The sequence below is a fragment of the Streptomyces sp. Q2 genome (assembly GCF_056820935.1).
Map to the genome: position 1 here is coordinate 54,422 of NZ_JBXEJE010000033.1, position 54,938 is coordinate 109,359.

The 54,938-nt window shown below is 68.7% G+C and carries 50 protein-coding genes and 12 pseudogenes (2 of these 62 running past the window's edge); 28 read left to right on the top strand and 34 right to left on the bottom strand.

The genetic code is table 11. The features are described 5' to 3' along the window. The 3 genes and pseudogenes from ACWBNA_RS32625 to ACWBNA_RS32635 all read left to right on the top strand — a co-directional run. A pseudogene (locus tag ACWBNA_RS32625) lies at positions 1-432 on the top strand (TIGR01777 family oxidoreductase); it begins 482 nt to the left of the window's first position. A gap of 9 nt (positions 433-441) precedes the next feature. Next, complete coding sequence (locus ACWBNA_RS32630; RefSeq protein ID WP_482708110.1) at positions 442-627, top strand: RICIN domain-containing protein; 186 nt, start codon at positions 442-444, stop codon at positions 625-627. After that, positions 606-740: a hypothetical protein gene (locus tag ACWBNA_RS32635; RefSeq protein WP_482708111.1), complete on the top strand. Its 135-nt coding sequence runs from the start codon at positions 606-608 to the stop codon at positions 738-740. The genes ACWBNA_RS32630 and ACWBNA_RS32635 overlap by 22 nt, the downstream gene beginning before the upstream one ends. Positions 741-801: 61 nt before the next feature. Here ACWBNA_RS32635 and ACWBNA_RS32640 read toward each other — a convergent pair whose 3' ends face one another. The 5 genes and pseudogenes from ACWBNA_RS32640 to ACWBNA_RS32660 all read right to left on the bottom strand — a co-directional run bounded on the left by ACWBNA_RS32640 (position 802) and on the right by ACWBNA_RS32660 (position 5,317). Next, positions 802-1,770 (bottom strand): expansin EXLX1 family cellulose-binding protein, encoded by a 969-nt coding sequence (locus ACWBNA_RS32640; protein ID WP_482708112.1) that lies wholly within the window; start codon positions 1,768-1,770, stop codon positions 802-804. Between the two features lie 246 nt (positions 1,771-2,016). Then, a pseudogene (locus ACWBNA_RS32645) lies at positions 2,017-2,283 on the bottom strand (RICIN domain-containing protein); the annotation flags it as partial. A 171-nt stretch (positions 2,284-2,454) separates the two neighbouring features. Then, positions 2,455-4,503: an alpha-L-fucosidase gene (locus ACWBNA_RS32650; RefSeq protein WP_482708113.1), complete on the bottom strand. Its 2,049-nt coding sequence runs from the start codon at positions 4,501-4,503 to the stop codon at positions 2,455-2,457. A gap of 314 nt (positions 4,504-4,817) precedes the next feature. Continuing rightward, a complete protein-coding gene (locus tag ACWBNA_RS32655; protein WP_482708114.1) occupies positions 4,818-4,973 on the bottom strand; it encodes an RICIN domain-containing protein in 156 nt (51 codons plus the stop codon). Continuing rightward, on the bottom strand, positions 4,961-5,317 hold the full coding sequence (locus tag ACWBNA_RS32660; protein ID WP_482708115.1) for an RICIN domain-containing protein: 357 nt from the start codon (positions 5,315-5,317) through the stop codon (positions 4,961-4,963). The genes ACWBNA_RS32655 and ACWBNA_RS32660 overlap by 13 nt, the downstream gene beginning before the upstream one ends. An 82-nt stretch (positions 5,318-5,399) precedes the next feature. On the opposite strand from ACWBNA_RS32660, the gene ACWBNA_RS32665 reads away from it, so the two are divergent. Further along, positions 5,400-5,750 carry an RICIN domain-containing protein gene (locus ACWBNA_RS32665; protein ID WP_482708116.1) on the top strand — a complete coding sequence of 117 codons (351 nt, stop codon included), beginning with the start codon at positions 5,400-5,402 and terminating at the stop codon, positions 5,748-5,750. A gap of 80 nt (positions 5,751-5,830) precedes the next feature. Here ACWBNA_RS32665 and ACWBNA_RS32670 read toward each other — a convergent pair whose 3' ends face one another. Then, a complete protein-coding gene (locus ACWBNA_RS32670; protein ID WP_482708117.1) occupies positions 5,831-7,066 on the bottom strand; it encodes an MFS transporter in 1,236 nt (411 codons plus the stop codon). A 165-nt stretch (positions 7,067-7,231) separates the two neighbouring features. Between ACWBNA_RS32670 and ACWBNA_RS32675 the strand changes: the two genes are divergently transcribed. Beyond that, positions 7,232-8,305, top strand: coding sequence for an AraC family transcriptional regulator (locus tag ACWBNA_RS32675; protein WP_482708118.1), 1,074 nt, complete (start codon positions 7,232-7,234; stop codon positions 8,303-8,305). A gap of 8 nt (positions 8,306-8,313) precedes the next feature. Here the strand turns inward: ACWBNA_RS32675 and ACWBNA_RS32680 are convergent, their stop codons facing one another. From ACWBNA_RS32680 to ACWBNA_RS32690, 3 genes are read right to left on the bottom strand one after another with little or no spacing between them, the layout of a single operon-like run. After that, on the bottom strand, positions 8,314-9,726 hold the full coding sequence (locus tag ACWBNA_RS32680; protein ID WP_482708119.1) for an aldehyde dehydrogenase family protein: 1,413 nt from the start codon (positions 9,724-9,726) through the stop codon (positions 8,314-8,316). Further along, the gene (locus ACWBNA_RS32685) at positions 9,723-10,601 is read right to left on the bottom strand and encodes an SDR family NAD(P)-dependent oxidoreductase (RefSeq protein ID WP_482708120.1); all 879 of its coding nucleotides are present in this window, start codon (positions 10,599-10,601) and stop codon (positions 9,723-9,725) included. The genes ACWBNA_RS32680 and ACWBNA_RS32685 overlap by 4 nt, the downstream gene beginning before the upstream one ends. Beyond that, positions 10,598-11,944, bottom strand: coding sequence for a flavin-containing monooxygenase (locus tag ACWBNA_RS32690; protein ID WP_482708121.1), 1,347 nt, complete (start codon positions 11,942-11,944; stop codon positions 10,598-10,600). Before ACWBNA_RS32690 ends, ACWBNA_RS32685 begins: the two co-directional genes overlap by 4 nt. A gap of 32 nt (positions 11,945-11,976) precedes the next feature. On the opposite strand from ACWBNA_RS32690, the gene ACWBNA_RS32695 reads away from it, so the two are divergent. The 3 genes and pseudogenes from ACWBNA_RS32695 to ACWBNA_RS32705 form a co-directional block, all read left to right on the top strand. After that, positions 11,977-12,405: an ABC transporter permease subunit gene (locus tag ACWBNA_RS32695; protein ID WP_482708122.1), complete on the top strand. Its 429-nt coding sequence runs from the start codon at positions 11,977-11,979 to the stop codon at positions 12,403-12,405. Continuing rightward, on the top strand, positions 12,381-12,689 hold the full coding sequence (locus ACWBNA_RS32700; RefSeq protein ID WP_482708123.1) for a hypothetical protein: 309 nt from the start codon (positions 12,381-12,383) through the stop codon (positions 12,687-12,689). The genes ACWBNA_RS32695 and ACWBNA_RS32700 overlap by 25 nt, the downstream gene beginning before the upstream one ends. A gap of 266 nt (positions 12,690-12,955) precedes the next feature. After that, positions 12,956-13,135, top strand: a pseudogene (locus tag ACWBNA_RS32705) (IS5/IS1182 family transposase); the annotation flags it as partial. Positions 13,136-13,144: 9 nt separating this feature from the next. On the opposite strand, the gene ACWBNA_RS32710 reads toward ACWBNA_RS32705, so the two are convergent. Further along, a complete protein-coding gene (locus ACWBNA_RS32710) occupies positions 13,145-13,285 on the bottom strand; it encodes a hypothetical protein (protein ID WP_482708124.1) in 141 nt (46 codons plus the stop codon). Positions 13,286-13,742: 457 nt separating this feature from the next. After that, positions 13,743-14,165: an Hsp20/alpha crystallin family protein gene (locus tag ACWBNA_RS32715; protein ID WP_482708125.1), complete on the bottom strand. Its 423-nt coding sequence runs from the start codon at positions 14,163-14,165 to the stop codon at positions 13,743-13,745. A gap of 181 nt (positions 14,166-14,346) precedes the next feature. Between ACWBNA_RS32715 and ACWBNA_RS32720 the strand changes: the two genes are divergently transcribed. Beyond that, the gene (locus ACWBNA_RS32720) at positions 14,347-14,832 is read left to right on the top strand and encodes a J domain-containing protein (protein WP_482708126.1); all 486 of its coding nucleotides are present in this window, start codon (positions 14,347-14,349) and stop codon (positions 14,830-14,832) included. 899 nt (positions 14,833-15,731) lie between these two features. Here the strand turns inward: ACWBNA_RS32720 and ACWBNA_RS32725 are convergent. Then, positions 15,732-16,331 (bottom strand): hypothetical protein, encoded by a 600-nt coding sequence (locus ACWBNA_RS32725; protein WP_482708127.1) that lies wholly within the window; start codon positions 16,329-16,331, stop codon positions 15,732-15,734. Positions 16,332-18,082: 1,751 nt separating this feature from the next. On the opposite strand from ACWBNA_RS32725, the gene ACWBNA_RS32730 reads away from it, so the two are divergent. Together ACWBNA_RS32730 and ACWBNA_RS32735 are read left to right on the top strand one after the other, a co-directional pair. After that, complete coding sequence (locus ACWBNA_RS32730; RefSeq protein WP_482708128.1) at positions 18,083-18,379, top strand: DUF6233 domain-containing protein; 297 nt, start codon at positions 18,083-18,085, stop codon at positions 18,377-18,379. Between the two features lie 5 nt (positions 18,380-18,384). Continuing rightward, positions 18,385-19,374 carry an ornithine cyclodeaminase family protein gene (locus tag ACWBNA_RS32735; protein WP_482708129.1) on the top strand — a complete coding sequence of 330 codons (990 nt, stop codon included), beginning with the start codon at positions 18,385-18,387 and terminating at the stop codon, positions 19,372-19,374. A 657-nt stretch (positions 19,375-20,031) separates the two neighbouring features. On the opposite strand, the gene ACWBNA_RS32740 is transcribed toward ACWBNA_RS32735, so the two are convergent. The 7 genes and pseudogenes from ACWBNA_RS32740 to ACWBNA_RS32770 all read right to left on the bottom strand — a co-directional run bounded on the left by ACWBNA_RS32740 (position 20,032) and on the right by ACWBNA_RS32770 (position 27,046). Next, positions 20,032-21,162: an ABC transporter ATP-binding protein gene (locus tag ACWBNA_RS32740; protein WP_482708130.1), complete on the bottom strand. Its 1,131-nt coding sequence runs from the start codon at positions 21,160-21,162 to the stop codon at positions 20,032-20,034. Beyond that, positions 21,159-22,907, bottom strand: a complete 1,749-nt coding sequence (locus ACWBNA_RS32745; protein WP_482708131.1) for an ABC transporter permease — start codon at positions 22,905-22,907, stop codon at positions 21,159-21,161. The genes ACWBNA_RS32740 and ACWBNA_RS32745 overlap by 4 nt, the downstream gene beginning before the upstream one ends. Next, on the bottom strand, positions 22,904-23,974 hold the full coding sequence (locus ACWBNA_RS32750; protein ID WP_482708132.1) for an ABC transporter substrate-binding protein: 1,071 nt from the start codon (positions 23,972-23,974) through the stop codon (positions 22,904-22,906). The genes ACWBNA_RS32745 and ACWBNA_RS32750 overlap by 4 nt, the downstream gene beginning before the upstream one ends. 118 nt (positions 23,975-24,092) lie before the next feature. After that, entirely contained in the window at positions 24,093-24,854 is a 762-nt protein-coding gene (locus tag ACWBNA_RS32755) for a response regulator transcription factor (protein ID WP_482708133.1), read from the bottom strand. After that, positions 24,851-25,657 (bottom strand): sensor histidine kinase, encoded by an 807-nt coding sequence (locus ACWBNA_RS32760; RefSeq protein WP_482708135.1) that lies wholly within the window; start codon positions 25,655-25,657, stop codon positions 24,851-24,853. The genes ACWBNA_RS32755 and ACWBNA_RS32760 overlap by 4 nt, the downstream gene beginning before the upstream one ends. A gap of 742 nt (positions 25,658-26,399) precedes the next feature. Next, positions 26,400-26,630 (bottom strand): annotated as a pseudogene (locus tag ACWBNA_RS32765) (transposase); the annotation flags it as partial. 47 nt (positions 26,631-26,677) lie between these two features. After that, positions 26,678-27,046: a hypothetical protein gene (locus ACWBNA_RS32770; RefSeq protein WP_482708136.1), complete on the bottom strand. Its 369-nt coding sequence runs from the start codon at positions 27,044-27,046 to the stop codon at positions 26,678-26,680. A 303-nt stretch (positions 27,047-27,349) separates the two neighbouring features. Between ACWBNA_RS32770 and ACWBNA_RS32775 the strand changes: the two genes are divergently transcribed. The 7 genes from ACWBNA_RS32775 to ACWBNA_RS32805 all read left to right on the top strand — a co-directional run bounded on the left by ACWBNA_RS32775 (position 27,350) and on the right by ACWBNA_RS32805 (position 34,501). Continuing rightward, entirely contained in the window at positions 27,350-27,826 is a 477-nt protein-coding gene (locus tag ACWBNA_RS32775) for a DUF6083 domain-containing protein (protein WP_482708137.1), read from the top strand. Positions 27,827-28,028: 202 nt separating this feature from the next. After that, a complete protein-coding gene (locus ACWBNA_RS32780) occupies positions 28,029-28,622 on the top strand; it encodes a TetR/AcrR family transcriptional regulator (RefSeq protein ID WP_482708138.1) in 594 nt (197 codons plus the stop codon). 105 nt (positions 28,623-28,727) lie between these two features. Continuing rightward, the gene (locus tag ACWBNA_RS32785; protein WP_482708139.1) at positions 28,728-29,462 is read left to right on the top strand and encodes an NADPH-dependent F420 reductase; all 735 of its coding nucleotides are present in this window, start codon (positions 28,728-28,730) and stop codon (positions 29,460-29,462) included. A 274-nt stretch (positions 29,463-29,736) separates the two neighbouring features. Further along, positions 29,737-30,435 (top strand): nitroreductase, encoded by a 699-nt coding sequence (locus ACWBNA_RS32790; protein ID WP_482708140.1) that lies wholly within the window; start codon positions 29,737-29,739, stop codon positions 30,433-30,435. Between the two features lie 330 nt (positions 30,436-30,765). Continuing rightward, on the top strand, positions 30,766-31,509 hold the full coding sequence (locus ACWBNA_RS32795; protein ID WP_482708141.1) for an NADPH-dependent F420 reductase: 744 nt from the start codon (positions 30,766-30,768) through the stop codon (positions 31,507-31,509). 882 nt (positions 31,510-32,391) lie between these two features. Next, positions 32,392-33,141, top strand: coding sequence for an SDR family oxidoreductase (locus ACWBNA_RS32800; RefSeq protein WP_482708142.1), 750 nt, complete (start codon positions 32,392-32,394; stop codon positions 33,139-33,141). Positions 33,142-33,658: 517 nt separating this feature from the next. Continuing rightward, positions 33,659-34,501, top strand: a complete 843-nt coding sequence (locus tag ACWBNA_RS32805; protein ID WP_482708143.1) for a helix-turn-helix transcriptional regulator — start codon at positions 33,659-33,661, stop codon at positions 34,499-34,501. 91 nt (positions 34,502-34,592) lie between these two features. Here ACWBNA_RS32805 and ACWBNA_RS32810 read toward each other — a convergent pair. Continuing rightward, a pseudogene (locus tag ACWBNA_RS32810) lies at positions 34,593-35,043 on the bottom strand (transposase); the annotation flags it as partial. Between the two features lie 193 nt (positions 35,044-35,236). On the opposite strand from ACWBNA_RS32810, the gene ACWBNA_RS32815 reads away from it, so the two are divergent. Further along, on the top strand, positions 35,237-35,581 hold the full coding sequence (locus tag ACWBNA_RS32815) for a hypothetical protein (RefSeq protein WP_482708144.1): 345 nt from the start codon (positions 35,237-35,239) through the stop codon (positions 35,579-35,581). A gap of 759 nt (positions 35,582-36,340) precedes the next feature. Here ACWBNA_RS32815 and ACWBNA_RS32820 read toward each other — a convergent pair. Both ACWBNA_RS32820 and ACWBNA_RS32825 read right to left on the bottom strand, forming a co-directional pair. Next, a complete protein-coding gene (locus ACWBNA_RS32820; protein ID WP_482708145.1) occupies positions 36,341-36,631 on the bottom strand; it encodes a hypothetical protein in 291 nt (96 codons plus the stop codon). 80 nt (positions 36,632-36,711) lie between these two features. After that, positions 36,712-36,966 (bottom strand): annotated as a pseudogene (locus ACWBNA_RS32825) (fic family toxin-antitoxin system, toxin component); the annotation flags it as partial. Between the two features lie 312 nt (positions 36,967-37,278). On the opposite strand from ACWBNA_RS32825, the gene ACWBNA_RS32830 reads away from it, so the two are divergent. The 3 genes from ACWBNA_RS32830 to ACWBNA_RS32840 all read left to right on the top strand — a co-directional run bounded on the left by ACWBNA_RS32830 (position 37,279) and on the right by ACWBNA_RS32840 (position 41,980). Continuing rightward, entirely contained in the window at positions 37,279-38,130 is an 852-nt protein-coding gene (locus tag ACWBNA_RS32830; RefSeq protein ID WP_482708146.1) for a hypothetical protein, read from the top strand. Beyond that, complete coding sequence (locus ACWBNA_RS32835) at positions 38,120-38,755, top strand: Fic family protein (RefSeq protein ID WP_482708147.1); 636 nt, start codon at positions 38,120-38,122, stop codon at positions 38,753-38,755. Before ACWBNA_RS32830 ends, ACWBNA_RS32835 begins: the two co-directional genes overlap by 11 nt. Positions 38,756-39,265: 510 nt before the next feature. Then, positions 39,266-41,980 (top strand): NB-ARC domain-containing protein, encoded by a 2,715-nt coding sequence (locus tag ACWBNA_RS32840; RefSeq protein WP_482708148.1) that lies wholly within the window; start codon positions 39,266-39,268, stop codon positions 41,978-41,980. 72 nt (positions 41,981-42,052) lie between these two features. Here ACWBNA_RS32840 and ACWBNA_RS32845 read toward each other — a convergent pair whose 3' ends face one another. Both ACWBNA_RS32845 and ACWBNA_RS32850 read right to left on the bottom strand, forming a co-directional pair. After that, on the bottom strand, positions 42,053-42,955 hold the full coding sequence (locus tag ACWBNA_RS32845; RefSeq protein WP_482708149.1) for an SDR family oxidoreductase: 903 nt from the start codon (positions 42,953-42,955) through the stop codon (positions 42,053-42,055). Positions 42,956-42,983: 28 nt separating this feature from the next. Then, positions 42,984-43,388, bottom strand: a complete 405-nt coding sequence (locus ACWBNA_RS32850; protein WP_109001494.1) for a Dabb family protein — start codon at positions 43,386-43,388, stop codon at positions 42,984-42,986. Positions 43,389-43,510: 122 nt separating this feature from the next. Here ACWBNA_RS32850 and ACWBNA_RS32855 point away from each other — a divergent pair, with 122 nt between their 5' ends. Further along, positions 43,511-44,128, top strand: a complete 618-nt coding sequence (locus ACWBNA_RS32855) for a TetR/AcrR family transcriptional regulator (RefSeq protein ID WP_482708150.1) — start codon at positions 43,511-43,513, stop codon at positions 44,126-44,128. A gap of 257 nt (positions 44,129-44,385) precedes the next feature. On the opposite strand, the pseudogene ACWBNA_RS32860 reads toward ACWBNA_RS32855, so the two are convergent. Continuing rightward, a pseudogene (locus ACWBNA_RS32860) lies at positions 44,386-45,204 on the bottom strand (IS630 family transposase); the annotation flags it as partial. A 479-nt stretch (positions 45,205-45,683) separates the two neighbouring features. Beyond that, a pseudogene (locus ACWBNA_RS32865) lies at positions 45,684-45,776 on the bottom strand (alpha/beta hydrolase); the annotation flags it as partial. A 20-nt stretch (positions 45,777-45,796) separates the two neighbouring features. On the opposite strand from ACWBNA_RS32865, the gene ACWBNA_RS32870 reads away from it, so the two are divergent. Together ACWBNA_RS32870 and ACWBNA_RS32875 are read left to right on the top strand one after the other, a co-directional pair. Further along, entirely contained in the window at positions 45,797-46,105 is a 309-nt protein-coding gene (locus ACWBNA_RS32870) for a hypothetical protein (RefSeq protein WP_482708168.1), read from the top strand. Positions 46,106-46,259: 154 nt separating this feature from the next. Beyond that, entirely contained in the window at positions 46,260-46,712 is a 453-nt protein-coding gene (locus tag ACWBNA_RS32875) for a hypothetical protein (RefSeq protein WP_482708151.1), read from the top strand. 264 nt (positions 46,713-46,976) lie between these two features. On the opposite strand, the pseudogene ACWBNA_RS32880 reads toward ACWBNA_RS32875, so the two are convergent. The 4 genes and pseudogenes from ACWBNA_RS32880 to ACWBNA_RS32895 form a co-directional block, all read right to left on the bottom strand. Then, a pseudogene (locus tag ACWBNA_RS32880) lies at positions 46,977-47,048 on the bottom strand (IS6 family transposase); the annotation flags it as partial. A 315-nt stretch (positions 47,049-47,363) separates the two neighbouring features. Further along, a pseudogene (locus ACWBNA_RS32885) lies at positions 47,364-47,933 on the bottom strand (IS110 family transposase); the annotation flags it as partial. A gap of 265 nt (positions 47,934-48,198) precedes the next feature. Then, a complete protein-coding gene (locus ACWBNA_RS32890; protein ID WP_482708152.1) occupies positions 48,199-48,729 on the bottom strand; it encodes a DUF6584 family protein in 531 nt (176 codons plus the stop codon). Between the two features lie 66 nt (positions 48,730-48,795). Beyond that, a pseudogene (locus ACWBNA_RS32895) lies at positions 48,796-49,126 on the bottom strand (IS200/IS605 family accessory protein TnpB-related protein); the annotation flags it as partial. A 562-nt stretch (positions 49,127-49,688) separates the two neighbouring features. Here ACWBNA_RS32895 and ACWBNA_RS32900 point away from each other — a divergent pair. Continuing rightward, positions 49,689-51,125, top strand: coding sequence for a carboxylesterase family protein (locus ACWBNA_RS32900; protein WP_482708153.1), 1,437 nt, complete (start codon positions 49,689-49,691; stop codon positions 51,123-51,125). Positions 51,126-51,323: 198 nt separating this feature from the next. Beyond that, on the top strand, positions 51,324-51,611 hold the full coding sequence (locus ACWBNA_RS32905) for an alcohol dehydrogenase catalytic domain-containing protein (protein ID WP_482708169.1): 288 nt from the start codon (positions 51,324-51,326) through the stop codon (positions 51,609-51,611). Here ACWBNA_RS32905 and ACWBNA_RS32910 read toward each other — a convergent pair. Together ACWBNA_RS32910 and ACWBNA_RS32915 are read right to left on the bottom strand one after the other, a co-directional pair. Further along, positions 51,544-51,972: pseudogene (locus tag ACWBNA_RS32910) on the bottom strand (IS3 family transposase); the annotation flags it as partial. The gene ACWBNA_RS32905 and the pseudogene ACWBNA_RS32910 sit on opposite strands and share 68 nt — an antisense overlap. A 61-nt stretch (positions 51,973-52,033) precedes the next feature. After that, positions 52,034-52,270 (bottom strand): hypothetical protein, encoded by a 237-nt coding sequence (locus ACWBNA_RS32915; protein ID WP_482708154.1) that lies wholly within the window; start codon positions 52,268-52,270, stop codon positions 52,034-52,036. A 366-nt stretch (positions 52,271-52,636) separates the two neighbouring features. On the opposite strand from ACWBNA_RS32915, the gene ACWBNA_RS32920 reads away from it, so the two are divergent. Next, a complete protein-coding gene (locus ACWBNA_RS32920; RefSeq protein WP_482708155.1) occupies positions 52,637-53,407 on the top strand; it encodes a DinB family protein in 771 nt (256 codons plus the stop codon). Positions 53,408-53,615: 208 nt separating this feature from the next. Here the strand turns inward: ACWBNA_RS32920 and ACWBNA_RS32925 are convergent, their stop codons facing one another. Then, the gene (locus ACWBNA_RS32925; RefSeq protein WP_482708156.1) at positions 53,616-54,200 is read right to left on the bottom strand and encodes a GNAT family N-acetyltransferase; all 585 of its coding nucleotides are present in this window, start codon (positions 54,198-54,200) and stop codon (positions 53,616-53,618) included. 347 nt (positions 54,201-54,547) lie between these two features. Next, on the bottom strand, positions 54,548-54,938 hold the 3' portion of the coding sequence (locus tag ACWBNA_RS32930; RefSeq protein WP_482708157.1) for a DJ-1/PfpI family protein. Its footprint extends 218 nt past the window's final position; the window shows 391 of its 609 coding nt (coding positions 219-609); its start codon lies off the right edge, out of view — the gene reads right to left on this strand; it ends in the stop codon at positions 54,548-54,550.

The window sequence follows — 54,938 nt, forward strand, 5'->3', positions numbered from 1 at the left end:
GGTGCACCCCCGCACCGGCCTGGTGGTCTCCGCCACGGGCGGCGCCTTCGGCAGGCTCATCCCGCTCTTCCGCTTCGGTCCCGGCGGCCGACTCGGCTCCGGTGACCAGTACTGGCCGTTCATCTCGCTGACCGACCACATCGCGGCACTGCGCTTCGCGATCGACGACGAGACGCTCGCAGGCCCCGTCAACTTCACAGCCCCCGAACCACTGACGAACCGCGAGATCACGCGAGCGATGGGACGCGCCCGAAACATCGCCCCACGATCGCCTCCGTCCCTGCCTTCGCCCTCGGGGCGGCGCTCGGTGAGTTCGCCACGGGCATCACAGGCAGTTGCCGCGCCGTCCCGGCGATCCTGCACAAGGCGGGCTTCGCCTTCAGCCACCCCACGATCGACACGGCACTCCACTCGGTTCTCCGCGCGAGCTGACAGGTAGGGATGGACAGCGTCCCCCAGCAGCACTGCGCCGTCACCCCCACCGGTGACGGACACTACTTCCTCGTCAATCGCTACAGCGGGATCGCTCTCGCCGTCGACGAAGGCAGCACCGCCAACGGGGCCGCCGTCGAACAGCAGCCGTACGCGTCACTGACGCAGCAGCAATGGCGGATCGTCCGCTCCTGACGCTGCCCTTCACGGGCGGCGGCATCCCTGCCCTCGTCGCCACGTCGTACTTGGCCCCGGAAGCGACGTACCTGACCAACGGCCACGGCGTCCAGTTCGGGCAACCGGCCTGACACCCCCGCGCCGGGCTGCTCCGAACGCGACGTTCGGAGCAGCCCGGCGCCGACGGCGGGGTCAGTGCCGGGCGAACTGGACCCCCGTCGACTGCACGGCGTCCGGCCGCACGGCAATCCCGTTGACGGTCAGTCGTTCCCCGTAGATGTCGGTGAGCCTGATCGCCTTGCCGCATCCGGTGCCGTCGGGAGAGAGGAAGTAGTTGTAGTCCGTGCGGGTCAGTTGGCGCCAGCCGCCGCCAGTGCTGACCTCCAGCCGGGCGAGCGGGTTGCGGTGCCCGATGGCCTGGATGCCGCACCAGTAGGGGCTGGATCCGTTCTTGTAGCGGATCGAGATCGTGCCCACCGAGCTTGGGCTCACCAGGCTCCAGGTGATGCCGATCCGGCCGGTCGAGGTCGGGGCCAGTTTGGCGAAGGCCTGTTCGCTGAGGTCGAGTTGGCCCGGCGCACACGGCAGCGGGCATTCGTTGGTGATCCGGACCGTGACGGAGTTGCCGTTCGCCGCGCGCACGAGTATGTACGCCCCGCAGGCCTTGGACGTCTCGTAGTCGGTGGTGTTCATCGCCGCGATCATCATGTCGCTGCTCGGCCCGAACGAGCAGGCGCCGTCCCCGACCCCGGCCTTGTAGACGGTGGCGACTCCCGGGTAGGTGACGCTGCCTCGGATCCGCCCGGCCAGGGACGACGTGCCGGGCACCTTCTGCGCGGAGGCCCCTGACGACGTCTGAGACGGGGACGCGGCGCCCGTCGGCTTCTTGGACTCCGACTTCTTGGCCTTCGGCTTCTTGGCCTTGGGCGAAGCGGACTCCGCGGACGGGGAAGGCGTCTTCCCGGGCGGCGAAGGCAAGCTCGTCTCCTCGGCGTTGGCGACGGCCGTGGCCGCGGTCCGCGCGGCGTCCTCCTTGCCGTCCGGCCGCATCGTGATGGCCAGGCAGACAAGGAGACCTGTGACAACCAGCCCCGTGGTCGTACCCACCATCAGCCGGCGTCTGTGCCTGCGCTGCCGCGCGGCCTGGCGTGATTCTGGCATGTCCATCCGTTCGAAGAGCGTGTCGCTTGCACTACCCAGTGGCCGCCGGTGGCGAAAAGGTTGCCGCCGTTTTCGATTGGTTTCGGGGCGGGTCCGGGACAGGAACAGCCGGACGGCAGCGCCGGAGACGGAGCCTGCGACGACCACGTGCTGCCGCCCAAGAGCCCTTGGACGGGAGCACGGTCGTGCTGCGCGGAAATTGCGGTCCGGGGGTGGCGGGCCCAGGGCGCGCCACCCGCGAGGCACTCAGCCGATCTTGGTCATGTTCCACTGCTGCGGGGCCCCGCCGTTGGGGGTCCACTGGATGACCTGGGTGTTGTCCGCCGTGTTGTTGGCGTTGTCCAGGGCCTTTCCGCTGTGCCGGTTGATGAGCCGGAAGGCGCCGTTGCCGAGCGCGGTGACGGCCCACTGTTGCTGATGACTGCCGTTGTCGGTCCGCTGCACCATCACCCCGCTGTCGGAGGTGCTGTTGTTGTCGTCGAGGACCTTGCCGCTGCGGACGCAGACCAGCTTGTAGTACGGGCGCTTGCTTCAGTCTCCACGCAGGCAACGGAGCTCCCGTCGTCAGGCCGTCTCGGGGGACTGCCTGTCGACGGGAGCTCCGCACCCCTACTACTTCTCAACACACGGGCTCGCGAACCCCCTTGTCACCAGGGCGCGTACCCCTGATCACCCGGTCTTGGATCAAGCCTTGAACGTCCACATCAGGTTGGTGCTGTCCTGCCACGTCCACTGCTTGACCACGGCCCCTTCGGCGACCATGCCGCCGCCGTCGAGGACCAGTCCCGTGGTGCGGTTGGCGATCGAGTACCGGCTCTGACCGCGGTGGGTGATCTGCCACTGCTGGTTGGTGCCGCCGTTCCAGGGGGCCTGGCGGGCCGGGTCGCCGTTGCCGGTGGCGCCCCAGCCGTCGGCGGCCAGGCCGTTGGTGCGATTGACGAGCCGGTAGTAGCCGTTCCCGAGTTCGATCGCCTGCCACTGGACGTTGGCGTTGTCCACCATCTCCCACTGCTTCAGGTTCGAGCCGCTGGAGAAACTGCCGCCGCTGTCCAGGACCAGGCCGCTCGTGACGTTGCCCAGGCGGAAGTACGTGGCCGGGTTGAACGTCACCTTCAGCGAGGCGATGGTGTCATTGTTGCCGGTCGTCCGAAGGTCGGCGGCGTTCGAGGTGAACGTCCAGGCGGTGCCGGTGAAGTTGTCGCCGGAGTAGCCCGTCACCTGGTAGCCGTCGGGCACCAGGATGGAGGAGGCCATGGCGGGCCCCAGACCGGCGGCGGACAGCTGGGAGGAGCTGTAGCTGCCCAGCTGCAGAACGCCGCGGGCGCCTTGGTAGTCGACGTTCTGGAACACCGACGGCGAGACCCTCGTGGGCATGCCCTGGACCTCGACGCACACCACGGGGAGGGTGGCGTTCGGGGCGGTGGTCGGCACGGTGACGTTGATCTGGTCGGTGACGGTGTACGAGAGCGAGACCGAGGGGTTGTTCAACAGATAGACGCGGCTGATCGTGTTGTCCATCCTCGGGATCCGCAGCTGGCCGTTCGTGGGCCAGGTGAAGACATGGGCGAAGAGCTTGCCGTTCTTCTTGGTGAGCTTCCCCCACGAGGGTTCGGTGGCGAACGGGCTGCCGCTGGTGCCGTGGATGCTGTCGCTGTGCGTCGACATCCATGAGGCCAGGCCGTTCAGAACGGTCTGGGTTCCCGCTGTGACCGAGCCATCGCCCTTGGGGCCGATGTTCAACAGGAGGTTGCCGTCCCGGGAGACCACGGTGACGAGCTCTTGGACGATGTCCTTGAGAGATCTGTAGGAGTTCTCTCGCGACGCGTTGTAACCCCAGGCGCCGTTCATGGTGGCGCACCGCTCCCACGGTCGGCTCATCGGCTCGCCGGGTATTCCGAACTCCGCGACCGCGTAGTCACCGAGACGGTGGTCCCGCTTGACCCGTTCGTTGACGATGAGGTTGGGCTTGCGGGCCATGAGCCAGTTGTAGAGGTCGACGCCGTCCGATGTCAGCCACCAGTTTTCCAGGGTGGGGGTGGCAGGTTCGCCGAACCAGTCGCCGTCGAACCACAGCAGTGCCGGGTCGTAGCGGTCCAGCAGTTCCTGAAGCTGCGCCTTCATGTCGGCGATGTAGGCGGTGCGGGCGGCCTGCGACGACATAGTCGTAAGGCCGTTGTCGTGGCGGTCGGTCTGGGAAGGGTGGTCCCAGTCGAGGATCGAGTAGTACAGGCAGAACTTGATCCCACGGCTCTCGCACTCGTTCTTGAGGTTCATGAGCGGGTCGGTCTGGACCCCGCCGAAGTCGTGCAGGTTGTACAGCTTGGTGCCGGTGGTGTCCTTGAAGCCCGGGACGTTGGAGTCCCACATCGCGTAGCCCTCGTGGTGCTTGGCGGTGATCACGAGGTACTTCATGCCGGCGTTCTTGGCCAGCTCGGCGATCTGGGCGGCGTTGAACTGGCTGGGGTTGAAGTTCTGGGTGACCTGGGTCTGGTAGTTCGCCTTGCTCCACTGCGAGTTGGTGAACGCCCACTCGCCCTGGCCGAGCTGCGAGTACGACCCGAAGTGGATGAACATCCCGAACCGGGCCTGGTACCACCAGTCCATCTTCGACGCGACGGTGTACGCCTCGGCGGTGGAGGGCCACAAGGCCTGCGGCAGCCCGAAGGCCGCCACTCCTCCGGCAAGGGCGGCGGCCTTCATCAGAGAGCGCCTGCTGAGGGGAGCTGAGGACATGGGTGCGGCTCCATGAGTCAAGGGGGAGGGAAGGCAGGGAGTTACGAGCGGAATGCCGGCCCGAGCACTCCGCTCCGCGTGGCGCCACGAGGAGACATCGGATGGATTTATATGAGTCCGGTGGTGGCCGTGTCTAGAGGTGAGCGAGAAATACCCCGCAGAAGGGACGCTTTGCGGGATTATCGGAGGCGACAAAGGCCGTTGAGGATCCGTCACACCGAGACACCCTCCCCATACATAGGATCTCTCAGTGCTGACCAGGCAAAGGCGAGGGACCCACGCCGCGGTGGCACGGGCCCTTCGCCGGAAGGCCGTCACAGAGCGATGAGCTTCCAGTCCTGGTTCGACCCGTCGGTGGTGGGCCACTGGATGACCTTGACACCGTCCGTGGTGGAGGCGTCCTTGATGTCGGCGCACCATCCGTCGCGGACATTGACGAGCCGGTAGTAGCCGCTGGTCAGGGAAGGCACCAGCTTCCACCCCTGGTTGTCGCCGCCGTCGTCGGTCGACTGGGAGGGCCGCGCCCTGGGTGGAACCGTCCGGGCTCCAGGGGTTTGCCGCTGCGGACGTTGACCAGCCGGTAGGAGCCGTCGGCATTCGGCAGCGGTTTCCACTGTTGGTTGGTGCCGCCGGTCGAGGGCCACTGGATGATGGCGGCGCCGTCGGTGCTGGAGGCGTCGCTGACGTCCATGACCTTGCCGCTCTTGCGGTTCACCAGCCGGTAGGTGCCCAGATCCGCGGTGAAGGGCCGGTCGTAGACCTCCAGGCTGCGGATGGACGCCCATACCGAGGCAGGGAGCCCAGTGACCGTCACCCGTATGTAGCGTGCCTGTGCGCGGAAGGCGGAGCCCTGCACTCCGACGCGCCTCACCTGCGTGTTGACCACCCTCCTGAGCGTGACCGCCCTCCTTGCCACCGGCTCCCCCGCCCAGGTGGCCACGGTCAGCACGCTGCGGGACGCGGGCGACGGTTACGTCCGCGTCCTCGCCCAGCGCAGCGGCAAGTGCCTGGACGTCGCGAACGGCTCCCCCGCCGACGATGCCTTCGTGAACCGGTACCGCTGCACCACCGGCACCAACCGGCAGTGGCAGTTCCAGGACCAGTCAGGCGGCTACTACCGGCTCGTCGCCCGGCACAGCGGCAAGTGCCTGGACGTGGCGGACGCTCCACCACCAATGGCGCACGCCTCATCCCGTGGCCCTGCGGCACCGGCGCCAACCGGCAGTTCCAGCGACGCCGCGGCATGACAACCGTCCATACCGTGCAGGGACATCACGTTGAAGCCGTGAGCAGTGCAAGAGGCTACGGACACGGCAGGAACGGGGGGTCATGCGGTTCGGCACCGTCGTGTCCCTCCGTCGTCGACGGCCAAGCCCGGACGCTGCTGGGTGAAGTGTCGGGCGGCTGCCAGGAGAAGGACCGCCAGCGCGGCCGGCGCCGCATAGGCGAGACGGAACTGGCCGGTGGAGCCGAGGAGTCCGCCCACTGCGCCACCGGTGATGACACCGACGTAGTTGAAGAGGTTCAGCCGCGCCAGGACCGCTTCCGAGGCTGCGGGACGCAGCCGCGCGGCGGAGGCCAGACACAGCGGAGCCAGGACGGACGCCCCCAGGCCCACCGTCCCGGCCGCGAGAACGGCGACCGGCCAGCTCGGTGCGGCGGCCATGCCTGCCAGGGCGCCCGCGACCAGCAGGGCCGCGCCGCGGACGACGGCGACCGCTTCGAACCGTTGCACGAGCCGATCGGTGGCGGCGCGACCGACGACCGTGCCGGCCTGGTAGGCCGCGTACGCCAGCGGCGCGACCGTGAGGGACGCGGCGAGGGTCTGGCGTAGATAGACGGCCGACCAGGCCGAGACGGTGGAGTCGACGACGTAGACGACGAGGAGGACCAGGCCGAACGGGATGAGCCGGATCCACAGGCGACGCCCCAGCGGCGGCTGCGCGACGGCGTCCGACGACCGCGCGGAAGAGGCGGGCAGGGTGTTGGTGCGCATACAGACGGCGAGGAGCAGCACGATCCCGGCCTGAACGCTCAGGCCGGCGGCTACGGGCCACTCCAGCCGGGCGGCCCCGGCAGTGAGCAGGGCCGCGACCACACCGCCCACGCTCCATGCCGTGTAGAAGGAGCCGAAGATACTGCGGCCGTAGGCGCGTTCGATCGCCGCTGCCTGGGTGTTGACCCCGACATCGAGGGCACCGACAGCGAGCCCGAAGAGGATGTACGCGCAGATGGCGGTCGCCTCGTCGGGGGCCCACCCGATGAGCACCAGCGCGGCGGCGGCCGTCAGCAGGGCCCCGCGCATCGTGGCGAGGGGACCGGCACGGCGGATCGCGGCCAGACCCAGGAAGCTGCCGCCCCCCGCCATCAGCGCCACCGCGACCATCAGGGTGGTCGTCAGGAGCGGAGCCAGTCTCAGGTGTTCCGTGACAGCGGGGACGGTTGTGTAGACGGCAGCAACAGAGACACCTTGCGCGGCGAACGCGAGGGTCGCGCCCTTGCGGGCGCCGGACCTGGAGACCGGGTGCCCGGCCGCTGTCCGGGCTGGAGCATTGAAGGACATCACGCTGTCGCGCCCTCATTTCCGTGCGGGTTACCGAAACCGTATGCAGGCGCGGCAGGCAGGCTCAGGACGCCGGGGGCCGTACAGGGGACTTCGGGGGCCAGCCCTGGCGACCGGTGACGGCCGATGCCTCTAGGGTGATCGTTCGAGCAGAAGGTGAGTGCGATGTCCCTTGCCCCCGGTCCGGCAGACCCTCCCGGGACCAGCCGCAGCACGTCGGCGACGATCCAGCCGAACATCCTGCGCTATCTCGTCGTGGTCGCCGACGAGCGCGGTGTCGATCTGCGGCCGCTGCTGAAGCAGATGGCACTGGACGAGACGGTCATGCGCTCCGCCGCGCTGCGGGTGTCGTACAGGCAGGGCAGCGCGGTGATCCGTCGTGCGCTGGAGCTCACCAGGGACCAGCACCTGGGGCTGAAGGTCGGCGCGGCGCAGCACCTGACCGCGTGGGGCCTGCTCGGCTTCGCCCTGATGGCCGACGACACGCTGCGGCACGCCATCGAGACCGGGGTGAAGTATCAGAACCTGTCCGGGGCGATGGTGGTGTGGTCGGCCGGTGTGGGCGAGGAGGACGACGCCTTTGTGCTGCGCGCCGATCTTCCCGATCCCGCCATGGACCCGGCCGTGGCGTCCTTCCTGAGTGAGGAGGCGTTCGCCTCCGTGGTCACGCTGTCCCGGCTGGCCGTCGACCCGGCCTTCGCTCCGCGGGCAGTGGAGTTCTCTTTTCCGCCACCGCGCCAACGCGACCTGTACGACGCCCTGTTCCGTTGTCCGGTCCGCTTCGGCGCCCCCGCGAACCGCATGGTCATCGACCCCGCGTGGGCCCGTATCCGGATGCCCGGCCGGGATCCGGTGAGCTACGCGTCGACGCTGGAGACGCTCGACGCGCAGATGGCTTCCCGCCGTGACCAGCAGGATCTGCTGGAGGTGCTGGAGATCTCCGTCGCGCAGGGCCTGCCGTTGGTGCCTTCGTTCGGCGAGCAGGCGCGGCGGCATGCGACGAGCGAGCGGACGCTGCGCCGTCGGCTGGCCGACTGCGGCACGACGTACGAGGCACTCGCCGAGGGAGTGCGCCGCGAACGCGTCGAACAGCTGTTGCTCCGCCCGGAACTGACCCTGCGCGACATCGCCCGCCAGGCGGGATTCTCCGACGAACGGGCGCTGCGTCGCGCGGTACGCCGCTGGCACGGTACCTCGCCGGTCCAGCTGCGGGAGCGGATGCGTACGGATCGCCTTTGAGGCTGAGGTCAGCGGGTGCGGATCCAGATCGTCTTCTCCCGGGTCCACTGCTCAAAGGCGTTGGTGGACTTCTCCACTCCCCCGAATCCGGACTGCTTCCAGCCGCCGAAGGGGGTGGTGATGTCGCCCTCGCTGTAGGCGTTCACGGAGATCACGCCGGTCTCGATGCCGCGTGCCAGCCGAAACGCGCTGTCGAGGTCACGGGTCCATACGGACGCGGCGAGCCCGTACTCGGTGGCGTTGGCCAGACGTACCGCCTCGTCCTCGGAGGTGAAGGTCTGGACGGTGACGACGGGACCGAACAGCTCCTTGGTGAGGACGTCGCTTCCCTCAGGGGCTCGGGTGATCACGGTGGGCGGGTGGTAGGCGCCGCGCGCAGGCAGCCCGTGAGGCAGTCCCCCGGTGTGGATCTGGGCTCCGCCGGCCCGGGCGGACTCCACGGCTCCCGCTACCCGGTCGAAGGCGGCGTGGTTGATGAGCGGCCCCATCTGCGTGCGCGGGTCGGCCGGATCGCCGATGACGAGCTCTCCCGCGGCTGCCGTGAACCGCTCCAGGACCTCCTCGGCGATACTGCGGTGGACCAGGACCCGGGAGCCGGCCGTGCAGTTCTGCCCCATGGTCAGGAACGCGGCCTCGATCATGTTGTCGATGAGCTCGTCGCCGTAAGAGAGCGCGTCGGCCATCAGCACCTGGGGGCTCTTGCCCCCCATCTCCAGCGAGACGCGCTTGAAGTTGCTCTCGGCGGCGTCCTTGAGGATGCGGCGGCCGGTCGCGGTGGACCCGGTGAAGGAGAGCGCCCCTACGAGGGGGTGACGGGCGAGGGCCGCCCCGGCTTCCCGACCGTACCCCGGCAGTACCGTGAGTACCCCGTCGGGCAGGCCGGCCTCGGCTGCGAGTGCGGCCAGGTGCAGGGCCGAGCGCGGGGTCGCCTCGGCGGGCTTGACCAGCAGACAGTTGCCGGCGGCCAGCGCCGGTCCTACCTTCCATGCGGTCATGGCGAGCGGGTAGTTCCACGGCAGGATCGCCGCGACGACCCCGACCGGTTCGCGGCTGATGAGACCGAGACCGTCGGGCCCGCTCGGTGCGATGCGGCCGAAGACCTTGTCGGCCGCCTCGGCGAACCAGCGGATCGACTCGATCGCGCCCGGTACGTCGCCCGAACGGCACTCCGTGATCGGCTTGCCCGCGTCCTCGCTGTCCAGCCGGGCGAGGATCTCCGCGTCGCGTTCCATGAGGTTGGCCAGCCGCAGCAGCACCGCGCCGCGCTCCCGGACCGGCAGCCGCGACCACACCCCGGCGTCGTGGACCTGGCGGGCCTGCTCGGCGGCCTTGGCGACGTCGTCGGCGCCCGCGGCGGGCAAGGTGATGATCGGCTCACCGGTGGCGGGGTTGAGGACGTGCAGCGTCTCGTTCGTGCTCATGCTTCCTCCACCAGTTCCCAGCGCCCGTCGGTCCGGCGGGCCAGCCCGCGTCGGCGGAGTTCCTCCAGATAGCGGGCCATGCCGCGGTCACCGCGCTTGCGGAACAGCGGGAAGACCCGAGGCAGCAGGTTCGGCATGAGCATCGCGAACCGCACCAGACGGGACTCACCGGGCCGGGGGTAGGCCTCCAGTCGGGGCTTGTCCAGCAGGCTCACCACGGCCGCGACGACGTCGGCGGGCTGCTGGGGCGGGTCCTGGAACTGCATGGAGTTCCCGCCGTCCACGGCTTCCTGACGCAGCATCCGGGTGTCGGTCGCCGACGGCAGCACCGACCCGGCCAGAATGCCCTTGCTCCTCAGGTCGAGCCCGATGGCCAGCATCGCGCCACGCAGCCCGAACTTGGAAGCCGTGTAGATCGGGGTCTCGCCCAGCGGGAAGATCCCGCCGAGGGAGACCGTGGTGACCACCCGGGCGTCCAGGGAAGCCATGAGAAGAGGGATGGCGATCCGGGTCGCGACCAGCGGTGAGGTCAGGTTGAGGGTGATCTCCCGCTCGATGCTCTCGACGCTGCGGACGTCGAAGCGTTCCGCGCTGGTCATGCCCACGTTGTTGACGAGTACGTCGAGGCGACCGTGGTCGTCGGCGACCACGTCGAACAACCGCTCCACCTGGGCGCGGTCCATCAGATCGCAGCCGATGCCCGTGTGGCCGGTGCCCGGAAGTTCCGCGGCGATCTTCTTGGCGCGGACCCCGTCGATGTCGACGACGACGCAGCGGGCGCCGCCGGAGGCGAAGCGGCGGCACAGCGCGCTGCCGATGCCGCCCGCGCCGCCGGTCACCAGGACGACCTTGTCGGTGAAGTCGAACCCACTCATGCCGTCGCCTCCGCGGGTCGAAGGGATCGCACGGACGGTGGCCGGCCCTCGGTGCGCCAGCCCATCTCCCCCGCGACCTTGCCCAGGTACTTCACGAAGGCCCCGCTGTCGACGTAGCCGGTGTGGCGGGGCGAGTCGACGAACTTCAGCCCGCCGGACAGATCCGGCCGGTCGGCACGGATCCTCTGGGCGAACCTCTCCGCGTTCGGCCGCTGGTGCCGTACGTCGTGGAGATACCCGGCGATCAACTGCGCCTGGGAGTCGAAGAGCTGGTACGCACCGGAGTTGGTCTCGACGAAGCCGATGCCGAACAGACCCTCGTGCTCGCGCGAGAACGACGACAGGTACAGATCGGGGTGCTGCTCGTCGCCGAAGTACCGCTGCGCGACCGGCACTTTGTGGACGTAGCCGGTGGCCAGCAGCACGAGATCGAAGTCGTCGCTGGTGCCGTCGGTGAAGTGCACGGTCCGGCCCTCGGTGCGGGTGATCCCGGGCCTGGCGGTGATGTCGCCGTGCTGGAGGTGGTGGATCAGCATCGAGTTGATGGCCGGGTGGGTCTCGAACAGCTTGTGGTCGGGCTTCGGCAGCCCCAGTCGCGTCGGGTCGCCGTTGATGATCCGCAGGAGGGCACCGAAGACCCGCTGCGCCAGCCACGTCGGCAGGTGCGGCCCGCTGTTGGCGATGGTGTCCACGGGCCGGCCGAAGAGGTGCTTGGGGATGAACCAGTACCCACGCCGCATGCTGATCACCGCGTGGTCCGCGCTCCGGGCCGCGTCGCACGCGATGTCGCAGCCGGAGTTCCCCGCGCCCACGACCAGGACCCGCTTGCCCCGCAGCTCCTCCGCGCTGCGATAATCGACGGTGTGCCGCACCTCCCCGCTGAACTCCCCCGGCAGTTCGGGGACGTTGGGGTGCCACTGCGAGCCCGTACACACCACGACCTGCCCATGCACGCTTTCCTGCCCGTCGGCCCGGGTGACCGTCCAGGTGCCGTCCGCGTTCTTCTCGACGCTTTCGGCCTCGACGCCGAACTCGATGCGGTCGGTCAGCCCGTAGGCATCGGCGAAGGATGTGAGGTACGACAGGATCTGCCGGTGCGGCGGGTAGTCCGCGAAGTGGTCGGGCATCGGAAAACCGCCGAACCCTGACAACGTCCTGCTCGAAATGAAATGGGCCGACTCGTACATCGGGCTGCCGGGATTGTCGATGTCCCAGATACCGCCGGGCCCGGTGTGCCGCTCCAGGTGCGTGTACGGCAGATTCCGCTCCGCCAGGGCCCTGGCAACCGCCAGCCCGGCAGGTCCCGCCCCGATCACGCACGTATCAAACTGGCTTTCCTTCACGGACCTGCCTCCTCGTTCATCCCGCTTCACGGGTGTTGAAGGAAACGTATTCACCCGCCGTTCAGCGGGAACTGACCTGCGCGGCCACGGACCGGACCTCAGCGGCCGCGCGACCACTGGCATCCATCCGCGGGCAGTGGAACCGGGCCGGAGGCGCCAGCGGCCTCACCCTCCCCACGGAGAGGATCCCGAGCGGCGGCAACCTGTACCAGATCGCGGTCGTGGTCGCCGCCCTGTCCATGGCGCTCACCCTCTACGTCCGGCACAGCGCCTTCGGCCTGCGCCTCACCGCCGTACGCGACAACGAGCCGGCCGCCGCGGGACTCGGTGTGTCCGTCTACCGGCACCGACTCGCCGCACGCGTCCCCACCAGCGCATTCACGGGCCTGGCCGGAGCGGTGATCGCTTTCCAGTTCGTCGTCATCTCCCGTTCGGCGTGGCAAGCGTCAACTGGAGCCTGAACGCGGTGCTCATGGCCGTGGTCGGCGGCGCCGGCACGGTACTCGGACCCGCCGTCGGCGTGGGAGTCGTCTACTACGGACTGGCCCGTTCCCTTCAGGACCAACAGACTCTTTCCCTGGTCATCGAAGGAGTCCTGCTGATCCTGATCGTGCGCTTCGCCCCGCGGGGAGCCTGGTCCTTGATCTGCCGAGCGGTACGGCTCCCGGCCGCCCGCCGCCGGACCCCTGCGACCGCGGCGGACACCGGCTCCGACGCCGGCGCCCGGACTCTGGAGCACGCATGACAGCGTCGGAGGGCTGTGTGAGGGATACGTCTTCCTCGTCCCGGTGACGACCGCATCGGCTTCGCCAACGCCACCACAGCTGTCTGAGGTGAACACGGCCGGTGAAAGGGCGATCGCCGTCCCCGGGGGCGCCGCGGAGGCAGCCCACGTGGGGGCGATCGCCGTGTCTCTACCGAGCCTCGCCGACTGCGCACGGTCGTGGCAACCGTGCAGGCCAGCGCGGCCATCGCCTCCAGCTGGCCGTCCAGCCCGTCGAGGCAGGCGCGGTAGGTGTCCGGGCGACCAGCAGCGGCGCGGGCAGCACGGGCGCGGCCGGCAGGATGCGGCTGTCCGGCTACCGACGGCTCAGCCCTCGCTACGAGCCCGATCCCCGCAACTACCTGGCCTTTCTCGGCCTCGCCGCCGCACTGTGCTGCTGCAAACGACTTGTCAGCCTCACCGCGTAGGACACGGTCTTACTCGGAATTCTCTTCGCAAACCTGGTAGGTCTTGGTCCAGGTGGCTCCGCAGCGGCAGGAGGAGTGCTCCACGAGCAGCTCACCGTTCTCGGTGACTCCGAGCCCTCGGTTGATGCGGACGTGCACATGCTCAGACATGGGCGGACTTCTTCCTTCCCGCCAGCCGGCCGGCCGACCAGACGACAGGCTGAGCACCACCATCCTCCGCAGGTATGCAGGAGGGCGTGTAGGAGCCACGTCACATCCGTTGGGTCCGGCCGCATGCCCTCTGCTGTGCCGGATGATCATCCTGATGGATCAGAAGATCCTCTGGTCTCCGGCTCCCGCAGGTCGACCTGCGCATGGAGACCTACATCCAGAACACCAAACGGGACAACGACACTGAAATCGTCGAACTCTTCCGCAAGGCACAGTCCGAGAGCTGTGAGGGCGCCGAACTCGGCTGACGGGGTCTTCGCTCCCGGCTCGGCGGCTGACCGACACACGGGCACACACAGCGAACGTGTCGTGCCTGGCTGCGCGGCTTGCCGGCCCCAACGCGAACGCCTGTGGCCCGGCCGTCTCCGGTCGGGCCACAGGCCAGGACGCCTGGCCGTCAGCCGGCGAGTTCCTTCTTCTCCTCGGTGTGACTGATCTCGATCTTGCGGGGCTTGGCCTCCTCAACCACCGGGATCTTGACCGTCAGCACCCCGGCGTCGTAACTGGCCTCGATGCGCTCGACGTCCAGGGTCTCACCGAGGAACAGCTGCCGCCGGAAGACACCGTACGGCCGCTCTGTCGCGAGCATCTGCGACTGGGCAACGTCCGGCGCAAGGCGCTCGGCGCGCACGGTCAGCACGTTCTGCTCGACACTCAGATCGATGCCGTCCGGGTCGATACCGGGAAGATCCAGGTGGACCCAGAACGCGCCCTCGCGCTCGTAGGCGTCCATCGGCATGGTCACCGGCCGGGCCACGGTCCCCAGCAGCTGCTCGGCCAGGCGGTCCAGATCACGGAAGGGATCGGTGCGCAGCAGCATTCGGTCACACTCCCCTCGGACAGTGACAGGGCCGTCAGGGACGGCCGTTTCCACGGACCTCTCTCACCACCCCATATACCCCAAAGCAGTCATATTGACAATACGCGGGTAAGGTTATATGCCTTCTTGGTGGGAGATTCTCGGATTTCGCGCAGGTCAAGCGGCCGTGGAGGTGAGGACGATGCCCGGGCAGCGACCGCGGCGCGATCACTATGCGGTCCTCGGCGTCCCCCGTTCCGCCTCGGCCGGAGAAATCACCTCCGCCTATCGCAGACTGGTGCGGCTCCTGCACCCGGACGCCCAGCCGGCTGATCCGGCGGCAGCCGATCGACTCGCCGATGTCCTCACCGCCTACGACACGCTGGGCGACCCCGGACAGCGCGCGGCATACGACGCCGGGCGGCCCGGCCCCGCGCAGCGGACGGGTACTGGTCGGCCGGTACCCGTGCATGTCACCCGGAGGCCGCGGACCTCGCCTGCGAGGCCCGCGGCCCGGAACAGGACAGGGTGCGAGACGTCCAGCCCGCAGGGTGGTCCGGATGGGCTGTTCTTCTCGGCGTCGGCGCGCATCGGCCCCCGGATCGCGATACTTCCGCCGGGATGGGATGACCAAGGGCTGGTCACCCGGGTCCTGCAGTGGCTGCGGCAGGACCCGCGGCTGCGTTGACCTCCGTGTGAGGCCGCGCCGCCCCGGCGCCCGCATGGGACGGTCAGGCCGTCCGGGGAGCGCCCGAGTCCTTCGTCGGGGCTGTGTTGCGGGGGCGCGTCCGCCGCCTCGTGCATCAGCATCAGGCGGTGCAGGTCGTAGAAGCTCCGGCCTCGGCCGCGCGGAGGCGAAGACAGTGGGCCCACTGAAGGCGCTGCCGCGCCTCAGCTTCAATGGCGAGCCTGCTGAGGGTGTCGGGTGGGTGAGATGAGCGTGCGCGGCGTGCCAGAAGGATGCCCGTGGACAGACGCGGTGGCGATTGGTACGTCCGTGCTGCTCGAGGTAGTCGGCGAGTCGGAACACCGGCCCTGCGAACGAAGGAATCGTCGAGGCCGGAGACGGGGTGCCAGGTGGGCGGCGTCTTGGGCGGCTGGCGGACCGGCGCAGCGGTGATTGTTTGCCGTGGACGGGGTGGGCGAGTTCGGCGAAGGCCGCCTCTGCCCAGTCGTCGCCGAGATGGTCGAAATCGGTGTCGCTGAGGTAATCGACTGCGGCGTCGGTGAGGAATGCCTGCGGAAGATGGAGGCCAACACCGAGGCGACGTGCATCCATCGCTGCCTCAAGTACCGCCCTGGCGGCCGGGGTGCACTGCCCCGCGAGCGACACAGCCTCGGACTGCGCCCTCTCGCGGTGCTCGAAGCAGCCGGTGGCTCTTCACCCTGCACAAGCCGAGCACCGGGCTCGTCCTCGTCCTCGTCCTCGTCCGCACCATGGCATGGCCTGCTGAATCATCACCCACCAGCCGAGCGGCCAGGCCAACACGGCCCACGAGCCGGGCACGGCGGCCGGGACACCGGTCCTCGCGCGATCGCCCAGTCAGGAATCCTGTCCGACCAGGCCGTCCAAGGGGCAAGGTCGCTTCACGGCTGAAGCCGATCTTCCTCAGCCAACGCGGCCGCTCCACGTGTCCCGACAGCGGCGAAGACGCCCGCCAGGATGTATCCGAAACCAGGCAGCCATGCGAAGCCGGTGACCTGCACATCAGAGTGCAGCGTGGCCGCAAGGAGACCGATCGCAACAAGGTGCAGGGCCCCAAGCCCAACGAGGAACATGACGACGAACCAGTGATAGATCCGGTACACGCGGCGCAACAGGGCAACCACCGCGGCCAGGATCAGGAGCAGCAGCACGGCGGTCACAGCGGCACATATCCATTGTGACCGCACCTCATACGCCTCGGCCTGGGGCCCAGGATCAGAAGCTGCCACTATCCCCAAGCCCAGTAGGGCCATGGGCAACAACGCGACGGCAGCAGCCACGAACCGAGCCCAGGGCGCCCGTACTCCCACTGTCGTTGCCAGCAGGAAGGCGACCCACGACCACGCGAACGCGGGAACCAGGTAGAACTGCACCACCGGGTGGATCGCGGCGCTGACGTACGGCTCCAGGCGATCACCTGCATCCACGCCTGGAAATGAGCGTTCGCCGCCCCTCGCCCACGGCAACACCACGCTGGACATCGCAGCCAGCGACGCCACCAACCCACCGGCCAGCCCCACCCACCGCATCCCCCGACCTGTCATGCGGTCACGGTAACGATCGAGGGATGTGTACACAACCGACGGCGGAAAGCCGGATCCGGGAGTGACGCCGAACGGCTGTCGCTGTACGCCGGCCGGAGACGGACCATCGGAGCCGGAGCTGCGCTGTGGATGACCAGCCGCCCAACGGCACGCCACAGAGGGCTCGTCACCACGCTCCGCAGAACCAGCATCACCCGCAGATACTCCTGCACCCGCCAGCCCTCCCCTTCCAGTCCGTCTTCGCCACTATGACTGAGCGTTTTCCAACCTCGGTTCCTCTGTCAGATCCGTTGATTCCAAGGCGCCTTCGGTGGCTGTGTAAGTGAGCAGCGCTCAGTTGCACAGCCCTCCGACTACACCTGGGTCAGGGCCAGGACCCCAGTGTGTGGACTGCCAGGAAAACGCAGAGCGTCAGCTGCACCGCCCCGATAACTCGGTGCCCGATCCGCAGCAGCACTACGGCCGTTACGCCGACCGTCAGAGTCAGGGCGCCGAATCCCATAACTGGCGCCCAGTCCAGGGGTGGCACGCTGGTCGTTGTCTGTCCGGCGTTGTTGTCCATCCGGCCCAGGCCCGTACGGCGAGCACGATGACGACCAACAACCCGGCGGCCACGTCCGCCACCAGTACGAGAAGCAGCAGACAACCTGCGGCGGGGGGCCCTCTCCGCTGGAGGGCTGCTTGTCGACAATCTCGGGCATGGTTCAACGATCGTGCGAAAGCCACCCCTTCCGAACGGTCCGTCGCGCGTGACAGCCGAGCTTCTCCAGACACCAGGTGAAGTCGCCCGAAAATAAGCCGTGATTAATGCAGTTGGGATGACACGTTCGGGGCCGTGGGAGAGGTCGTGCTCCGGTTCTCGTGGAGGACTGTGCCACCCGCCTGGCTATGCCACTTTTCGTAGATGTCATGTGGGGGCGAATTCGGGAGTCACTTGCCACGCGTCCGCGTGAACGAGGACCGCGAGTTTTGTTGTCGCTCGGTCGCCCTGGCGTCCGTGAGCGTCATGAGAATTCGGTGACATGATCTGCGTTCTTGCGGGCAGGCGGCTCTGGTGTCGTATGCACCTGCTGAGCTCGTCTCGCAGGTGAGTTCTGCCCTGGTTCAAGCTGGCTTTGTGCTGGTCGACGCGGACACCGGTGTCCCGGGGCTGCGTGTGATCGAGGTGCCTGCGGGCGCTTTGGTCAGCTGGACGGCTTCGGACGGGTTCACCTCGCTGGCCCGTGACCAAGCCGGACGCGCTGGGAGCGACAACAGCATGAGAGTGCTCGTGCAGGCCGCAGTAACAGGGCTGCTGGTCCAGCAGGGCCGCACCGTCACCGAAGCCCCCCATGAGGGTGGCCTTGTGGTCCTTGCCGACACAGTCGCACCGGACCGCGGCGACGGGTAGGTGCGTGAACCGCCGGGGCCACAGCCGCCACGGGTTCTGGGGCGGCCTCGCCGCGGCCGACGTCAGTGTGTTCGAGACCTGGCGCCCGACCTGGAGCGCCTGCAGACTCTGCGGGTACGGCACGCGATGTGGCTGACGCGCATCGACCGCAAGATCGCAGTCGTGTGGCAGGGGCAGACCGAAGAGGAACGCAGCAGGCGTCACCGCCCGCAACCGCCGGAGTGGATCGTCGAACTCGGCACCGGCATCGGCACCGGCCGCCCGCCCGCCCGTGCAGATCCATGCCGGCGACTGCCACATGACAAGCAAGCGCCGCCGCCCCGTCGACCACACCGAAGCCCGCCGACTGCTCACCGTCGGACTGCGCGCCTGCAACCACTGCCAGCCGGACGTCCAGCTCCACATCCTCGACTTGGATCGCCTGCCGTTCGCACCGGCGGCCCTGGCGCGGCTGTCGGCGTACACGCTGATGTGCTCAGGCGCGTACGGAAGAACGTGCTCAGGCAGGACGGCGTGTCGTAGCCGGGGCAACGGGGCTGCGGTTGAGGCTTTGGCTGTGCGGTCGCCGGCCGGACGACCGACATCAGGAGGTTGAGGCGCATGCTTGTTCTGGGCCGCTCACAGGTCGAGGCCCTGCTCGACGTGGATTCGCTGATCGATGCCCTGGCCGCGGCGATGGCAGACCTCAGCGCCGGCCGTGCCTCGGTGCCCGACCGCGTCGCCGCCCTGGTACCCGAACGCGATGGATTCCTTGCGGCCATGCCGGGCTTCCTCCCGTCGGCCGGGGTGCTCATGACCAAGCTGGTGTCACTCTTCCCGCACAACGACGGGGCACGGCTGCCTACGCATCAGGCGCTGATCGTGGCGTTCGATCCGGACACCGGTGAGCCCGCTGCGCTGCTGGACGGTACGGCCATCACCGCAGCGCGGACCGGCGCCTGCTCCGCGCTGTCGGCACGCCTGCTGGCCCGCGAGGACGCGACAGTGCTGGCAGTGCTGGGCACCGGCGTGCAGGCCCGGTCCCACGCCCGCGCGATCTGTCGGGTCCGCCCGATCCGGCAGATCCGCATCGCCGGCCGGGATCCGGCGAAGGCCGCTGCCCTGGCCGAGGAACTCTCAGCCCTGCTGGAGGGCGAAGTCCAGGCCGTGTCCAGCTACGCCGAGGCACTCGACGGCGCGGATATCGCCGCCGCGACGACGCATGCCGTCGAACCCGTGATCCGCCGTTCCTTGCTGACACCCGGGGTGCACATCACGTCCGTGGGGTACAACCCGGCCGGCCGCGAGATCGACGACGCCACGGTCACCGAGGCACTGGTGTGCGTCGAATCCCGCCAGGCCGTGCTTGCCCCGTTTCCCGCGGGCAGCAACGACCTGCTCATGCCGATCCGCGACGGCCTCATCACAGCTGATCACGTGCACGCCGAGCTCGGCGAGCTCATCGCCGGCAGCAGACCCGGGCGCACCACACCAGACCAGATCACCCTCTACAAGTCGGTCGGCGTGGCAGCGCAGGACGCCGCGGCCACCGCCCTGGTTGTCGCCTCCGCCCGCGCGCAGTCCATCGGCGAGGACATCACCCTGCGGTGACGCACCCACCAGCAAGCGCTCACCGCGGCTGGATCGGCAACACACAGTCCGTCTCCTGAGCACATTCGCCCGTACTCGGTTGAGCACATTCACGTATACGCCGCCAGCGGCGACCCCGCCGGGCGAGCAACACCAACGTGGGCGCCCCGATCCCCGGCTGCGGCCGCGCCGCCCATCCCCCTCGCTCTCCTCAACTCATCGAGGGCATGGGCAAAAGCGGTCGCAGCGGGGATGCCTTCATCTCCGATCAACCGACCACCCGCCCGCATGATTGCTGCTGACCGCCGCACTCGCCCCTGTCCTGGCAACCGTGGCACTGACCGCCATACCAGCCCGCCCTGAGCCCGCCGGTCCGTTGCACGAACCCTCAGCGCCGAAGCAGCGTAAGCCGCCGTCATCTTTTCGATCTTGATCGACGGCCTTCGACAAGGGGTCGCGATCGGCTGCCAGGGCAGGGTTCGCTGCACAGGAGTGGAACTCCTGAACAGCTCGGTGGTGTCGCATGAGCGGGTAGCCGTGCCCTGGTGTCGAAGTGCTCCGCGGCACTGGCCGACTGGCACCCCGGGCAGGGCTGGAGACGTCGGTGTGTGCGGCTCAGGCGGCGCTGTCGTGGGTCCGTGCAGCATCTGGAACACCACTACGGGCGAATGGCGGAGGCTAGTCCTGGGTGAGCAGGTAGGCCCGGTCCGGGTCGAAGGAGACATCGACGTTGGTGCCTTCGGCCAGTGCCTCCCGTGGATCGACGCCCGGCTCGGTGACCGTGATGGTGCCGCCGGTCGTCTCCACCTCGTAGTCGATCGTGGGGCCGTGGAACGTGGAGCGCAGCACCACGCCGATTCCGGTGCCCGCGTCGGTGATCGCGGAGAGCCGGGCCGTCTCCGGGCGCACCATCAGGTACGCGCCGGTGGCGCCGGCAGTGACCCTGGGGTGCGCGGCGACAGTGAGTTGCCGACCGAGCACGGTCACGGTGGCCCTGCCGTCTCCGGCCCGCTCCGGTACCGCCTCCAGGAAGTTCGCCCGGCCGATGAAGTCGGCCACGAACACGCTCGCCGGCCGAGCGTAGATCTCACCTGGTGTGGCGGCCTGCTCCACCCTGCCCTTGTTCATCACCACGATCCGGTCGGACATGCTCATCGCCTCGTCCTGGTCGTGGGTGACATAGATGCTGGTGATGCCGAACATCTTCTGGATGCGCCGGATCTCCGCCCGCATCGCGTCCCGCAGCTTCGCGTCCAGGTTGGACAGCGGCTCGTCGAAGAGCAGTACCTTCGGCTGCACCACCAAAGCGCGGGCGAGCGCGACCCGCTGCTGCTGGCCGCCGGACAGCTCGTGCGGGCTGCGGTCCTCCAGACCGACCAGGTTCATGCTGGTCACGGCCATCCTCATGCTGGTGGCGATGTCGTCGCGGGTACGCCGCTGCAGCCGCATCCCATAAGCGATGTTTTCGGCCACGGTCATGTGGGGGAACAGCGCGTAGCTCTGGAACACCATCGCCATGGGCCTGCGTTGCGCCGGCATGTCGTCGATGGCCTCGCCGTCGAGGAGGATGCTGCCGAGGGAACAGTCCTCGAAACCGGCCACCATGCGCAGGGTGGTCGTCTTGCCGCAGCCGGATGGGCCGAGCAAGGTGATGAACTCCCCGGGCTCGACGTCGAGCGAGACACTGTCCACGGCGGTCACGGTGCCGGAGCGGCCGGTGAACCGCTTGGTCAGGGCGTCGAGCCGCAGGTGCCCGCTGTCGGCCTCGCGCGGTGGCGCGGGAATGAGTTCGGGCGCGGCGGCGGTCATGACTTCTGCCTTTCGGAGGTGGCGGTGCGCTGCAGAGCGGCGCCGGTGCCGACGAGGACACGGATGAGCCCGAAGCCCGCCAGGACCAGTGCGGTCAGTACGGTGCAGTAGGCGAAGGCGACGCCGTACCGGCCCGTGCCGGCGGCGCTGAGGACCTGGGACGTGATGATCTTCGTCTCGGGCGTGACCAGCAGGACGATCGTCGACACTGAGGTCATGCTGCGGGCGAAGCTGTAGCTCAGCCCGGTGAGCAGCGCGGGCCGGATCAGCGGAAGGGTCACCCGGCGGAAGGTCTGCAGCGGACTCGCCCCCAGGTCCGTCGACGCCTGCTCGATGTAGGGGTGCAGTTGCGTGAGCGAGCCCACCGCGGTGCGCTGGCCCGCCGGGACGCTGCGGACGATGTACGCCAGGACGATGGCGACCGCACCGCCGGCGACGGCGCTGCCTCCCACCAGGCTGGGGAGGGCGTGCACCGGGCCGATCCACCGGTCCGGACGGTAGGCCAGCACGAAGCCGATGCCCAGGACGGTGCCGGGTACGGCGACGCCCAGCGTGCCGCCGAGGTCGAGCAGCCAGGCCGTACGGTCCAGGTGCCGCACGACCAGCCAGGCGACGGCCAGACCTACGAGACCCGCGACGGGCGTGGCGATGGCGGCGAACCTGAGCGTGTCCAGCACCGCCTCGACCCCGACGCCGGCGACGACCTCCTTGAGGTAGTCGAGCGTGAAGGTGTTGTCGACTCCGAACACCCGGGTCATCGAGCCGGCGATCACCGTGCCGTAGAGGCTCAGGATCACTGCGGCGGCCAGCAGCGCCAGCGCGTAGACCGGCCACCGTGCCCAGCCGGTGATCAGGTGGACGCTGCCGGAGGGGCGGCCGGTGATGGTCGTGCGTACCTTGCGGTTCATCCAGTGTCTCTGCCCGAAGTAGATCGCCAGCGACGGCACCAGCAGGATCACGCAGTAGACCGCGGCGCCGGTGATGTCGTACTCGCCGGTGACCGCCAGATAGGCGCGGCCGGCGAGGACGGTGTAATCACCGCCGAGCACCAGGGGGTTGGCCAGGTCGGCGATCGCCTCCACGAACAGGAGCAGGAACGGCGCGACCAGACCGGGCGCCACCAGCGGCAGGATGACCGTCCGCAGGATCCGCCACCGGGAGGCGCCCATGTTCATGGCCGCCTCCTCCAGCGCCGGGTCCAGACCGCGCAGCATGCCGAGCAGCCCCAGGTACGCCACGGGGAACAGTGACAGCGACAGGACGAACACCAGCCCGTCCAGGCCGTAGATGTCGTACTCCATACCGAACACACCGTTGCTGATGACACCGCGCCGGCCATACAGCACGACCGTTGCGGTGGCGATCGCGAAGGGCGGGCTGACGATCGGCAGCAGGGCGATGACGTGCAGGATCCTCTTCCCCGGCACATCGAGCCTGGCCTGGACGAACGCGAACAGGAAGCCGAGCGCGGTACCGCAGAGGCCGACGAGTGCGCCGAGCACCAGGGTGTTGCGCAGGACGGCGAGGTCGACCCACGACGTGAAGAACTCCGCGTAACGGGGCAACGCGTCGGGTGCGAAGGCGGTGGCGAGCACCGCGACCAGCGGTACGACCGCGCCGATCACCACCAGCAGGGTGACGGCGGCGATCAGGACCCGGACACCCAGGTCGGCCCGGCGGCGCCGCCGCGGAGCCGCCACCTCGGACGCGGTGGACGGCTCGCGGCCGGAAAGCATCGTGGTCATGACTTCGGCGCCTGCGCGACGTCTTCGTCGAACCGCTTGGTCAGCGCCGCCTTGGCCGCTCCGGCCGCGTCCGCGTCGTAGTTCACCAGCTTGAGGCTGTCCAGGTCCACGACCTTGTCCGACACCTTGGCGTCCGGGTTGGTCGGGAACTGGTACGCCTTGACCGTGGCGCCGATCTCCTGCGCCTCGGGGGTCAGCGCCCAGTCGACGAACTTCCTGGCGCTGGTGGGGTTCTTCGCGCCCTTGACCAGGGCGACGCCGCCGGTCTCGTAGCCCGTGCCCTCGGATGGGAAGGTCACCTCCAGGTCGGGGAAGCCGGCCTCCTGGGTGGCTATGCAGTCGTGGGAGAAGATGACGCCGACGGCGACCTCGCCGCGCGCCGTCATCTGCGCCGGCGCCGAACCGGACTTCGTGTACTGCAGCACGTTCGGGTGGAGCCGGCGCATGTACTTCAGCGCCTTGTCCTCGTCCCCGCCGGCCAGCTGTACCTGCGTCCACAACGCCGTGTAGGCGGTGCCCGACGTGGACGGATGCGCGATGCCGATGTCCTTCTTCAGCTTCGGATCGAGCAGGTCGGCCCAGGAGTTCGGGGCAGTAAGGCCCTTCTCCTTCAGCAGCTTGCCGTTGCTGCAGAAGCCCAGCGCGCCGACGTAGACGCCGGTCCACAGGCCGGAGGCGTCCTTGTACTTGGCGGGGATGGCCTTCGCGTTCGCCGACACATAGGGCTGCAGCAGGTCCTGCTCGCCCGCGGCGGCGTACCCGTCGGCGGGCCCGCCGTACCAGACGTCGAACTCGGCGTTGCCCTTGCCGGCCTGGATCCTGGCCAGTGCCTCGCCGCTGGAGAGGCGGACGAAGTCCGCCTTCACCCCGGTGGTCTTGGTGAACTGCTTCGCGGTGGCGGCGCACCACTCCTCGGTCGCGCCGCAGGCGACGTGCACCACGCCGCCGTCCTGGTCGGCGCTGACCTCACCGGCCTCGCGTGCGCATCCGCTTGCGGCAGCTACCAGCACAGCCGCCAGCGCCATCGTCAGTGTTGCGCCGCGGTGCGACCGTCTACCCTTTGTCACGACGTTGACCTCCGCATATTCGAGCCGGAACCGGCTCGGCCGAGCGATGTTTCGGCCAGATTAGGAGCGCGTGAACGGGGCGCCGGTGACGGCGGAGTGATCCCCGGTAACAGCGCTGTCACCCAGCGGGCAGCCCGTCCGGCTCCTCGGCGGGACCGCTCTCCTCGGCGTCCGCCGGAAGGTCCGGCATCAGGTAGCCGACCCCGCGCAGTGTGCGGATGTACGCCGCGCCGCCCGGAACTCCCGCAAGCCGCGACCTCAGCCGGTACACCGTGGACTTGACCACGTCCCGTCCGCCCAGCAGGTCGGCGGTGCCCCACACCTCCCGCAGGAGGTCCTGCCAGGACTGCGGCACACCCCGCCGGGAGGCCAGATGCGTCAGCAGTTTGAACTCCGTGAACGGCAGGTCCAGCCGGTGGGGCCCGAGCGTCGCCGACTGCGCCACCGGGTCGATCACCAGGCGGCCGACGCGGACCGCCGCGTCGCTGCCCCGGCGGTGACGTCGTACCAGGGCCTGGGCGCGCAGCGCGACCTCGCGCGGATGAAACGGCTTGGTCACGTAGTCGTCGGCGCCGTGCTCCAGACCGGCGATGACGTCGTCGTGCCCGGACAGCGCGGTGAGCAGCATGACCGGCACGTCCGAGCGGGCCCTTATCCGCTCGCACAGCGTGAGCCCGTCCATCGCCGGCATCATCACGTCCAGCACCACCAGGTCGACGGTGCGGGTCCGCAGCAGATTCAGGGCGGTGGCGCCGTCGTGTGCGGTGAGCACCGTGAATCCCTGCGTCTCCAGGGCGAACTCGATGATGATCGTCATCTGCGGCTCGTCGTCGACCACCAACGCGGTCGGCCCCACCGCCGTCTGTGCCTCGGCCGTCATGACGCGTCGGGCAGGGTCAGCAGGAAGGTCGTCCCGCGGGTCGACGCGGTGTGCACCATGATCTCGCCCCCGTGCAGCTCCACGACGGTCTTCGTGATCACGAGACCGAGGCCGGTCCCGTCGGCCAGGGGCCGCCCGGTGGCGAAGCGGTGGAACAGGCGATGGCGCTCGGCCCGCGTCATGCCGGCGCCGTCATCGGTGACGTACACCGCGACGCCGGTGTCGATGAGCGCGACCCGGACGTCGATGCTGCCGCCCATGGTGGTGAACCGGCTCGCGTTCGACAGCAGGTTCGTCAGCGCCTGGGTCAACAGCATCGGATCCGCGGGGATCCGTGGCATCACCTGCGGCACGTCCAGGCTGATCCGCTGCTCGCGCTGAGCGCACAGCGGCCGCATCGCGGTGACGACGTCCCGTGCCACGACCGACACGTCCACCTTCTCCATGCGCGGTGTGAACAGGCCCGCCTCGATCTTCGCCTGGATCAGCAGGCTCTCGCACAGCGAGGTGACCTGCGTGGACTGATGGCCGGCGACCTGCAGCAGGCGCTCCTGCGCCGACGTCAGCGGGCCCGGAGTCCCTTCCCGCAGCAGGTCCACCGCGCCCTTGATCATGCTGAGCGGTGTACGCAGTTCGTGGCTGAGCGCGGCCACCTGCTCCGCCCGGCGTTCCACCATGTGCTCCAGCTGAGCCAGCTCCGCCACCCGGGCCGCGGCGGTCCGGCGCGTCCGGAGGTACGTCAGCAGGGCACCGGCGCCCGCACCACCGATCGCTGCCAGTGGCAACCACCAGACGGTCACCATGGCATGTCCTCCTCAGAAACCGGGTCCCCCCGCGCGCGTGGCGAGGAAGTCCCGTGCATTGTCCATGGCCTCAACCGTTACGACAATCGGCTCGCTACCCGACATATCGGGGGACCGTCAGGTCAGGGACCCGCTTCGAGAACGGTCCCCGTCAGTGCCTGCCCGGCCACGGCATGGATGAGCTGCTGGAGATCGCGGGAGTCGGCTGGTGCCAAGGAGCCGTCCGCGCAACATCATTCCGCTCAGGCACCGTGGCTTCGAGGCGCCCAGGCCGGCCTCATCCGGCGCCGATCCGGCCTTGTCCGCTCCTGGCACGTTGCGGTTCTCGGCTCCGCGTCACAGTCCATCCGAACCACGGCACCCCGTTCCGCAAGCCGCACTGCGAGGCCCTACGCGCGCACCTCACGACAGCGGCCTGAGCCGCCCGCGCCCTTCACCATGAGCTCATTGGCGAGATGCCGTCTCGGCAGTAGCCGAAAACTGATTCTCTGACGACGCATCAAAGGTGACCACTTGAGTTCTTCGTACGCCCGCGAGGTCCACTGCAGTCATCACCAGCATGCCCCCTGCGCAAGCACACGGCCGACCGACGCAGCCGGAGCTTGGTGGGACCTTCCACGGCGGCGCCGTCAGGGCACCTGTCCACTCCGTTCCACTCCTTCTGCCGCTGCCTCGGAGTTGAGGCTGCCGGAGTGGAAAGCGCGCATGCCGCCGGCTGGCTCCGAGCGGCGAAGATGGGTGGCTTCAGCTGCTTCAGCTCCCCCGACTCCTCGCTCGTCGTGCCCGGACGGCTCCCGGCGTCGATCTGGTCCTGCCGGACCCACTTGCGCAGCGTCTCGGTCGTGCCGATGCCCAGCTTCTGGGCGACCGCTTTCATCGCGGCTTACTCGGTGTCGTACTCCGGCCGCACCTCGGCGACCATCCGCACCGCACGACGGCGCAGCTCAAGGGGGTACTGGGAAGGACGTGCCATAACTCGATCCTCTCAAACGATCGAGTCCCTACCGAACCCGGAACGGTTCAGTTTCTGGCTTCCCAGGCGCTGCGGATGACGGTCTGGTAGACGGCTGTACCGAGCAGAGATTCGAGGGCGTTCAGAGTTGTGTAGGCAAGGTCGAGGCGCTGGTCTGCTCCGGCTCCGAATCGTCGCTCGAACGCCTGCTGGCGGCGGACGTGGAGAAAGTCATACGGAGTGGGCTCCTCGATCTCTCGATAGATGGCCTCAACTGCGCAGCGCAGGACGGGCTCGTAGGCGTCGCCGATCAAGGATTCCAGGACGGCGAGGTGTGCTGCTGCCGCTCGAATCGGGAGCGGCCACTGGTCGGCGTCGCCGTGTTGGTACTCGAGCGCTCGACGGAGACGGAGTGCCGGGGTGTAGCAGGTGGCCATCCCTCATTGCTATCGGATCGGAGTGCCGCCTGCGCGAAGGCGCACTCCGGGGCCGGGGTGATCCGTAGAGCCGCAGGTGGACCCCCTTGCGGGCAGCTTTGGCAGGGTACGCCGCAGGATGAGGTGGTCCTGCGCGAGTAGCGCGCTTCGTCCACACCGCCTGCTCGGCCGTCGCTGGTGGGTCGGGTGCGTCCGTCGTGGCCGCGTGTCGTCTCGGCTGCCGTTCCGTGCCCGTGTGATCGCAGGTGCCCCGTCTGGTTCGCGCCCTGTCGGGTGGGCTGTTGTCCTGCGGACTCTGTCGGTATGGGGGATTTCGGCGACGCGGCCGTTGAGTTCGACAAGGCGTACTGGGATCAGCGCGAGGCGATCGAGGATCGGGCGGAGGCTTTGCGTGTGGGGGCGACGGCTCCTGCCCCTCCGGCGCCGCCGGTCTGTCCGGAGTGCGGACTGACAGCGGATCGGTTCCCGACGTATTCGGAGGCGTGGGTGCTGCTCGAGCCGCTGGATCCCGTGGAAGCCGTGCCGTCGCATTTTGTGCCGCCGGGCGAGCGGTGGATGGTCGACGGGAATGGTGTCGCCTGGAATGCGGGGGATGCCGAGCCGGCGCCGGGCGTGGCGTGCCGGATAGCGCACCGTCTGGCGTGTCCGGGGCTGGAGCCGGTCGACCTGTGGCGGTGGCTGACGGCAGTGCGGGAGGAGAACGCCCGTAAGGCGCAGCGGTTGTTCAACCCAGCGCGACTGCCGGAGCCGCCGTCAGTGGGCGAGACGGCTGGCGCGTAGCGGGGGCCCTGTTGCGGGGGCGCGGCGATAGCCAGCTCCCGTCCTGCGCTCTACGGCCAGGCTCGTCGGCCGGCTGCGCTTTCCGGGCTCCGTGGTCGGGCCGCCGATTTGACCGGATGCCGCCTCCGTTTTACTCTCGAACGTGTACGGAGGCAGCATCCGCTTTGACGCGGCCGCAAGATCACGGCAGGTAGGAGGGCGCATGAACGTCGGTGAACAGCGGGGACGCAAGCCCCGCGCGGACGTTCAGCGCAACCGCGCGGCCCTCCTGGAGACCGCGCAGCGTCACTTCCTGCAGCACGGGGTCGGCACCTCCCTCGAAGCGGTGGCCAAGGAGGCGGGCGTCGGACCCGCCACCCTGTACCGGCACTTCCCCACCCGCGAGGCACTGCTGGCGGCCGTGCTGCAGACCCGCTCCGAGGAACTCGTGACCCGCCAGGCGGACATCGAGCAACTCGGCGACCCCGCCGAGGCCTTGGAGCAGTGGCTGCGGGCGATGGAGGAATACTTCAGCGCCTTCAGCGGGCTGCCGGACCCACTCATGGCCGCGGCCAGGGCACAGGAGCCCGACAACCCGCTCACCATCCCCTGCGACATCCTCATCTCCGCCACCGACCGGTACGTGCGAGCCGCGCAGCTCGCGGGGCAGGTGCGCGCGTCGGTGCAGGGGAACGACCTGTTCCTCGCGGCCTGCTCCATTGCATGGATCAAAGGCACCGGCACCCAGGAGGAGTCGCTCGACCGGCTCCGCACGCTCATCGCGAGCGGCTACCGCCAGCAGGACACCCAGGCATAAACCGCCAGGCGCCCCGCCCCGACCGCGCAACGCCAGGCTGCACCGCCCAACAGCCATCACATCGCGCTGCCCTCAGGGGCAGTGCAACCTTCCAAGGGACAAATCATGAAAATTACTGTCATAGGCGTCGGCGCCATCGGCGGGAACCTCGCTGCCAAGCTCAGCACGGCGGGTCACGACGTCCAGGTGGCCGATGCCCGCGGCCCCGAAGCCGTCCGGGCGGAGGTCCTGGAGAGCGGGGCCCGCGCGGCGGAGCTCGCCGACGCCGTCCAGGGCCGGGACGTCATCGTCCTGGCCATCCCCTTCGGAGTGGCGGGAGAGCTGGCCGGCCTGTTCGCCTCGGTCCCCGCCGAGACGGTGGTCATCGACACCTCGAACTACTATCCGCACCTCAACGGGCAGATCGAGGCCGTGGACAACGGCGAGGTCGACAGCGTGTGGAACGCCGAGCAGCTGGGGCGCCCCGTGGTCAAGGCGTGGAACGCCGCCCTGGCAGAGACCCAGCGGACCAAGGGGGTTCCGGCCGGAACCCCCGGCCGCCTCGCCATCCCGGTCGCCGGCGACTTTGAGGAGGCCCGGCGCGTGGCCATGCAGCTCGTGGACGACACCGGCTTCGACCCCTACGACGCCGGCACACTGGCCGACTCCTGGCGCCAGCAGCCGAACAGCCCCGCCTACTGCACCGAACTGAGCCTCGACGACCTGCCGGCGGCCCTGGCCGCGGCCGACCGCGTCAAGGACGCCCGCATCCGCGACAGCGTGCCGGAACGCCTGGCCACCCTCCCGGCCACGGCCACACTGGCGGACGTCGTCGAGATGAACCGCGCCGCCCACCGCTGAGTCACCCGACGCGGCTCTCGTGCACCCAACGGCACGAGGGCGGCAGCGCCCGCACGCCACGAACACACCAGACGAACACGGAGAGCGCACAGTCCCCCGCGCTGCAGCCTGCCGTCCCGGCACGCCGCTGCCTGCGAGCATCCGCAAGGCTGCCGTACCCGCAGGGTGCGTCCGCACCCTGCCCTGACGTCGGCTGCCTCTTTGCATGGCCTGCCGTACTGCGCTTCACGGCGGCCGCCGTGGCGGTGACTGCGCGCCATAGAGAGGAATCGCCTTGCCCAGCACCGCATCACCGTTCACCGACATCGCACACTCCCGACGCTCCCCCCGGCGGTTCCTGCCCACCGCCCTGTCCCCTGCGCACATCCGCGGCGTACTGGAAGACGCCCAGACGGCCCCCTCGAACAGCAACACCCAGCCGTGGACGGTGCACGTCGTCTCGGGTGCGGCGCGGGACGCCCTGAGCAAGGAGCTGCTCCGGGCCGAGGAGGAGGGACGGACCTCCCCGGATTTCACCGATGGCTACGGCGAGGGCATCTACTTCGAACGGGCGCAGGCCCTGGGCGCGAGCCACTACCGGATCCGGGGCGTGGAACGCTCGGACCGAGACGGCAGGAGTGCGGCGGTCCGCGAAAACCTGGAGTTCTACGGTGCTCCCCATGCCGCCTTCCTGTTCATGCCGGAGCTCGGAGACGGGGTGCGGACGGCCGGCGACATCGGCATGTACGCGCAGAACTTCCTGCTCTCGCTGGCGGCCCGAGGGCTGGCCGGCATCCCGCAGACCGTACTCGGCGTCTACGCCGGCACGGTCCGCGAGTTCCTGGGTGTCCCCGCGGAGCTCAAGCTGCTGTTCGGCATCTCCTTCGGCATGGCTGACCCTGCGGCACCGGTGAACGCGCTCCGCCCCGGGCGGGTTCCACTACAGCGGAGCGTGGTCCTGCATGACACCCCGGGAGTCCTCGACAGGCAGTAGTTCCTCCGGCCGCAGGAACCATCCGGCGCCTGGGCCCGGGCCGGCCGGCATTCGGCCGGCCCCGGCCCAGGCGCCCGCTCGACTCGCATCCCCTGACTCCACCGAGCCGCAGTGACAGGAGTCCGTACCCATGCTGCGGTGCGCACCCCGGCCGTCCGCCCTCTCCCCTCGCCCGCCCTGGCGAGCGGCGCTCACTTCGGCAAGGTCGTCATCACCCACTGGCACCACCGCGTCCGCGGCCGGCCCGCAGCCCCGGTCGCGCCGCAGGGACCAAACCCCGCAACCCCGGTCACCGAAACCGGGGTTCCGTTCCGGACAAGGAGATTCACCATGAAGATCGCCATTCTCGGCACCGGGAACATCGGCAAGACGTTGACCAGGCGGTTGAGCGCGGCCGGGCACGAGGTGAAGGCGGCCAACTCGCGCGGCCCGGAGACGATCGAGGCGGACGTGCTGGCCTCGGGCGGACGCGCGGTGACAGCGGCGGAAGCCGTAGTGGACGTCGACGCCGTGATCCTCTCCATTCCCTTCGACCGCATTCCGCAGGTCGCACCACTGATCGCCAAGGTGCCGGCTGACACGGTTGTCATCGACACGTCGAACTACTTCCCGCATCGGGACAACGCAATCGCGGCCATCGGGGCCGGCCAGGCCGAGAGCGTGTGGGCTGCCGAGCAGCTGGGCCGGCCCATCGTCAAAGCGTGGAACTCGATCGGAGCCGAGTCGTTCGCGCACAGGAACAAGCCGGCGGGAAGCGCGGACCGCATCTCGCTCCCCGTCGCGGCCGACAGTCCGCGAGAGCGTGACCTGGCAATGGCACTCGTTGAGGACACCGGGTTCGACGCCTTTGATGCGGGGCCGCTCGCGGAATCGTGGCGGCAGCAGCCCGGCACACCCGCCTACTGCACGGATCTCACCCGTCAGGAGCTGCCGGACGCACTGGCGGCGGCCGACGCGGCGCGATCACCGAAGCGGCGCGACCTCGGGCTCGCCGTCGTCCAGGAACGCTTCGGGGCCGGCGTGCAACCAGACGCGGAATACCTTGTCCGCCTGAACCGCGCAATTTCCATGTGAGCAGGGACGGGAGCTGACGCGGTGACCCGTGAGAGGCCCGTATCTCGCCCCCTCGTCCGTCCCTGGTGAGCTCGCAGTCGGCTTTGTGGCCCTCATCCGCCTCCGTACTGGCTATAGCCGGCTCAAGCGGCCTGGCCGTGTGAACGGCGGCGTATTTCCCCAGGGCTGACGCCACGTGATTCCCCATCTCGGAGCGCCGCGTAATTGGCCATGGGGATCCCGGAGTTCAGGTCCAGCGTCGTTCCCATGCCGCCAGGGTTCCCGGGCCGCCCGATAGCCAGACCGTCGTTCAGGCTGGTCAGGGCTGTCCAGGGTGGCCGCAAAGCCAGCGCGGAGCGCCGCCGAGGGCACCCTCGACCGACTGGACCACCACACACTCAGCCGTCGGGCGCCCCGTCACCGGCCTCGACCGCGCTGGGGAATTACAGCGCGCGGAAGGCACCCTCGACGGGGAAAATCCCCGTCGGTCCTGGAGCAATACCGGTGTAATGCCGATCCCCTCACGTCCGGACCACCGATCCTCCCGCCATGGGGCCGTCGGCGGCCACCTTTGGTGACCTGAAGGTGCAGGTCAGGTAGCCCGAAGCCCTCCGCGATGTCACTCGAGCAGACAACGCGACGCACCGACGACCGACCAGGAACGGCCTGGCAGATGTGCGCCTGTGCGGGTCGCCGAGGGGCTTGGGCCCCCGGGCGGTTGAACCGTTCAGATCCCTGTGGACGCCGAAGTGACCAGATCCACTGGGCGGTTCAGGGACCGTTCCACCAGGCAGGGACCGCCGATCCATGGATAAACCGTCCTCTCCCGCCCCTGCGCGGGCGCCCCTACGGTCAAGGCTGCGGGCGCTCACCGGCCCGCCGTACCGAAGGAGCAAGACCCCCATGAAGATGACCGGCAACACGATCCTGATCACCGGCGGCACCTCGGGCATCGGCCTCGGTCTGGCCCTGCGTCTGCATGAGGCCGGCAACAAGGTGGTCGTTGCCGGCCGGCGCAAGGAACTCCTCGACGAGATCACGGCCGAGCACCCGGGCATCGACACGCTCGTCCTCGATGTCGCGGACCCCGACTCGATCGCCCGGGCCCGTGAGACCGTGGCGGCGAGCCACCCGGGGCTGAACGTCCTGGTCAACAACGCCGGCATCATGCTGCGGGAGAACCTCCTCGACCCAGCCGAACTCCAGGTCGCCGAGGATCACGTCGCGACCAATCTGCTCGGCACGATCCGGATGACGTACGCCTTCCTGCCTCTGCTGGCGGGCAAGGACGACGCGGTCGTCATGAACGTCACCTCGGCGCTGGCGTTCGTACCGTTCCCGATCACGCCGACCTACAGCGCGACCAAGGCCGCGCTGCACTCCTTCTCCGAGAGCCTGCGCGTCCAGCTCGCCGGTGCCGACGCCGGCGTCCAGGTGATCGAGGTGGTCCCGCCGGGCGTGCGCACGACCCTGATGGGCCAGCAGGACAGCGACCAGTCCATGCCGTTGGACGACTTCCTCACCGAGACCCTCGACCTGCTGCGCGAGAAGCCCGACGCGAAGGAGCTGGTCGTCGAGCGCGCCAGGTTCATCCGCGACGCGGTGGCCACCGGATCCTACGACGACGTCCTCGCCATGATCAGCGGCAGCTGACCGGCCTGTAGTGACCGCCGCGGAACGACAGCGCGCGGGCAGGTCCTGATGGGCCAGATCATGGACGAACGCGAACTGGACCGCCTCGGGGAGGTTCTCACCGAAGACGCGGAACGGTAAGGAAGCGTCTTCGGCTTCGCCCCGGTCGTCGGACAGGAGGCGACCGGGTCCGTCCTGAGTGCCGAGGGGCACGCGAGCGCGCGTCTGACACGGCGAACATCGTCGTGTCAGACGGGCCGGGCCAGGTGACGAGGCCCGACGCCGGTCCAAAGCGTTGGGCCTCCTCGACGGGGGCCGTCGCCGCAGGCCGTCTTCCATACCGGCGGCCCTGCGGCGCACCGCCGAGGGTCGGCGCATTCCCCAGCGGGTCATGCAGGTCAGGTGACCATCGAGACGTCTCACTGCGAGTGCCCTCGGCGTCGGTCGTACGAGCGGCTTCGCGCGGGCGGGAGAGGACTGCTCAGCCATGGATCGGCGGTCTCTGGATAGCCGGGCGGGACGCAGCGAGAATGGGGACATGAACAAGAAGGAACTGGCGGCATTCCTGCGCCACCGGCGTGAGGCGCTGCGGCCCCGCGACGTCGGGCTGGTCGAGGGCCCACGCAGGCGTACGCAGGGGCTGCGCCGGGAGGAGGTCGCGCAGCTCGCCGGCATGTCCACCGACTACTACGCCCGGCTGGAACAGCAGCGTGCTCCGCAGCCCTCCGTCCAGATCACCACGGCTCTCGCCCGGGCACTGCGGCTGACCCTGGACGAACGCGACCATCTCTTCGTCCTCATCGGCCACAACGCCCCGTCCCGCTTCCACCGCCCCTCCGAACATGTCTGCCCGACGCTGATGCGGGTCCTGGACCGCCTGGACGACTCCCCGGCTCTGGTGCAAACCGACCTGGTCGACACTCTCGCGATGAACCCGCTGGCCGTCGCGCTGCTCGGCGACCAGACCCGCCACACCGGTCTGGCCCGCAGCGGCTACTACCGCTGGTTCATGGACCCGGCCGAGCGTCTGATGGTTCCCGAGGAGACCCATGAACGCCACGGCCGCGCCCAGGCAGCACGCCTGCGGGCCGCGCTGACATCCGGCAACGACACCCCCCGAGCTGCCCAGATCCTCGCCGAACTCCAGGAACACAGCCCCGAGTTCGTCCGTATGTGGGAGCTTCAGGAGGTCGCCCAACGCTACGACGACTGCAAGACCATCCTCCATCCCGAACTCGGCCGCATCGACGTCGACGCCCAGGTCCTGTACACCGAGTACCGCGCCCAGACCCTGGTGGTGCTGACCACTCGCCCCGGCAGCGAGAGCCACGGCAAGCTCGAACTGCTCTCGGTCATAGGACACCAACACCTCACCCCGTGACGTCCTGGACTCACCGAAGGCTCTTGCCTTGATCATTTGCCCTCGCCGCTGAGAGGGCGTCACTGACTTCGGCGTCTCAGGGTCCGTTCGGTCAGTCGAGTGCGAGGCCCGTCCCGGCGAGGAATCCGCCGAGGATGCTGTGCTGGTACTGCATCGCCTTGAGCCGCTGGCGGAGCAGGGTATCCAGCTCGCTGAGGGTGCGAGCTGCCAGATTGGCCAAACTCCGTGTTGTGCGTCCACAGGCCCTTCACCGGGTTGACTTCGGGTGCATACCCGGGCAGCAGGATCACCGTCAGCCAGTCCCGCTCAGCCACGAGTGCCTTCATCGTCGTGGAGGTGTCGGTGCTCAGCCGGTCCCACACCACGATCAGCGGGGCTTCGAGCAGGTGGTGGGCGCCGTCGAGAAGGCGGATGTAGTCACTCCCGCCGAGCGAGCGCCGCTCGCCCTTGCGGCCGGTGTGCCGACGCAGCCGGTGACACAGGCGGGCGGGCAGCCCCGGCCTGAAGCACAGCAGCCCGGCCACCGAGAGCCTCCCCGGCTGCGGGCCCCAATGCTCGGCGAGCTGGGCGACAAGGAGCAGACCGCGCCCGCTCTCATCGAAATCGGCGCCGCCTCCTACCGCCTCGCCCAGACCCGCGCCGGTTCCGAAGCAAGTGGTTGACCGTGCATGAGGAACCACGCGCCATGCCACACGCGTCCCTCACTGGCATGGGCGGATATCCACAGGACGGGACATGAGTACCAGCTCAAACACTCCCGGCGGCGCCGGCTGCTTACTTGCCGGCGTCGGCGCAGCGACTGCTGCACTCGCGTGGGCACCGCGGGCCGCGGTCAGCATCGACGGCGGGTTCGAGGACCAATACCTTGATTGGAGCGTGCTCTACCTCGATCTTCCACTTATCGCGCTCGGCGGCGCTCTGGTTCCGCTCCTGGCCTGGGCGCTGACCACACGCTGGGTGGGCCGGCCCTGGATCTCAGCGCTCGTGGCCCTGGCCGCGCTCGCGCTCGGCACCTGGGGGCTCTTGGAGTGGTGGACCCCTCGCCAGCACCCGGCCCCCGACAACGGACCAGGCATCTGACGCCCGCGTCCACGACGGACGCCCGCACCCAGCCACCACCACAGCAGCAGCAGCAGCAGTCGGCCCTTCCAGCACCCAGTGCCGTCAAAACTGGCGAAGCGACCGGCTCTCGGCGCCAGCCCGGAAACTGCTGCAGTTCTGCATGCCGCGCGACCCGGCCGCGCTGGCCGCATTCATCAACCTGCGCGTCCTCAACTTTGGACACGAACCACTGGCGGCGCGGTGTGGAGGCCTTTGTCATCTACACCCGCGAACACGGAGACCTGAAAGTCCCGTTCACGTTCCGCTGCCGACGGGTGAAGAAGCGGAAGAACCAAGAGAGAGGAGGACACCAGAACAGATCAACCCAGCCCCCTGAAGATCACTGTCCTCACAATCGCGGATCCGTCATGGGCACCCGCCCAACGTGCCCCGCCGGAGCTGGCCACGGACCTCACCGGGGTCTCAGCGCACGCCGTCGATGCGGCATCTCGTACGAGGCGCCCGGGCTGCCGGCTCGTCACCGCCACCCCGGGCGCGAGCCTGCGGCGGCGAACGGCGGCCGGGCCTCGCCTCAGCCAAGGAGATTCGCGCCGCCCTGCGTGCATGGGAGTCAGCTTGCAGGAGTCCCGCGAACGTCTCCAGGACCAGGGCTGAACTCCCGCCGGACGGGCCGCGATCCGTCCGGCGGTGAACGCCGCCGAGACGGGCCGTAGGTGTCGTTCCCCGGTAGGCCGAAAGGCCCGCCGCTTTTCGTGGGGGGCCCTTCGGATTCCGGCATCACGGCTTGGTCGGCGGCTCCTCGGCCTCCTCGCCGTCCGGCCCCTGGTGTTCCTCCACCAACTGCTCGATCTCCTGAGGGACTTCGTACAGCGCCTCCAGGACCAGACCCCACGCCCGGTCCCGCAGCTCCTCCGGTACCTCGTCTTCGATCTTCGCCGCGAGCCTGCCGATCTCGAACCGGGCGTCATCCTCTGTGCCCGTGGTCGGCGCGGTCATCGCCTGCCACACGAACCGGCCCACCCCGGCTGCGACCCGGCCTATGTTGCCGAGCACCGAGCCCACATCCATCTGCGTTTCCTCCCCCGGTGGTTGGTGCCCTGCCGCAGCGAGGCCCGCCCCAGTGTGCGGGGGCGGGCCACCGAGTCGTTTCAGGTGGTGGTGGGCCAGGCCCGCAGCAGGGCGGCGATCTTCCCGACGGTGCAGGCCGGGTCCACAAGCAGGTCCTTGAGAGCGATGGCGTCCTCACGGACGGGTTTGACCGTGATTCCGGCGGCCTCCAGGTACATCACGCCGGATGCGGCGGCCACGGCGAGGTTGGAGCGCTCCAGCCAGCGGCACCGGCCCAGCGTGTGCACCAGGGCGGCGGCCTTGGCGTAAGGGCCCTCGTAGACGGCCTGCTCGAACTGGTGTGACCCGTCGGTAGTTGGTTACGGGAACGGGACCACTTGAGGCCCATGTCGCTCCGACATCCAGGCGGTCAGCAGATCTGCCCTCGTCGGCGCACCCCTGGCAATTCCCCATGCGAGCACGCCCATTGCGGACGGATCGTCGTTGCGGAGGGCCGGTGCCCGAGCTGACAATGCGTGGAGATGCCGGTGGTCATCCCGGCGAAGTGTTGGAGGCGCTGCTTGTGAACCGCATCGCGGTGCGCCTCGCCATGCGCGCCAGACGCTGACCACTTCGCTTCGCCCACCGGCTGACTTGCTTCGTTCACGGTGGGCGCTGCGGCCGGCCCGGGCGGCGGAGATCCAGATCAGGCGGGCCTCGGCGATGGCGGCTGGGCGTGGGAGACACAGGTCGGTGGCCCCAAAATTCGGGTGACATGCCTCGATTGCGTCGGCATCATCGGTCAGTTGTTCAGCACGTCCGACTTCGGGGGGTACACCACGTCCATCCACCAAGAACTTCGAGCCTGGTCGCTGCCGTGGTCCGAGGCCGACCCTGGTCGGAACGCCTTCGAGTGGGACGACGACGAGCAGGCCCGGATTACGGCGCTGGTCGCCCGGATGACACCTCCTGCCGATATCGATCGGCTGGAGAGCTTCCGCTTCATGCGCGAGGTGAGCGCGCTCCTGGCATCGCGCTACGGCCGCTGGGCCTGCGGCTGGAACTGGTCGATCCACAACGGTGGACCTGTTGGCGCTTGGTGCTGCGACGCGCATTCGGTCGGAGAGGCGAAGGAGACCGCCGCACGGGTGGTGGCCTCGCTGCTGGAATGGCGTGACTGGCTGGAGGAGTTGGCCGAGCGGTTCGAGCAGCTCGCGCCGCTGCCCGACGCGGATGCCGAGGACCGCAGTTGGCATCTGGAACGCGCGGTGACCCGCTTGGTCACCACGGTCGTGGACCGTACCCACGCCGAGTCGTCCTGGTACGGGCTCTGCGACACGACGCTGACGTGGTTCCTCTCGTCGACCGGCCTGGGAGCGGAGGCGGCGGAGAGGGCGGTGGAAGCCGCGATCGGCGGCCGGTTCAAGAGCTGGGCCGAGCCCGCCCCGACGCTGGTCGACGCGGTGGGCGAGGATCTGGCGGTCCGCCTCACCGGTCGCGGGTTCTACCGTGAGCGATGACGCGCTGGCCCTGTGGTGCCAAGTCAGGGAGCAGGTCGACTGGTCCTCGGTTGCAGCCACGAGCCCTGCGCCGGTGCGGGCGGCCGTTGACGGACTCGCCGCCTGGTTCGACGGCCCGGTCCGCCACCGCGACCCGGACCGCGCCGACCGACTCCTCACCGCGATGGCCCTCTCCCGTACCGCGGCCTCGCAGGGAGAACCGCTCACCCTGCCCCTGCTCGACGACTGGCAGAAGTTGGTCCTCGGCATACCCGATGTGTGCCTGCGTCAGGGCGACGCCTTCGCCAAGGGCGGCCGGGAACGGTACGGGCTGACACCGCACATCTGGCGGGACTTCGCCGCCTGCCTGCACCAGAGCGCGGACCCGTCGGTGCCGTTGCCTGCCCGGGCGGCCAGGGCCTATCTGGACATCGCTTTCTTCCACCCCTATCCGGACGGCAACGCCCGCCTGGCACTGCTGGCCCTCGCCCACGTCCTGGAGGCGGAGGGAGTACGCCTGGACGAAGTGGGACCGCTGCAGACCACCCGCTACGCGGACGACCCGGTCGGGGCCCTTGACCTCGCTGCTCTGGTCTCTGTCCTGATCCGCACCACCCACCGTCGCGCAACCGCAACCGCGCAGTGACAGAAGGAGCCTGGCCATCCGCCGTCGGCGTAGGCGCGGGCGGCGACCATGCCGTCGCGGTAGCGGCCTTCGGCGAGGACGGTGAGGAGGCTGCGTCGTTGAGTTGAGGGTTCATGCCGATAAGCCATGCGCGTGATGAGCCACGGCGTGCGGTGTAGAGGCTTTCCGCGTCCTGGTTGAGGTGGAACACCTGGGGTGCGGCCCGGAGGCACTCTTCGGCTTCGGGGCGTGGGGTGTTTTCGCCGGATGCCCATTTGCCGACTTGGCGGTGGTCGCTGAGGTGGGTGATCCGTGCGGTGAGGCGCTGGCCGAGGTTGTCCTGCAGGAATCGGGCGATGTCTGCGATGGACGTGTGCACGGCGTGGCGGTGCGCGGTGCGGGTGGCTTCTCCGCTTTTGGTGGCTGCGGAGTCGTTGGGTTGTGTGGTGCGAGGCCTTCAGGGCAGAGCTGACCATCCTCGTCCCTCTGCACGGTTACGCTGCCATCGGGCGCGACTGTCGGGGGCGTGAGGTGCGTACGGGAACGCTGGCCGTGCTGGCCGGGATCTGCGGGCTGCTGGGCGCCCTGCTGGGGCTGGCTGCGAACGCGGCCACCGGGGATGAGAAGTGGCCCGGACCATTGGATCAGGTGCGTGCCCACGCCTGGCCCATGACGGGCGTGCTGGGCGGAGCCATGGTGCTTCTCGTGGTGCTGGCCGTCGTGATCGAGCGCCGTCCCGAACCCGCGGCCCGTACTGATCCCCGTCCACCGGGCCCGCCGCTCGTTCCCGATCACTTCGTGGCTCGCGAGCAGAGCCGTGAGGTCGTGACGGCCTTGTGCGCCGGTGGCGGTCAGGTGGGCATCACGACGTCGCTGCGGGGATCGGGCGGGTTCGGCAAGACACTGCTGGCCAAGTACGTGTGCGGGCAACGAGAGGTGCAGAGGCACTTCCGTGGACGGGTGTACTTCCTGACGGTGGGCCGGGACGTGCGCAGTCGCGCGGAGATCGCCGTGAAGGTCGGTGAGGCCGTCACGCTGATCACCGGGGACACCAGCACGCCCACCACGGACCCGGAAGCCGCAGGAGCGCACCTGGGAAGGTTGCTCGATGAACGGCCCCGCACCCTGCTGGTCCTGGACGACGTGTGGGAGTCACGCCAGCTCGATCCCTTCCTGCCCTCCATGATCAGCGATTCACAGTGCGTGTACCTGATCACCACCCGCAGCACGGGCCTGCTGCCATCCGGTGCCCTTCAAGTCGATGTCGACCAGATGACACCCGAGCAGGCCGAGCAGGTCCTCACCCGGGGCCTGCCCCCACTGCCCCGCCCCCTGCTCACCGGTCTGCTGCGGGCAACCGGCCGGTGGGCGTTGCTGTTGCGCCTGACCAACCGGCTCATCGCCCGCCACATCAGCGCCGGGATCGACGCCCACACCGCGGCCGAAGAGCTGCTGCACCAGCTGCAGGAACGGGGCCCCACAGCCGTTGACGGCCCGGCAGACACGTGGGACCTGGACGACCGCGATCTGCGCAACCAGGCCGTCGAGGCATCCGTGGAAGCATCCACCACACTTCTGCGGCCGGACGACGTCGCACGCTTCACCGAACTGGGAATCTTTGCCGAGGACGAGCCGGTTCCGCTGGTCTTGGCGGCCGCACTGTGGCAGGCCACCGGCGGCCTGACCATCGCCCAGACCCGCCTGCTGTGCCAGGAATTAGCCCGCCTCTCACTGATCACCTACACACCCGCCGACGGCCGCATCCACCTCCATGACGTCATCCGCGACTACCTCCGCGCCCGCCACACCACCGATCACCTGGCCTCGCTCCACGGCAGGCTTGTAGACACCGTGGCGGACACACTGCCCCCCGCTGCTCCCCTGCATCAAGGAGCACCGGATCCGGGACGCGCCTGGTGGCAGACCTCGACGGGCTACCTGCACGACCACCTCATCAGCCACATCCTCGCCGCCCGCCGACCACAACAGGCCCAAGCCGTCGCCGGCGACATCCGCTGGGTGGAAATGCGGCTCACCCAGCGCGGCCCCAACGCCCCCTGGGCCGACCTGACCCGCATCAACACGCCGCACAGCCATGCTTTGGCCCGCCCGATCAGCGACTTTGCCCCTCTCCTCACCTTCACCGATCCGGCACAGGCCGCCACCCACTTGCTGCACGCACGTTTGGGTCACCATCCCTACTGGCGCCAGCAGATTCGTGCACGCCGCCGTACCGATCCCTCCCTGTTTCCCTGTCTGGCACCGCGCTGGCCTCTCCGTGACGTGCGCCCTGCTGCGCAGCCAGCCTTGTCCGAGCACGCCGACGGGGTGCTGCCGGCGGCATGGTCACCCGACGGACACCTCGCCACCAACGACGGCGGGACTGTGCGGGCATGGGACGACACCGTCGGCGCTTCCCGGCTGTTCGGTCACACCCGCTCGGTCAGCTCGGTGGCATGGTCGCCCGACGGACACCTCACCACCAGCGACGGCGGCGGGACCGTGTGGAACGTCACCGCAGGTACTTCCACCGAACTTTCGCACCACACCAGCCCCGTCGACTCAGTGGCATGGTCACCCGACGGACGCCTCGCCACCGGCCACTACGGCGGGATGGTGCGGGTGTGGGACGTCACCGCCGGCACCTCCACCGACCTTCCCGGGCACACCGGCTCGGTCAACTCGGTCGCATCGTCACCCGACGGACGCCTCGCCACCAGCGACTTCGGCGGGATGGTGCGGGTGTGGGACGTCACCGCCGGCTCGTCCACCGCCCTTCCCGGGCACACCGGCTCGGTCATCTCGGTCGCATGGTCACCCGACGGACGCCTCGCCACCGGCCCCTACGGCGGGCTGGTGCGGGTGTGGGACGTCACCGCCGGCCCGTCCACCGAACTTCCCGGGCACACCGGCTCGGTCAACTCGGTCGCATGGTCACCCGACGGACACCTCGCCACCAGCGATGACAGCGGGATCGTGCGGGTGTGGGACGTCACCGCCCGCACCTCCACCGAACTCCACGACCACACCGGCCCGGTGCTGTCGGTGGCATGGTCAGTCAATGGGCACCTCACCACCAGCGACAACGACGGGATAATCCGAGCGTGGACGGTGACTGAGCGTCGTGTGCTCACACTTCTACGAATCAGCGGGCAGGCGATTTCCTGCAGCTGGTCTCACGACGGCAAAGCGCTGGCGCTGGGATGCACCAACGGCCTGATCCTGCTGGATCTTCTCACCGCATGACTAGTGCCGTGACCACGGATGTTCACGGTGTCGGCGGCCATGCTGGCGGCCTGCCGGTGTGGCGGTGGGAGTTCAGCTGACCTCGTTGCGGACGGCGGTGTCGAGGTCGGTGGCGGTCAGGCCGAAGGTCTCGGTGGTCTCCGTCGCGTCCATGTGGAACGGCGCGTACCACTGGTAGTCCATCTCGGCCATCTCGCGGGCGGTCGGCACGATCAGCCCGGCCGTACGCGTCACGGAGCGCGGTATTGGGATTAGTTTGATCGGTGGCCGGCCTGCCGCGAGGGCGTAGCGCCGCGCCAGCTCGCGAATGGTGACGGCCGGCGCGGACGGCACGTGCCAGGGTCGGCCCCACGCGCGTTCTTCCGAGGCCAGCGTGATGAGGGCCTGCGCCATGTCGCCGTTGAAGGTGAAGGTGTGCGGCATGTCCAGGTGGCCGGTGATCCAGGCCGCTTTCCCCTTCTGCAGGGCCGACTTGATGAGCAGGGAGTAGATGCCGTTGGCGTCCTTGCCGATGTAGTCGGAGCCGCGGACCTCGACGGTGCGGATCCCCCCGGCGAGGGCCTGTTCCCACATGCGTCTGCGCAGGCGGCCCTTGTGCCCGGTGGCGGCCATGGGGGTGTGTTCGTTCATCCGGCCGCCGGGCTGTGGACCGTAGGCGTAAAGGCTGCCGGTCAGGGCGAGGACGGCGTTGTTCGCCTTGGCGGCGGTGATGGCCGCCGTCTGCAGGGGCGGCAACAGGCGCTCCCACACCGTGTATGAGGGTGGGTTAGCGCAGTGGTAGATCACTTCCGCGCCGCGGGACAGCTCGGTCAGGCGGGAGGGGTCGGACGCGTCCGCGGCGACCCGGTCGACCAGCGGGTGCTCGGGGCCGGAGCCGCTGCGGGTGACGATCCGGACGCTCTCGCCGCGCTCGGCGAGCAGACGAGCGACGTTGGTACCGATGGAACCGGCACCGATGATGACGTGCTTGGCCATGACGGTTTCTCCTTCTCCGGGGTATCGGTCAGTCGTCCACGCCGGAGCCGGTGTAGGTGGGCACGTCTGCGAGCATGCCGGCGATCTGCGGGTTGAGCTCGTTGCGGCGCCGGTGCAGTTCCTGGATCTTGGCGTTCAGGTCAGGGTCGTCGTCGTCACTGACGTCGAAGATCTCCAGCCGTTCGACCAGGTGCAGCCCGAGGTGGTCGGTCTGGTAGGTGGTCGGGTGCGTCAGGTAGGCGAAGAGCCCGTCGAGATGTTCGACGACGAACACCGCGCCGTACGTGTAGTCGCCGCCGTGGTCGCGGCCGACGACGAAGGACTTGATGGCGGGGTTCGACCGGCCCTGATTGCGCCAGCTCTCCAGCACCCCTTCGATCTGCTCAGGCGTCGCAGTGGCCTTCATCGTGACTCTGTTGATGTGGTAAATCATGACTTACTACTCGCTCCTAACGTCGTTATAATTCCTAACGGCGTTAACTATGACGCGCGTCGCCGGCGCGGTCAAGGCGGTGACTAGTGTTCGAGGACACCATCGAAGCGAAGTGACGGACCATGCCGACCAGCACGAGACGGGCCCGCGAACGGGCGAACACCCGGGAGCGGATCATCGAGGCCGCGCTGCACGTCCTCGAGACCGAGGGCATCGCGGCCCTGACGATCCGGCGCATCGCCGCCGATGTCGAATATTCCGCGCCCGTCGTCTACCAGCACTTCGCCAACAAGGACGCGCTCGTACTGGAGCTGGTCGCGCACGGTCACCGCCTGATGCTGAGCGAGTTCCGCCAAGCCGCGCAGGAGCCCGATACGGACCGGCGCATGACGCGCATTGCGTCGCAGTACGTCCGGTTCGCCGGCGAGCACCCCCACCTCTTCCAGGTCATGAACGACCCGATGGTCGACGCGGACGAACGCCGGCGCGTCGCGGAACCGGTCATCGACGTCCTCAAGGAGCTGCTCACCTCCTGGTCGGCTGCACACGACGTGGTCCTGGCCGATTTCGACCAGGCTTGTGAGATCCTCTGGGGCACGCTCTACGGCATCGCTTCGCTCAGTTACCTCGGCAGCGTCGGCAACGATCGCGCCCGCTACCTCGCCGAACAGGCGCTTCGCACGATCCTCCTCGGCTGGCGCACCGAGACGCCGGCGAACGGTCGACCGGCGAGCAGCTAGGTGCTCTGACCGCTGTGGTTCGCCGGGTTTAGAGGGAGGACCGGAGTGTTCGTCGAGATCGACTCCGTGGGGCTGCCGATCGATCGTGACGACGTCGAGGAGGCTCTTGAGACGGCGTTCGAGTTCGACGGCGAGGTCACCGGCGCGGGCAGTTGCATGGGTCGTTGCCATCTTGACCTTGAAATCGCGGAGGGCCCGGACACGACCGCGGCCCTGGAGCGGCTCCGGGCGGTGCTGTCCGAACTGGAGTCGCGGACTGCGCTGCGGCGGATGGTGTCGCCCTTGTGGGCGGACAGGTTGTCCAGGATGACGTAGATCGGGGCGCCGTCCGGGCGAGCGGCCCGGATCGACCTGAGCGCGGCCAGGGTGTTCGCGGCGCCCTTCTTGCGACGGTTGACGCCCCACAGGGTGTCGTCGCCGATCGAGTAGCAGCCGTGGAAGTACCTCACTCCGTGAGTGCGGTGGTACGTCGCGGGATGGCGCTCGGGGTGACCAGCAGCAGCCCAGCACGCGCCAGCGGCGGGCCGGATACCAAGCGGGCCGAACTCGTCGAACGCGAACACCCGGTCAGGGAAGCGTTCCAGCACGTGCTCCATGCAGTCGAGCTTGGCGTCGCGCTCGGGGTCCGGTGACTCCTTCCAGGTCTTGGTGCGCTGGAAGGTGATGCCGCGGCAGGCGAGCAGGCACCGTAATGCCTCGCGGCCGATCCGGATCACGCGGCCGTGCACTTTCCGCAGCTAGGTGGCGAGTTTGCGGATGGACCAGCGGGTGAAGGGCTGGCCGAGCTTGGTGGGGCGGGTGGTGGCCGTCTGGATGACGAAGTCCTCGTCGTCAGGACTGAGCAGGCGGGGACGGCCTCCCGCCCGCTGAGGGTCCAGGCAGGCCAGGCCGATCTCGTTGAACCGGTGGATCACGTCCCGGACGGTGTCCTCGTCGGCCTGCACCAGCTTCGCGATCACCGGCACCCGGTTCCCGCCGGCCGAGGCCAGCAGCATCATCACCCGCCGGAACCGCACCGAACTGGTGCTGCCCCGGCGCACGATCTGCTGTCTGCGCACACGGACAGGCTCTGCCACCACACCCCCAGCGGTCGGGACGGACGTCAGTGCACATCCAACCGCCACGACCACCAACCCGGCGAACCTACGCGGTCAGAGCACTAGAGACGGCTCTCACCTGAGTTCGTCGGAGTATGAGGCGCCAGGGAAGTGCCATCCGGCGCGGCCGCGGGGTCCCGGCGAAGGCAGCGGTCATCCCAGCCGCCATCGGGGCCACGCCCCCTCACCGTCCTGGTCCCTCCTTCGAAACGCAGCTCAGGACACGAGCCGCTCCGACGGCCGAACTGGCCTGGCGCGCCAGCGAGGGACACGGCCTCAGGTGCGGGGCGACGACGACCCGTTCTGCCACCGGCTGGGTGAGCGCGTGGACCGGGCCTTGGCTGGGACCAATGCTCGCGGCCGATCACGGCGGCCCGCTGAGCGACTACCTGATGACGTTCACCACGGCGATCAGGCAGGCCAGTTGAGTGTTCCCCACGAGGACCACACCCTTCGACGCTCCGCCAGAACTCGAGCAGGGCGGTGACGAGCGCCTCGGGCGCCTCTTCGGCCATGTGGTGCCCGGAGGCGATCGGACCACCGTCCAGCCGACAAGGCGGGGCTGGCCGTGGTGGCGGTCGCGGCCGCAGATGACGAGACCTCCTTCGCGGTCCCGGAGTTGCTCGCGCGCGGTGCCCCATCGCGCCGGCGGGCCGTACCACCCGGGAGCCCGGCAGGCCGGGCGGGCGGCTTCGGCAAACCATCGCAGGAAGACGTTCAGCTCAGGGAGACAGGTCGTGGCGGGCTCGTCGACTCGGGAAAGTCGACGCTGCCAACGATCAGTCCGTCTTCCGTGCATCCGCCCTACTGGTCCAGCGCAGAGACCAGGATAACGATCAATGGGCCGCCCATCGACTGCACCCAAGCAAGATCAACATGAACCTGACGAGAGACGTTGCCAGATGCGGTCATGTGATCAGACAACGCCTGAGGCGCTATCCGCACCGACGAGCGCGTGTGACTGGGCGAGATAGCTGTCACTTGGCCGCGATATCTGTCCCCGCGTCAGCTCGCCGGGCTGCCATGATGCGCAGATGGCCCACGACATAGTGTTCTTCCTCGCCCCCGATGACGAGACTGCCGCTGCGACGCGCCTGCAGGGACCTGGTAAGGCCTTTGAGTCTGTGACCTGCCGTTTTATTGAGCCGGACAGTGCCATCGCCGAGTGGGACATGTACTTCGAAAAGCCTTCGGCAGAGGTCCCTCCGACTGAGCAGCTCCTTGGGTGGGCGTGGCCGGAGTGGGTCACCGCCCCCTTGAACGATGGCGTTGAGGTGTTCGCTCTGCCGAAGCGCCTGACCCGTTCCCTGGCCAACGCGGGCTCCGCCGAACTCGAAGAACTCGCAGGTCGCTGGACCACGCGGCTCTGGTCTCAGGACGGGGAGGACATGACTGACGATGATCTACTGGCGGTCCTGCAGGGAGTTGCCCGGCTCGCGGCATCTGCGGTGACCACGGGTGGCGGCCTCTACAGCTGGAGCTTCTGACAGTCCCCCTGCCAAGGCGGCTCGCGTTTGACGCCGCTGCACGCCAAGAGCTGGGTCCCGGTGGCATTGAGGTACAGCGTGAAGTGCCACGACTGGTCTGTGCGTCGATGATGCCGGTGCGCAACTGCTCGTCGCGGTGCTGATCCAGGATGCAACAGTTTCGTCGAGGCTGCTGCGGGCTCAACCTTGCCGCCATCACCACAGCGATCGCACCGCAGAGGAAGCCCACAAGGACCCAGCACGGGTGCTACCTGGCCCGGGCGGACTGAGCGCGATCCGGAAATACAGCCACACGCAGTGGGAGACAACCTCGACCGGGTACCGGTGACCTCTGTACTACGGCGACGCCCTCCTCACGGACGATCCCCCCTCCACCATGATCAACCCGTAGACCATCCCACCCGCCCAACACAACGTGACAGCGCCAGAAAAGCGATGCGACTGCTGTGCTGTGAACTTTGAGACTGCCCGAACTCGGTCTTCTCGCGTAATTCGTGCTCATGCAGTGCCGCGTGTCTTCGTACAACTGGCGGCAACCGTGTCGGCAAAGGTCCGAGCGAGCGGGGAGAGAGCGTCCCAGCGGCGTACGGCCCACCCGACCGACAACGGCGGCAGCGCCGGAATGGGGATGAGACGCAACGGGCCGCTGTCACCATGCCTGCGAATGGCGGCCGGTGTCTGGTAGCCGTTCAGCAGGGTGAGTGGACCAGTGTTGGTGAGGTCCAAGGCCCGCTCCAAGCCGGGGAAGATGCCGGTGAGTTGGGCGCGAAGGCGATTGACGGTGCGGGTGCGGTCGGCGACCAGGTCCATGCGGCGGCCGGTGAGGATCTTGAGGTCGGTGACGGTCTCGCCGCCGGTGCGTAGGGGGTGCAGATCCCGCCGGATACGGACCTGGTCGGCAATGACGGCTGCGTCCTTGGCGTCGGTCTTGCCTTCGCCGCGGTAGCTCTCGCAGGCGCGGTGGATGGCTCGGCCGGAGATGTAGTGCACCGGCTGGTCGTGGTTGCAGAGGATCGCGATGGCCAGGGCGGCTCCGCCGTCGGCCAGGTCAATGCCCCAGGTCACCTCATCGCCCAAGTCCAATATATCGGCCAGGAGTTGGATGATCTCGGGTTCGTCGTTCGTGACTCGTCGGGACAGCAGCCGACGGCCGCTCCCGTCGATCGCGACGCAGTGGTGGTGGGTCTTGCCTGCGTCGATGCCGGCCCAGGTAGCGGCCATGTGGTGCCTCCGTGCGGTGGTGGTGCTGGTGCCTCCCGACGGACGACCTCGCTGTCGATTCCCTACGGAGCGATCATTCGCAGTTCCTCATTGGCAGCCGAGTCGTCGTGGGACTTCGGGCCAATCAGTGGAAGCCACAAGCAGCAGAACTTTGAAAGCCACACCCGACGCACCGGGGTGGGCCAACCATACGAAGGGCTCGCCCTGTCCCGCAGACAACGTAGGGAACCTTGAGCAGCGCTCCTCACCAACCCTGGTGACTGAGTCAGTCAAAGAGGGCAACGACTCCATTTACCCAGATCGCGAGGAACGCAAGAACCCCCACCAGGCAGCCGACCCCCGCCAGCACGCCGCCGACCGTCCACGGCTCGCAGGGCGCCTCCTCGTACTTCTCCTCATGGCCGTCCCGGTAGGAGGCGGGGTCGTCCCAGTCGACGGGGTGCCCCAGCTCCTCGGCGCAGGCGGCCCGCACTGCGACCAGCTGCCCCTCCGCGAAGGAGGTGGCAGCCATCGCCTCGGTGCCGCGCCAGGCGAGGGCCTTCATCCGCCACCCGGGAGACCCGTACCGCGCCTCGAAGGCGACGGTCTCATCGGCGTTGCGGTCCCCTTCGAGGTACATCCAGCGTCCCGCCTCGGCGGCATCCCCGTAGAGCCGGTACACCTCGGCCAGACGCCGACGGAGCGTCAGGTCGTATGGAAAGGACGAGACAAGACCGCGCAAACGCTGGCGCGCGACGGGAACCCGGCCGGCCGCCAGGTCCGCATCGACTCGGGCAAGGGTCTCTCTCAGAGGCATGAACACATGATCGGTTACCGCACGGATCCACGTCGACCTGGTTTGTCGCTCAGTACTCACTCGCTCTCAACGGCATCGACCGAACCGTTCCCAATCAGTGAGCAGGAGTGAGTCTTGGACCCATACCTGGTCACTGCGGACACCCCGAACGGTTTTGGATGTCCTGGTCGCCCGCGTACTCGCCGCGTCCGGCGGCACGGATCGTGTCCGTGATCCGGGGATGCGGGGGCGGGGTCCCTCACGCCCAGGAGCACCTGGTCCGGCCTGGACGATCCGATGCCCGTGCACATCGCTCTGGTGTGCACGGGGGCGGTGTCGACCGTCGCCGGATCGGGTGCCCCTGGGCGCGCCTTCCGATAGCCACGGCGGCTGCGTCGTGGCGGGTGGTCTGACGGGTGGGGCCGGCCCAATGGTGGAGTGTCGGTATTCGAGGGTTGCAGTATTCGCGCGGAGGGCGAGCACTCCCACACCCGACCCGGTCGCGGCGACAAGGCGTACAGCTCTCACCGCAGCGGGCGCTGTCTGCGCGAAGGCGCCGGATCAAGAAGAGACCGACCTCTTGCGGTGAACCTGCGCCGGCGCCCGCGCTCCGGTGCGGGCCTTCGTCCTCTGCCACCGCGCCGTACGGGCCCCTCCCGGCAGCGGCAATCCTGCACGACAGACGGCTCACCCGGCGCTACGAGGTTCACGGCGCCGGTACAGCGCCGATGTGCTGCACCACCCCGAGGAGGTCGAGCCGGCGCCGTTCGCCGACGATCCGGCCGTCGGCCACGTAGTAGAAGTTCACGGCCTGCACCGGGATCTTGTTGCCGAAGTGTCACCTGATGACCACTGGGTGACCGCTGTCCGCTCGGCGATTTATCGGAGTCCAGGGAATGCTTGGAGAGCGTCACCGCGAGCGATCAGCCGCTGACACGCCGCGCGAAACATTCGAACCGCACCGGAAGGAATCTCACGCCATGACCGCGAGTGCGCCCAAGGCTCCGACTGCACCAGGGGTGCGGTCCTGGTGGGGAATCCCGTACGCCACCGCCGAGCGGTACCACCGCCCCGTGGTCGCGGACTTCCATCCGGACCGCCCCTACGACCGCAAGGGCGTCGTCTCCGTCCAGCCCGACAGCGGCGACTGGCTCGAAGCGGACAGCGGGATGGGCGAGGACTGCCTGAACCTGAACGTGTGGGCTCCCGAGGAGCCGGCCGGGAAGGCGCTGCCGGTGGCCGTGTACATCCATGGCGGCGGATTCGAGTACGGCGCGAACACGCAGATCACCTCGAACGCCGCCGGTCTTGCCGCGTCGGGGCGAGTGGTGAGCGTGTCGGTCAACTACCGGCTCGGCGCACTGGGCGCACTCTCGCTCTCGCAGTACGGCGGGCGGCTCGCCGACGCCAGTAACCTGGGCCTGCAGGACGTCATCGCCGCGCTTTCCTGGGTCAGGCAGAACATCGCCTCCTTCGGTGGCGACCCCGACGATGTCACCGTCTTCGGCCACAGCGCCGGCGCCTACTCCACCCTCGGGCTGCTCGGGGCCTCCTCCGCGAACGGCCTGTACCGGCGACTGGCCGGGTTCTCCGGCGCACCCTCGCGTCTCGTCCCGGCCTGGTGGGCCGAGGAACTCGCGGAGCGGTTCGTCACCGAACTCGGTGTCGCGGGCAACCCCGACAAGCTGATCGATCTCGACGCGGCCTCCCTGGTAGCCGCCCTGCGCAAGGTCTGTCCGACGGATCTCGGAGTCCGTGGCGGGATGGACAACCAGAGCATCGGCGTCGTCCTGGACGCCGAACAGCCCGGCGGGGTGCTGCACGCCCACCCGCTGGACGTTTTGGCCTCGGGCTCGCACCGGGACATCGACGTGCTCCTGAGCACGGCCAGTGACGAGATGGGCTGGTGGGTGGCGAACGACCTCGACCGGTTCGACCCACACACCGTCGACCGCGTCACCGACGAATTCGCGGGGTGGCGCATTCCCCGCTCCCGCGCCAAGAGGATCGTCGATACCTACGACCAGGGCGGCCGCACTCCTGCCGAGGTCCGCGCCGCGTCCCTGACGGACTACATATTCACGCTCCCCGCCGCTCGCGGTGCTCTGGCCCACGGCGCGGCGGGCGGCAACGCCCATCTCCTCATGATCGGGCCCGCCGAGGGTGCGCCCGCCGTGCACGGCACCGAGATGTACGCCCTGGTCGGCCAGGAACAGCCAGGGCGCAGCCCTGAACAGGCCGGCCGTGACACGCGGATCCGCGACATCGTCCTCGACTTCGTCACCGGCGAGCAGACCCGCCTGTGGCCCGCCGTCACGGACCGGCCCACCTCGGGAAGTGTCGGCAACCCTCCCTACGAGCCCAGCGCGCGCTACCAGGCGGTCCTCGACCTGTTCGAGAACATCGCCCGCCCCTGACGGTCACCTGGCGATCCGGAACAGCGCGCCAGGGGGCGAACAGAGTGAGGAACTCGACATGAGCCAACCGACAGCAGCCGGCGGCGCCGCACCGGCGACGATGCGGGCCGTCGTCGTCACCCGCCCGGCGGCCTCGACGCACTGGAGATCCAGGATGTGCCGGTGCCCGTAGGCAAGCCCGGCTGGGTGCGGATCAGGGTGAAGGCGCTCGGCGTCAACGAGTCCGAGGTCACCACCCGCAAGGGCGAGTCGGACGCGGTGGTCACCTACCCGCGTGTGCCCGGCATCGAGGGCGTCGGCGTGGTCGATGAGGCCGACGAGGACAGCGGGCTGCGGCCGGGCCAGCAGGTGGCCACGATGATGGGCGGCATGGGCCGCTCGTACGACGGCGCGTACGCCTCGGCGGCCAGGGCGTCGGCACCAGGTCGGCGCGCATGTGGTCGGCGATCGCCCAGCCGGCCAGGCGCCGGGAGGCGAGGTCGATGACCGTGGCCAGATACAGGAGCTTCCCGCCGGCCAGCGGGAGATAGGTGATGTCGCCGACGTACTTCGCATTCACCGCTGCTGCGGTGAAGTCGCGGCCGATCAGGTCGGCTGCCTTCGCGCCGGCCGGGTCCGCGATGGTGGTGTGGTGCTTCCTGCGCAGCCGCAGTCCAGCAAGTCCCATGGTCTGCATGACGCGGGCGACACGCTTGTGATTGATCCGCTCGCCGTCATCGCGGAGCTCGGCGGTGATCCTCGGAACGCCGTAGGTACCGTCCGAACTGCGGTGGACCGTGCGTATCCGCGCAGCGAGTTTCGCGTCGGCTGCCCGGCGGGCCGCCCTCGCGGCCGCGGTCTTGCGCCAGTAGGGGAGCTGTCATCTCACTCTTCCCTCGAGTGCCGGCAGAACCCCGCGTCATGCCATGTCACCAGGGCGGACACGGCAACCCACTCGCTTTTCTCGGCTCCAGGAACTCCTCCCGGAACACGTCCAGCGAAGCCCTGAGAAGAGGCATGTCGATCTCCGGACGGACGTAGCTCAGCCGGGCCGAACTGTCGTCGAAGCGGAACTCCAGCAGGAGTTCACCCCGCTTGCCGTCGATCATCTCGACGACTTCCATCGACTCGTAGTCGTTGTGGTCGCTCAGGATGATCAAGGCCATGAACTGACGCCCTTGGACGGAGAACGATCTCATTGCCATCCCTCGAACTGGACTCGACCGCCGCGCATGCTCCATCGGGCGCCACGGCCTGTTGCGCTATCCATGATCTCGAGCACCTCCCCACCGTAGTGCGCGGATGACGGGCTGATGTCTGTTGTCGCGTTGGGCTGCCCGATAGCTCACCCACGAGATCCGCTCCGGTTCAGCGCACCAAAGTCGTTCGTCCGGTTGGCTCCCCGCAGGAACGGCGCGTACTGGCGATGTGGCCCGGCGTGCGGCTGTCCGGGGCGGCCGGTCGCCTATCTCCCACTGTCGTGGGACGTGGGAGTTCCGCAGCTCGTTGAGTCCGGGATGTAGCCGTACAGCGTGGCGACGGAGACGCCCGGGATCTTGGCGATGGTGGTGACGCTGTTACCCGGCTCAAGACTCGGTAGCCAGGCGCACCCCCAGCCCGACCAAGAGCGTCCCGCAGACCTGTTCCATCCGGCGACGAACGGACTGCCGCTGGAGCACTCATTACCCAGGACTGTGGCCATGCCGGTCCTCCGGCCGTTCACCACCGCTCGGCGCAGGATCACGACTGTACTTGGCCAGCAAGAATGTACGCCCGTCTCGCGGAACATGTCCTGCGCGGTGAACGTAGCGGGCTACGACGGCGGGGTCGACGAGCGCAACGCGATCATCGAGGCGACGGCCGGCCGCAGCGCAGCCGAGCACCGCGCGCAGCTCGCCGTGCACACGGCCGGGCTGGAGGAATCCTGGACACACGCCACCGACGTGGACTGGAGCCGCCCCGTAACGTTCCGCAACGCGAACCTTGCCGCGACCGTCTTCGCACGCTGGCGCGAGGCATGGATCCACATGGTCGATCTGGAACTCGGCGTGCGGCCGGACGATTGGCCCGAGGACCTGGCCGCACACGCCATCGACCTACACCGGCGCCTTGCCCGTGAGCACGACCACCGACCAGACACCTCCGCCTCGCGCGTCTACTGGGCCTTGACCGCGAACATGACCGCCGCCTCACCACTCGGAGTCCGGCCTGGCGCGACACCCTCGGACTGGCCGCATGAACGTCGACGAACTCCTGGCAGACCTCCAGGCCCAGCACGACGAGACCACCGCCCGGGCCGGTGAACTACACGACCAGGTAGAGCACTTGTCGTCCGCCCTGGCCAAAGCCGAAGGACGGACCCGATCAGGCGTTCCGGGGCCGTGAGCTGCACGAGCTCCTCGGCATGCCCACCGACGAGCCGGCCATGAACGTCACCCCCCGCCGCCTCGGACGCCTCACTCGTCAAGGCTTCCTCACTCAACCCGGACGCGGTCTCTACCAGAAACGGGCTTAGCGCCGCTTTGCTTGGGCTGAAATCGGCACCGCCGACGGCCGCCACTCTCGCCTGATCAATCCGAACACCCACGAGTCGGACACTTCGCCGTTCACGACGCAGTCTTCCCGCAACGTCCCTTCACGCATGAATCCGATCTTCTCCAGGACCCGGGCGGATGCCACGTTGCGCGTGTCGGTCTCGGCCTGGATTCGATTCAGGTCCAGTGTGTCGAATGCCCACTGCAGTAGGGCGTGTGCCGCCTCCGTCGCGTAGCCGTGGCCCCACATCTCCTCGGCGAGGCAGTAGCCCAACGAAGCGCTGCGGTAGTCCGGGTTCCATTCGGCCAGAACGCACCAGCCGACGAAGGCCCCGTCCGAAGCACGGTCGATGGCCACCCGCGCCCCGGTGCCTTCGTCCGCCATCGTCCGGCACATCCCGATGAAACGCTCGGCGCGGGCCCGTTCCGTCCACGGCGGGGAGTCCCAATAGCGCATCACGAAGGTGCTGCTGTGCAGCGCGAAGAGGGAGTCCGCGTCGGCGTCGGTGAAGGGTCGCAGTCGCAGGCGAGCGGTGTGCAGTACGGGGGTGGCCAGACTCATGCGCACCATCTTGTGTCCTCAGGGGGCAGGCAGAACACCGAATATCCGATCCCGGTCCGGCCCTCACGACCAAGGCACCGCTTACCAGCAGATCGTGCCTGCCTTCAACCAGTAGCCCGACCAGACATTCAGAGTCTGCGAACGGCACGACTACTCGAACTGCCCACCGACGGCTCAGACACGAACGTCACCCGCAGCCGCCTCGGAAGCCAAGACTTCCTCACCCAACCGCGCAAGGCGACTACGGGAAACGGACTTGACGACCTCTCAGGCAACGCCACGCCCTCAATGCGCTCAAGAGTCGACGTCGTGACGGCAAGTGGCCCGGAAACGCTGATTGCGAGGCGTCAGCGCAGTGCAACCGCGCCCGCGTGGACGGCACGCATGGCCCGCTCGACAGTCTCCTGATTTTCGCCGACCGGAGCCACGTAGTCGATGACGGCGCGCGCGGCGTCCTCCCCGAGCATCCGGGTGATCACCCACGTGGCGAGATACTGGGACGCCAGGCAACCACCCGCCGTAGCGATGTTCCCCTCGGTGTGGAACGGCGCGTCGAGCACGGTAACGCCGTGGGCTTCGACCAAGGCCCGGCTCTTCACGTCCGTGCAAGCCGGCATGCCTTCCAGCAACCCGAGCCGGGCGAGCACCAGCGCGCCGGAGCACTGCGCACCGATCAGCTGTCGCGAAGGGTCGAGCAGCAGCTTCGCGATCAGTCGGTCGTCGGCGACCACCTCTCGC

What these genes read in the sequence shown, in the direction of transcription:
- ACWBNA_RS32630 (WP_482708110.1), top strand. Translation starts at nt 442, where the DNA reads ATGGACAGCGTCCCCCAGCAGCACTGCGCCGTCACCCCCACCGGTGAC.
- ACWBNA_RS32635 (WP_482708111.1), top strand. Translation starts at nt 606, where the DNA reads ATGGCGGATCGTCCGCTCCTGACGCTGCCCTTCACGGGCGGCGGCATC.
- ACWBNA_RS32640 (WP_482708112.1), bottom strand. Translation starts at nt 1,770, where the DNA reads ATGCCAGAATCACGCCAGGCCGCGCGGCAGCGCAGGCACAGACGCCGG.
- ACWBNA_RS32650 (WP_482708113.1), bottom strand. Translation starts at nt 4,503, where the DNA reads ATGTCCTCAGCTCCCCTCAGCAGGCGCTCTCTGATGAAGGCCGCCGCC.
- ACWBNA_RS32670 (WP_482708117.1), bottom strand. Translation starts at nt 7,066, where the DNA reads ATGTCCTTCAATGCTCCAGCCCGGACAGCGGCCGGGCACCCGGTCTCC.
- ACWBNA_RS32675 (WP_482708118.1), top strand. Translation starts at nt 7,232, where the DNA reads ATGTCCCTTGCCCCCGGTCCGGCAGACCCTCCCGGGACCAGCCGCAGC.
- ACWBNA_RS32680 (WP_482708119.1), bottom strand. Translation starts at nt 9,726, where the DNA reads ATGAGCACGAACGAGACGCTGCACGTCCTCAACCCCGCCACCGGTGAG.
- ACWBNA_RS32685 (WP_482708120.1), bottom strand. Translation starts at nt 10,601, where the DNA reads ATGAGTGGGTTCGACTTCACCGACAAGGTCGTCCTGGTGACCGGCGGC.
- ACWBNA_RS32710 (WP_482708124.1), bottom strand. Translation starts at nt 13,285, where the DNA reads ATGTCTGAGCATGTGCACGTCCGCATCAACCGAGGGCTCGGAGTCACC.
- ACWBNA_RS32715 (WP_482708125.1), bottom strand. Translation starts at nt 14,165, where the DNA reads ATGCTGCTGCGCACCGATCCCTTCCGTGATCTGGACCGCCTGGCCGAG.
- ACWBNA_RS32720 (WP_482708126.1), top strand. Translation starts at nt 14,347, where the DNA reads ATGCCCGGGCAGCGACCGCGGCGCGATCACTATGCGGTCCTCGGCGTC.
- ACWBNA_RS32725 (WP_482708127.1), bottom strand. Translation starts at nt 16,331, where the DNA reads ATGTCCAGCGTGGTGTTGCCGTGGGCGAGGGGCGGCGAACGCTCATTT.
- ACWBNA_RS32730 (WP_482708128.1), top strand. Translation starts at nt 18,083, where the DNA reads ATGACAAGCAAGCGCCGCCGCCCCGTCGACCACACCGAAGCCCGCCGA.
- ACWBNA_RS32735 (WP_482708129.1), top strand. Translation starts at nt 18,385, where the DNA reads ATGCTTGTTCTGGGCCGCTCACAGGTCGAGGCCCTGCTCGACGTGGAT.
- ACWBNA_RS32740 (WP_482708130.1), bottom strand. Translation starts at nt 21,162, where the DNA reads ATGACCGCCGCCGCGCCCGAACTCATTCCCGCGCCACCGCGCGAGGCC.
- ACWBNA_RS32745 (WP_482708131.1), bottom strand. Translation starts at nt 22,907, where the DNA reads ATGACCACGATGCTTTCCGGCCGCGAGCCGTCCACCGCGTCCGAGGTG.
- ACWBNA_RS32755 (WP_482708133.1), bottom strand. Translation starts at nt 24,854, where the DNA reads ATGACGGCCGAGGCACAGACGGCGGTGGGGCCGACCGCGTTGGTGGTC.
- ACWBNA_RS32760 (WP_482708135.1), bottom strand. Translation starts at nt 25,657, where the DNA reads ATGGTGACCGTCTGGTGGTTGCCACTGGCAGCGATCGGTGGTGCGGGC.
- ACWBNA_RS32770 (WP_482708136.1), bottom strand. Translation starts at nt 27,046, where the DNA reads ATGGCCACCTGCTACACCCCGGCACTCCGTCTCCGTCGAGCGCTCGAG.
- ACWBNA_RS32775 (WP_482708137.1), top strand. Translation starts at nt 27,350, where the DNA reads ATGGGGGATTTCGGCGACGCGGCCGTTGAGTTCGACAAGGCGTACTGG.
- ACWBNA_RS32780 (WP_482708138.1), top strand. Translation starts at nt 28,029, where the DNA reads ATGAACGTCGGTGAACAGCGGGGACGCAAGCCCCGCGCGGACGTTCAG.
- ACWBNA_RS32785 (WP_482708139.1), top strand. Translation starts at nt 28,728, where the DNA reads ATGAAAATTACTGTCATAGGCGTCGGCGCCATCGGCGGGAACCTCGCT.
- ACWBNA_RS32795 (WP_482708141.1), top strand. Translation starts at nt 30,766, where the DNA reads ATGAAGATCGCCATTCTCGGCACCGGGAACATCGGCAAGACGTTGACC.
- ACWBNA_RS32800 (WP_482708142.1), top strand. Translation starts at nt 32,392, where the DNA reads ATGAAGATGACCGGCAACACGATCCTGATCACCGGCGGCACCTCGGGC.
- ACWBNA_RS32805 (WP_482708143.1), top strand. Translation starts at nt 33,659, where the DNA reads ATGAACAAGAAGGAACTGGCGGCATTCCTGCGCCACCGGCGTGAGGCG.
- ACWBNA_RS32815 (WP_482708144.1), top strand. Translation starts at nt 35,237, where the DNA reads ATGAGTACCAGCTCAAACACTCCCGGCGGCGCCGGCTGCTTACTTGCC.
- ACWBNA_RS32820 (WP_482708145.1), bottom strand. Translation starts at nt 36,631, where the DNA reads ATGGATGTGGGCTCGGTGCTCGGCAACATAGGCCGGGTCGCAGCCGGG.
- ACWBNA_RS32845 (WP_482708149.1), bottom strand. Translation starts at nt 42,955, where the DNA reads ATGGCCAAGCACGTCATCATCGGTGCCGGTTCCATCGGTACCAACGTC.
- ACWBNA_RS32850 (WP_109001494.1), bottom strand. Translation starts at nt 43,388, where the DNA reads ATGATTTACCACATCAACAGAGTCACGATGAAGGCCACTGCGACGCCT.
- ACWBNA_RS32855 (WP_482708150.1), top strand. Translation starts at nt 43,511, where the DNA reads ATGCCGACCAGCACGAGACGGGCCCGCGAACGGGCGAACACCCGGGAG.
- ACWBNA_RS32875 (WP_482708151.1), top strand. Translation starts at nt 46,260, where the DNA reads ATGGCCCACGACATAGTGTTCTTCCTCGCCCCCGATGACGAGACTGCC.
- ACWBNA_RS32890 (WP_482708152.1), bottom strand. Translation starts at nt 48,729, where the DNA reads ATGCCTCTGAGAGAGACCCTTGCCCGAGTCGATGCGGACCTGGCGGCC.
- ACWBNA_RS32900 (WP_482708153.1), top strand. Translation starts at nt 49,689, where the DNA reads ATGACCGCGAGTGCGCCCAAGGCTCCGACTGCACCAGGGGTGCGGTCC.
- ACWBNA_RS32915 (WP_482708154.1), bottom strand. Translation starts at nt 52,270, where the DNA reads ATGGCCTTGATCATCCTGAGCGACCACAACGACTACGAGTCGATGGAA.
- ACWBNA_RS32925 (WP_482708156.1), bottom strand. Translation starts at nt 54,200, where the DNA reads ATGAGTCTGGCCACCCCCGTACTGCACACCGCTCGCCTGCGACTGCGA.